General features: G+C 72.5%; 54 protein-coding genes (2 of these 54 cut by a window edge). 29 read left to right on the forward strand and 25 right to left on the reverse strand.

What is annotated here, in order from left to right; translation table 11 throughout:
- Positions 1-1,171, forward strand: the 3' portion of a protein-coding gene (locus ACZ42X_RS05605; RefSeq protein ID WP_468285605.1) for a Na+/H+ antiporter. Its footprint begins 422 nt before the window's first position; only the last 1,171 of its 1,593 coding nucleotides appear in the window; the start codon falls outside the window, past its left edge; its stop codon occupies positions 1,169-1,171.
- Between the two features lie 238 nt (positions 1,172-1,409).
- Here the strand turns inward: ACZ42X_RS05605 and ACZ42X_RS05610 are convergent, their stop codons facing one another.
- Positions 1,410-2,336, reverse strand: a complete 927-nt coding sequence (locus ACZ42X_RS05610; RefSeq protein WP_468284607.1) for a 1-aminocyclopropane-1-carboxylate deaminase/D-cysteine desulfhydrase — start codon at positions 2,334-2,336, stop codon at positions 1,410-1,412.
- A gap of 133 nt (positions 2,337-2,469) precedes the next feature.
- The gene (locus ACZ42X_RS05615; protein ID WP_468284609.1) at positions 2,470-3,060 is read right to left on the reverse strand and encodes an N-acetylmuramoyl-L-alanine amidase; all 591 of its coding nucleotides are present in this window, start codon (positions 3,058-3,060) and stop codon (positions 2,470-2,472) included.
- Between the two features lie 229 nt (positions 3,061-3,289).
- On the opposite strand from ACZ42X_RS05615, the gene ACZ42X_RS05620 reads away from it, so the two are divergent.
- The 4 genes from ACZ42X_RS05620 to ACZ42X_RS05635 all read left to right on the forward strand — a co-directional run bounded on the left by ACZ42X_RS05620 (position 3,290) and on the right by ACZ42X_RS05635 (position 6,626).
- The gene (locus ACZ42X_RS05620) at positions 3,290-4,705 is read left to right on the forward strand and encodes a family 2B encapsulin nanocompartment shell protein (RefSeq protein WP_468284611.1); all 1,416 of its coding nucleotides are present in this window, start codon (positions 3,290-3,292) and stop codon (positions 4,703-4,705) included.
- Complete coding sequence (locus ACZ42X_RS05625; protein WP_468284613.1) at positions 4,702-5,754, forward strand: family 2 encapsulin nanocompartment cargo protein polyprenyl transferase; 1,053 nt, start codon at positions 4,702-4,704, stop codon at positions 5,752-5,754. The genes ACZ42X_RS05620 and ACZ42X_RS05625 overlap by 4 nt, the downstream gene beginning before the upstream one ends.
- Before the next feature lie 129 nt (positions 5,755-5,883).
- Positions 5,884-6,117, forward strand: a complete 234-nt coding sequence (locus tag ACZ42X_RS05630) for a hypothetical protein (RefSeq protein ID WP_468284615.1) — start codon at positions 5,884-5,886, stop codon at positions 6,115-6,117.
- 62 nt (positions 6,118-6,179) lie between these two features.
- Positions 6,180-6,626, forward strand: a complete 447-nt coding sequence (locus ACZ42X_RS05635; RefSeq protein ID WP_468284618.1) for a DUF6304 family protein — start codon at positions 6,180-6,182, stop codon at positions 6,624-6,626.
- A 76-nt stretch (positions 6,627-6,702) separates the two neighbouring features.
- On the opposite strand, the gene snpA is transcribed toward ACZ42X_RS05635, so the two are convergent.
- Complete coding sequence (gene snpA, locus ACZ42X_RS05640; RefSeq protein ID WP_468284620.1) at positions 6,703-7,347, reverse strand: snapalysin; 645 nt, start codon at positions 7,345-7,347, stop codon at positions 6,703-6,705.
- A 219-nt stretch (positions 7,348-7,566) separates the two neighbouring features.
- On the opposite strand from snpA, the gene ACZ42X_RS05645 reads away from it, so the two are divergent.
- Positions 7,567-8,520 (forward strand): LysR family transcriptional regulator, encoded by a 954-nt coding sequence (locus ACZ42X_RS05645; protein ID WP_468284622.1) that lies wholly within the window; start codon positions 7,567-7,569, stop codon positions 8,518-8,520.
- A gap of 14 nt (positions 8,521-8,534) precedes the next feature.
- Here the strand turns inward: ACZ42X_RS05645 and ACZ42X_RS05650 are convergent, their stop codons facing one another.
- The 4 genes from ACZ42X_RS05650 to ACZ42X_RS05665 all read right to left on the reverse strand — a co-directional run bounded on the left by ACZ42X_RS05650 (position 8,535) and on the right by ACZ42X_RS05665 (position 13,238).
- Positions 8,535-10,427, reverse strand: coding sequence for a KedN5 family methylcobalamin-dependent radical SAM C-methyltransferase (locus tag ACZ42X_RS05650; RefSeq protein WP_468284624.1), 1,893 nt, complete (start codon positions 10,425-10,427; stop codon positions 8,535-8,537).
- A gap of 41 nt (positions 10,428-10,468) precedes the next feature.
- Positions 10,469-11,077: a LysE/ArgO family amino acid transporter gene (locus ACZ42X_RS05655; protein WP_468284626.1), complete on the reverse strand. Its 609-nt coding sequence runs from the start codon at positions 11,075-11,077 to the stop codon at positions 10,469-10,471.
- Between the two features lie 3 nt (positions 11,078-11,080).
- Entirely contained in the window at positions 11,081-11,842 is a 762-nt protein-coding gene (locus tag ACZ42X_RS05660; RefSeq protein WP_468284628.1) for a B3/B4 domain-containing protein, read from the reverse strand.
- 274 nt (positions 11,843-12,116) lie between these two features.
- Complete coding sequence (locus tag ACZ42X_RS05665; RefSeq protein ID WP_468284630.1) at positions 12,117-13,238, reverse strand: hypothetical protein; 1,122 nt, start codon at positions 13,236-13,238, stop codon at positions 12,117-12,119.
- Between the two features lie 92 nt (positions 13,239-13,330).
- Between ACZ42X_RS05665 and ACZ42X_RS05670 the strand changes: the two genes are divergently transcribed.
- The gene (locus ACZ42X_RS05670; protein ID WP_468284632.1) at positions 13,331-13,666 is read left to right on the forward strand and encodes a hypothetical protein; all 336 of its coding nucleotides are present in this window, start codon (positions 13,331-13,333) and stop codon (positions 13,664-13,666) included.
- 45 nt (positions 13,667-13,711) lie between these two features.
- Here ACZ42X_RS05670 and sodN read toward each other — a convergent pair whose 3' ends face one another.
- Positions 13,712-14,107: a superoxide dismutase, Ni gene (gene sodN / locus ACZ42X_RS05675; protein WP_020130742.1), complete on the reverse strand. Its 396-nt coding sequence runs from the start codon at positions 14,105-14,107 to the stop codon at positions 13,712-13,714.
- A 141-nt stretch (positions 14,108-14,248) separates the two neighbouring features.
- Between sodN and sodX the strand changes: the two genes are divergently transcribed.
- Positions 14,249-14,674 carry a nickel-type superoxide dismutase maturation protease gene (gene sodX / locus ACZ42X_RS05680; protein ID WP_468284635.1) on the forward strand — a complete coding sequence of 142 codons (426 nt, stop codon included), beginning with the start codon at positions 14,249-14,251 and terminating at the stop codon, positions 14,672-14,674.
- Here the strand turns inward: sodX and ACZ42X_RS05685 are convergent.
- Positions 14,578-15,207 carry a CGNR zinc finger domain-containing protein gene (locus ACZ42X_RS05685; protein ID WP_468284637.1) on the reverse strand — a complete coding sequence of 210 codons (630 nt, stop codon included), beginning with the start codon at positions 15,205-15,207 and terminating at the stop codon, positions 14,578-14,580. The two genes, sodX and ACZ42X_RS05685, sit on opposite strands and share 97 nt — an antisense overlap.
- Before the next feature lie 145 nt (positions 15,208-15,352).
- Here ACZ42X_RS05685 and ACZ42X_RS05690 point away from each other — a divergent pair, with 145 nt between their 5' ends.
- Positions 15,353-16,042 carry a class I SAM-dependent methyltransferase gene (locus tag ACZ42X_RS05690; RefSeq protein WP_468285608.1) on the forward strand — a complete coding sequence of 230 codons (690 nt, stop codon included), beginning with the start codon at positions 15,353-15,355 and terminating at the stop codon, positions 16,040-16,042.
- Positions 16,043-16,100: 58 nt separating this feature from the next.
- On the opposite strand, the gene ACZ42X_RS05695 is transcribed toward ACZ42X_RS05690, so the two are convergent.
- From ACZ42X_RS05695 to ACZ42X_RS05705, 3 genes are read right to left on the reverse strand one after another with little or no spacing between them, the layout of a single operon-like run.
- The gene (locus ACZ42X_RS05695; RefSeq protein ID WP_361419293.1) at positions 16,101-16,862 is read right to left on the reverse strand and encodes an amino acid ABC transporter ATP-binding protein; all 762 of its coding nucleotides are present in this window, start codon (positions 16,860-16,862) and stop codon (positions 16,101-16,103) included.
- On the reverse strand, positions 16,859-17,791 hold the full coding sequence (locus ACZ42X_RS05700) for an amino acid ABC transporter permease (protein WP_468284639.1): 933 nt from the start codon (positions 17,789-17,791) through the stop codon (positions 16,859-16,861). The genes ACZ42X_RS05695 and ACZ42X_RS05700 overlap by 4 nt, the downstream gene beginning before the upstream one ends.
- Positions 17,792-17,837: 46 nt before the next feature.
- A complete protein-coding gene (locus ACZ42X_RS05705) occupies positions 17,838-18,830 on the reverse strand; it encodes an ABC transporter substrate-binding protein (RefSeq protein WP_468284641.1) in 993 nt (330 codons plus the stop codon).
- Between the two features lie 606 nt (positions 18,831-19,436).
- On the opposite strand from ACZ42X_RS05705, the gene ACZ42X_RS05710 reads away from it, so the two are divergent.
- The 7 genes from ACZ42X_RS05710 to ACZ42X_RS05740 all read left to right on the forward strand — a co-directional run bounded on the left by ACZ42X_RS05710 (position 19,437) and on the right by ACZ42X_RS05740 (position 26,648).
- Positions 19,437-20,666 carry an NAD(P)-dependent malic enzyme gene (locus tag ACZ42X_RS05710; RefSeq protein ID WP_361419284.1) on the forward strand — a complete coding sequence of 410 codons (1,230 nt, stop codon included), beginning with the start codon at positions 19,437-19,439 and terminating at the stop codon, positions 20,664-20,666.
- A 636-nt stretch (positions 20,667-21,302) separates the two neighbouring features.
- Positions 21,303-21,875, forward strand: coding sequence for a phosphoesterase (locus tag ACZ42X_RS05715; protein WP_468284644.1), 573 nt, complete (start codon positions 21,303-21,305; stop codon positions 21,873-21,875).
- Positions 21,872-23,425: an alkaline phosphatase D family protein gene (locus ACZ42X_RS05720; RefSeq protein WP_468284646.1), complete on the forward strand. Its 1,554-nt coding sequence runs from the start codon at positions 21,872-21,874 to the stop codon at positions 23,423-23,425. The genes ACZ42X_RS05715 and ACZ42X_RS05720 overlap by 4 nt, the downstream gene beginning before the upstream one ends.
- 54 nt (positions 23,426-23,479) lie before the next feature.
- Positions 23,480-24,445 carry a zinc-binding dehydrogenase gene (locus ACZ42X_RS05725; protein ID WP_468284648.1) on the forward strand — a complete coding sequence of 322 codons (966 nt, stop codon included), beginning with the start codon at positions 23,480-23,482 and terminating at the stop codon, positions 24,443-24,445.
- A 54-nt stretch (positions 24,446-24,499) separates the two neighbouring features.
- Complete coding sequence (locus ACZ42X_RS05730; RefSeq protein WP_468284650.1) at positions 24,500-25,837, forward strand: glycoside hydrolase family 5 protein; 1,338 nt, start codon at positions 24,500-24,502, stop codon at positions 25,835-25,837.
- Positions 25,838-25,869: 32 nt separating this feature from the next.
- On the forward strand, positions 25,870-26,079 hold the full coding sequence (locus ACZ42X_RS05735; RefSeq protein WP_056794174.1) for a helix-turn-helix domain-containing protein: 210 nt from the start codon (positions 25,870-25,872) through the stop codon (positions 26,077-26,079).
- A complete protein-coding gene (locus tag ACZ42X_RS05740) occupies positions 26,079-26,648 on the forward strand; it encodes a Clp protease N-terminal domain-containing protein (RefSeq protein ID WP_468284652.1) in 570 nt (189 codons plus the stop codon). Before ACZ42X_RS05735 ends, ACZ42X_RS05740 begins: the two co-directional genes overlap by 1 nt.
- 122 nt (positions 26,649-26,770) lie before the next feature.
- On the opposite strand, the gene ACZ42X_RS05745 is transcribed toward ACZ42X_RS05740, so the two are convergent.
- Positions 26,771-27,649 carry a PadR family transcriptional regulator gene (locus ACZ42X_RS05745; protein ID WP_468284654.1) on the reverse strand — a complete coding sequence of 293 codons (879 nt, stop codon included), beginning with the start codon at positions 27,647-27,649 and terminating at the stop codon, positions 26,771-26,773.
- Position 27,650: 1 nt separating this feature from the next.
- Entirely contained in the window at positions 27,651-28,490 is an 840-nt protein-coding gene (locus ACZ42X_RS05750) for a DUF4097 family beta strand repeat-containing protein (RefSeq protein WP_468284656.1), read from the reverse strand.
- A 154-nt stretch (positions 28,491-28,644) separates the two neighbouring features.
- Between ACZ42X_RS05750 and ACZ42X_RS05755 the strand changes: the two genes are divergently transcribed.
- A complete protein-coding gene (locus tag ACZ42X_RS05755; RefSeq protein ID WP_468284658.1) occupies positions 28,645-29,505 on the forward strand; it encodes a hypothetical protein in 861 nt (286 codons plus the stop codon).
- On the opposite strand, the gene ACZ42X_RS05760 is transcribed toward ACZ42X_RS05755, so the two are convergent.
- The 5 genes from ACZ42X_RS05760 to ACZ42X_RS05780 form a co-directional block, all read right to left on the reverse strand.
- Complete coding sequence (locus ACZ42X_RS05760) at positions 29,423-29,608, reverse strand: DUF6104 family protein (protein ID WP_031076920.1); 186 nt, start codon at positions 29,606-29,608, stop codon at positions 29,423-29,425. The two genes, ACZ42X_RS05755 and ACZ42X_RS05760, sit on opposite strands and share 83 nt — an antisense overlap.
- A gap of 85 nt (positions 29,609-29,693) precedes the next feature.
- Positions 29,694-33,560, reverse strand: a complete 3,867-nt coding sequence (locus ACZ42X_RS05765; protein ID WP_468284660.1) for a multifunctional oxoglutarate decarboxylase/oxoglutarate dehydrogenase thiamine pyrophosphate-binding subunit/dihydrolipoyllysine-residue succinyltransferase subunit — start codon at positions 33,558-33,560, stop codon at positions 29,694-29,696.
- A 269-nt stretch (positions 33,561-33,829) separates the two neighbouring features.
- Positions 33,830-34,984, reverse strand: a complete 1,155-nt coding sequence (locus ACZ42X_RS05770; protein WP_468284662.1) for a HAMP domain-containing sensor histidine kinase — start codon at positions 34,982-34,984, stop codon at positions 33,830-33,832.
- Entirely contained in the window at positions 34,981-35,718 is a 738-nt protein-coding gene (locus ACZ42X_RS05775) for a response regulator transcription factor (RefSeq protein WP_355366417.1), read from the reverse strand. The genes ACZ42X_RS05770 and ACZ42X_RS05775 overlap by 4 nt, the downstream gene beginning before the upstream one ends.
- Before the next feature lie 97 nt (positions 35,719-35,815).
- Positions 35,816-36,490, reverse strand: a complete 675-nt coding sequence (locus ACZ42X_RS05780) for a spermidine synthase family protein (RefSeq protein ID WP_468284665.1) — start codon at positions 36,488-36,490, stop codon at positions 35,816-35,818.
- A 288-nt stretch (positions 36,491-36,778) separates the two neighbouring features.
- Here ACZ42X_RS05780 and ACZ42X_RS05785 point away from each other — a divergent pair, with 288 nt between their 5' ends.
- Positions 36,779-37,531, forward strand: a complete 753-nt coding sequence (locus tag ACZ42X_RS05785) for a rhomboid-like protein (protein WP_468285610.1) — start codon at positions 36,779-36,781, stop codon at positions 37,529-37,531.
- Positions 37,532-37,683: 152 nt separating this feature from the next.
- Complete coding sequence (locus ACZ42X_RS05790; RefSeq protein WP_468284667.1) at positions 37,684-38,268, forward strand: hypothetical protein; 585 nt, start codon at positions 37,684-37,686, stop codon at positions 38,266-38,268.
- Between the two features lie 82 nt (positions 38,269-38,350).
- Here ACZ42X_RS05790 and ACZ42X_RS05795 read toward each other — a convergent pair whose 3' ends face one another.
- Both ACZ42X_RS05795 and ACZ42X_RS05800 read right to left on the reverse strand, forming a co-directional pair.
- A complete protein-coding gene (locus ACZ42X_RS05795; protein ID WP_468284669.1) occupies positions 38,351-38,836 on the reverse strand; it encodes a YfbM family protein in 486 nt (161 codons plus the stop codon).
- Positions 38,833-39,282 carry a DUF4259 domain-containing protein gene (locus tag ACZ42X_RS05800; protein ID WP_468284671.1) on the reverse strand — a complete coding sequence of 150 codons (450 nt, stop codon included), beginning with the start codon at positions 39,280-39,282 and terminating at the stop codon, positions 38,833-38,835. The genes ACZ42X_RS05795 and ACZ42X_RS05800 overlap by 4 nt, the downstream gene beginning before the upstream one ends.
- Before the next feature lie 185 nt (positions 39,283-39,467).
- Between ACZ42X_RS05800 and lon the strand changes: the two genes are divergently transcribed.
- Both lon and ACZ42X_RS05810 read left to right on the forward strand, forming a co-directional pair.
- Positions 39,468-41,888, forward strand: coding sequence for an endopeptidase La (gene lon, locus ACZ42X_RS05805; RefSeq protein ID WP_468284673.1), 2,421 nt, complete (start codon positions 39,468-39,470; stop codon positions 41,886-41,888).
- 195 nt (positions 41,889-42,083) lie between these two features.
- Positions 42,084-42,554: a MarR family winged helix-turn-helix transcriptional regulator gene (locus ACZ42X_RS05810; RefSeq protein ID WP_468284675.1), complete on the forward strand. Its 471-nt coding sequence runs from the start codon at positions 42,084-42,086 to the stop codon at positions 42,552-42,554.
- Positions 42,555-42,573: 19 nt separating this feature from the next.
- Here the strand turns inward: ACZ42X_RS05810 and pdxR are convergent, their stop codons facing one another.
- Entirely contained in the window at positions 42,574-44,142 is a 1,569-nt protein-coding gene (gene pdxR, locus ACZ42X_RS05815) for a MocR-like pyridoxine biosynthesis transcription factor PdxR (RefSeq protein WP_468284677.1), read from the reverse strand.
- Positions 44,143-44,170: 28 nt separating this feature from the next.
- Between pdxR and ACZ42X_RS05820 the strand changes: the two genes are divergently transcribed.
- The 3 genes from ACZ42X_RS05820 to ACZ42X_RS05830 are packed head-to-tail and all read left to right on the forward strand — an operon-like array spanning position 44,171 to position 46,506.
- Positions 44,171-44,782, forward strand: coding sequence for a LysE family translocator (locus ACZ42X_RS05820; protein WP_468284679.1), 612 nt, complete (start codon positions 44,171-44,173; stop codon positions 44,780-44,782).
- 24 nt (positions 44,783-44,806) lie between these two features.
- A complete protein-coding gene (locus tag ACZ42X_RS05825) occupies positions 44,807-45,535 on the forward strand; it encodes a B3/B4 domain-containing protein (protein ID WP_468284681.1) in 729 nt (242 codons plus the stop codon).
- Positions 45,536-45,582: 47 nt separating this feature from the next.
- A complete protein-coding gene (locus ACZ42X_RS05830) occupies positions 45,583-46,506 on the forward strand; it encodes a hypothetical protein (RefSeq protein WP_468284683.1) in 924 nt (307 codons plus the stop codon).
- A gap of 55 nt (positions 46,507-46,561) precedes the next feature.
- Here the strand turns inward: ACZ42X_RS05830 and ACZ42X_RS05835 are convergent, their stop codons facing one another.
- A complete protein-coding gene (locus ACZ42X_RS05835) occupies positions 46,562-47,380 on the reverse strand; it encodes a hypothetical protein (RefSeq protein ID WP_468284685.1) in 819 nt (272 codons plus the stop codon).
- 404 nt (positions 47,381-47,784) lie between these two features.
- Here ACZ42X_RS05835 and ACZ42X_RS05840 point away from each other — a divergent pair, with 404 nt between their 5' ends.
- From ACZ42X_RS05840 to ACZ42X_RS05860, 5 genes are read left to right on the forward strand one after another with little or no spacing between them, the layout of a single operon-like run.
- Positions 47,785-50,514 (forward strand): sensor histidine kinase, encoded by a 2,730-nt coding sequence (locus ACZ42X_RS05840; protein ID WP_468284687.1) that lies wholly within the window; start codon positions 47,785-47,787, stop codon positions 50,512-50,514.
- Complete coding sequence (locus ACZ42X_RS05845; RefSeq protein WP_468284689.1) at positions 50,511-50,999, forward strand: roadblock/LC7 domain-containing protein; 489 nt, start codon at positions 50,511-50,513, stop codon at positions 50,997-50,999. The genes ACZ42X_RS05840 and ACZ42X_RS05845 overlap by 4 nt, the downstream gene beginning before the upstream one ends.
- A complete protein-coding gene (locus tag ACZ42X_RS05850; RefSeq protein ID WP_468284691.1) occupies positions 50,999-51,418 on the forward strand; it encodes a DUF742 domain-containing protein in 420 nt (139 codons plus the stop codon). The genes ACZ42X_RS05845 and ACZ42X_RS05850 overlap by 1 nt, the downstream gene beginning before the upstream one ends.
- Positions 51,399-52,043, forward strand: a complete 645-nt coding sequence (locus ACZ42X_RS05855) for a GTP-binding protein (protein WP_468284693.1) — start codon at positions 51,399-51,401, stop codon at positions 52,041-52,043. Before ACZ42X_RS05850 ends, ACZ42X_RS05855 begins: the two co-directional genes overlap by 20 nt.
- A gap of 30 nt (positions 52,044-52,073) precedes the next feature.
- The gene (locus ACZ42X_RS05860) at positions 52,074-53,309 is read left to right on the forward strand and encodes a styrene monooxygenase/indole monooxygenase family protein (protein ID WP_468284695.1); all 1,236 of its coding nucleotides are present in this window, start codon (positions 52,074-52,076) and stop codon (positions 53,307-53,309) included.
- Here ACZ42X_RS05860 and ACZ42X_RS05865 read toward each other — a convergent pair.
- Both ACZ42X_RS05865 and ACZ42X_RS05870 read right to left on the reverse strand, forming a co-directional pair.
- On the reverse strand, positions 53,296-54,483 hold the full coding sequence (locus ACZ42X_RS05865) for a C40 family peptidase (RefSeq protein WP_468284697.1): 1,188 nt from the start codon (positions 54,481-54,483) through the stop codon (positions 53,296-53,298). The two genes, ACZ42X_RS05860 and ACZ42X_RS05865, sit on opposite strands and share 14 nt — an antisense overlap.
- A gap of 76 nt (positions 54,484-54,559) precedes the next feature.
- Positions 54,560-55,100: the 3' end of a protein kinase domain-containing protein gene (locus ACZ42X_RS05870; RefSeq protein WP_468284699.1), read on the reverse strand. The gene runs 1,664 nt beyond the window's last position; the window shows 541 of its 2,205 coding nt (coding positions 1,665-2,205); the start codon falls outside the window, past its right edge; the stop codon is at positions 54,560-54,562.

Genomic DNA, 55,100 nt, shown 5'->3' on the forward strand with positions numbered 1-55,100 from the left:
CACCACCATCCTCCAGGGCGAGTCCCTGGTGAACGACGCCACCGCCATCACCGCCTACAAGGTCGCGCTCGCGGCGGCGCTCGGCGCGTCCATCGGCTGGGCGGGCTCCCTCGCCGAGTTCGCCCTCGCCGCCATCGGCGGCATCGCGGCCGGGCTGGTCCTCATGGTGCCGATCCACTGGCTGCGCCGGTGCCTGCGCGCACCCCTCCTCCAGAACACGCTCTCCCTGCTGATCCCGTTCGTGGCGTACGCGGCGGCCGAGCGCGTCCACGCCTCCGGGGTCCTCGCGGTCGTCGTGGTGGCCCTGTACCTGGGGCACCGCTCCTGGCAGGTCGACTTCGCGACCCGCCTCCAGGAGGAGGCGGTGTGGAAGGTGGTCGCCTTCCTGCTGGAGTCGTCCGTCTTCGCGCTGATCGGACTCCAGCTGCCGCACGTGGTGCGGGGGCTCGATCCGTACGGCGCCGGGGAGGCCGCCTGGTACGCGCTGGGGGTCTTCGCCGCGGTCGTCGTCGTGCGGTTCGTGTGGGTGTTCCCGGCCACCTACCTGCCGCGGTGGCTGTCGCGGCGCGTGCGCGAGCGGGAGCCGGGGGTCACCTGGACCTCGCCGGTGATCGTCGGCTGGGCGGGGATGCGCGGGGTGGTCTCGCTGGCCATCGCGTTCTCCATCCCGGTGGCCATGGACGGCGAGCCGTTCCCGGCGCGCGACCTGATCCTCTTCCTCACCTTCACCACCGTGATCGGAACCCTGGTCGTGCAGGGCCTCACCCTGCCGCCGCTGATCCGCGCCCTGAAGCTGCCCGGGCGGGACGCCACCGCCGAGACCCTCGCCGAGGCGCAGGCGCAGAGCGAGGCGTCCCGGGCCGCCGAGCGGCGGCTGGAGGAGCTCCTCGCCGACGAGCGCAACGCGCTGCCGCAGCCCCTGGCCGACCGGCTCCGCACGGTCCTGGAGCGGCGGCGCAACGCCGTCTGGGAGCGGCTGGGCGCGGTCAACGCGCTCACCGGGGAGTCGGCGGACGACACGTACCGGCGTCTCGCGCGGGAGGTGATCGACGCCGAGCGCGAGGTCTTCGTACGGCTGCGGGACGCGCGGCGCATCGACGACGAGATGATGCGCACGCTGCTGCGCCGGCTGGACCTGGAGGAGGCGGCGGCCTACCGGGAGGGGACCTAGGGGGTGTCTTGCCGATCTTGCCGGGCTCACGGCGCCTGGCACCGCTCCCCCAGAGCTTCGCCTGGGGGCGCCCCCACGCCGCGTTGTCGTAGGTCGCCACTGGCCCCCGTAGCCCTTCGGGCGACGGGGGAGGCTCCCTCCTCCGCCTTGCGATACGTCCCCTCGGCCCCAAGGGGCCTGGGGAGACCCCATGCACCAGACCCCCCTCCCTGGTCCGGCCTGATCGACAAGACACCCCCTAGAGGGGCTGAGAGGGCTCCGGGCGGCCGGTGATCACGGCGGCGAGCGTGGTGCCGCGCGGGAAGGCGCCCTCCGCGGCCAGGGTGAAGAGTCCGTACAGCATTTTGGCGACATATATGCGGTCGATGGCGAGTCCATGCCGCTGGGCGAAGTCGTCGGCGAAGTCGTCGAGGTCGGGCGTTGCGCGGGCGTAACCACCGCAGTGGAACCGCTCGTCGAGGCTCCAGTCGCCCGCGGGGCCGCCGAACGCCCGCTCCTGGAGGGCCCGTATCTCCGCGCCGAGGAACCCGCCCTTGAGCACCGGTATGCCGAGCGCGCGCTGTCCGGGGCCCAGGCCGGCGGCCAGCCCGGCCAGCGTGCCGCCCGTGCCGCAGGCCACCGCCACCACGTCCACGTGCCCGTCCGCCCCGGCCGGTGCGCGCAGTTCGCGCCCGAGCTCCACGCAACCCCGTACCGCGAGCGCGTTGCTGCCGCCCTCCGGTACGACGAAGCAGCCCTCGGGCGCCCGCTCCAGCAGTCGCGCGAGCACCTCCGGGTCGTCCTTGGCGCGGTACGTCGCCCGGTCGACGAACAGCAGCCGCATCCCGTCCGCCGCGCACCGCACGAGGGACGGGTTCAGCGGGCGGTCGGCGAGCTCCTCGCCCCGTACGACCCCGATGGTGGGGAAACCCAGCAGGCGGCCGGCGGCGGCCGTGGCCCGCAGGTGGTTGGAGTACGCGCCGCCGAAGGTGAGCACCGGGCGGCCGGCCGCGGCGTCCAGGTTCGGGGCGAGCTTGCGCCACTTGTTGCCGACGAGGTCCGGGTGGATCAGGTCGTCCCGCTTGAGCAGCAGCCGTACGCCGTGCCGGGCGAGGCGCTCGTCCTCGACGGCCCGCAGGGGGGAGGGGAGCAGCGGGCCGAGGGAGGGCAGGTCGAGCACGGTCACCCGGCCATTGTCACGCAGCCCCCGCCCCTGCACCCGGCCCGGTCCATCGGCCCGGTCCACCGGCCCCGCCCGGCACCTGGCCCGGCCACCGGGCCCGGCCCGAGCCACCAGCTCCGGCCACCGGCCCGTGCGCTCAGTTCAGCCGCTCCTGGATGCGCGTCCGCATCGTGTTCATCGAGAAGCCGCGCGGATCGATCTTGCCCGGCTGCCACTCCTTGTGCCCGATGACCGAGCGGGCCGACCAGCCGTGGCGGCGGCAGATCGCGGCCGCGGCCTTCTCGATCGCCTCCAGCTGGACGGCGGGCCACGGGTCCTCGCCGTTGCCGAGGTTCTCGCACTCGAAGCCGTAGAAGTACCGGTTGCCGTCCCGGTTCCCCTCGTTGTCCCGGGGCAGCGGCCTCTCCGCGATCACGGCGCGCAGGACGTCGTCGTCGCCCTTGCCCGCGTGGTTGGCGCGGCCGTAGCCGACGAGATGGACACGGCCGTCCTTGGTGATCACACCGTGGCACAGCGGCCCCGGGAGCCCCGGGCGGCCCTCCCGGCAGACGCGGACGGTCTGCTCGCCGCCCCTGGAAGCGGTGTGGTGCAGCATCACGCCGTGCACCGGCCCCCACGGCCCCTTGTGGTTGCGGTTGTGCGTGCGCCATCCGCCGACCTCCACGACCGTGAGGCCTTCGTCGCACAGCGCGTCGAGAAAACTGTTCGCGGACAGGGGTGTGGCCACTCCGTCTCCTTACGTGAGCGAGCCGTACCGGGGCTCCTGTCGGAGCCATCCCCACCCGGCCCCGCCCCGCGACGGCGTTCGGACGGCGTGCGAACCGATCCGGACATGAAACGTGTGTCATGCCCCGTGACGGGTGATTCAGTCTCGCTCATTTGTGTAATGGCGTGACTACGCCACGTGCTGAAAGGCTTTTCCTCGGAAGGTCGGACAATGATCGAGAGGGAAGTACATGTCGGTTGGTTCGGTTGGCGAGGACGTCCGCACCGAGCAGCAGGCGCCGCAGCAGAGTCTCGGCACCGCCGCCGCGCGGAACCTGGCTACCACCACCAAGTCGGTCCCGCAGATGCAGGAGATCACCTCCCGGTGGCTGCTGCGCATGCTGCCGTGGGTGCAGGTGCAGGGCGGTACGTACCGGGTGAACCGGCGCCTCAGTTACGCGGTCGGCGACGGGCGGGTCACCTTCGTCCAGACCGGCGAGCGCGTCGCCGTGATCCCGAACGAGCTGAGGGAGCTGCCCGCCCTGCGCGGGTACGAGGACGACGCGGCGCTCGCCGAGCTGGCGCAGCGGTGCGTCCAGCGGGAGTTCGCGCCCGGCGACGTCATCGCCGAGGCGGGCGCGCCGACGGACCGCGTGTTCCTGCTGGCGCACGGCAGGATCGAGCAGATCGGCACGGGCCCTTACGGCGACGAGGCGATCCTGGGCGTCCTCGCCGACGGGGCGTACATCGGCGACGACTCCCTCACCGACCGGGACGCCACCTGGGAGTGGACGGCCCGCGCGGCGACCGCCTGCACCGTCCTGGAGCTCAGCCGCGCGGACGTCACCAACCTCGCCGAACGGGCCGAGTCCCTGGCCGGACACCTCGCCGGCCTCGCGGCCCTCCCGCAGCAGCGGACCAACAAGTACGGCGAGAAGGCCATCGACCTCTCCGCCGGCCACGTCGGCGAGGCCGTCGTCCCGCACACGTACGTCGACTACGAGGCCTCGCCGCGCGAGTACGAACTGAGCGTCGCGCAGACCGTGCTGAAGGTCCACAGCCGCGTCGCCGACCTCTACAACCAGCCCATGAACCAGACCGAGCAGCAGCTGCGGCTCACCGTCGAGGCGCTGCGCGAGCGCCAGGAGCACGAGCTGATCAACAACCGCGAGTTCGGCCTGCTCGCCAACTGCGACTACGGGCAGCGGCTCCAGCCGCACGACGGCGTACCCAGCCCCGACGACATGGACGAGCTGCTCTCCCGCCGCCGGGGCAACAAGCTCTTCCTCGCCCACCCGCGCGCCATCGCCGCCTTCGGGCGCGAGTGCAACAGGCGCGGGCTCGTCCCCGACACCGTCGACGTGGCGGGCCATCAGATCCCGGCTTGGCGCGGCGTGCCGATCTTCCCGTGCAACAAGATCCCGATCTCCGAGGCCCGCACCACCTCGATCCTCTGCATGCGTACGGGCGAGGCCGACCAGGGCGTCATCGGCCTGCACCAGACCGGCATCCCGGACGAGATCGAGCCGAGCCTCTCGGTGCGGTTCATGGGCATCGACGAGCAGGCGATCATCTCGTACCTGGTCACCGCCTACTACTCGGCGGCGATCCTGGTGCCGGACGCCCTCGGCGTGCTGGAGAACGTCGAAGTCAGCCGCTGGCGATGACCATGACGAGCACGGACAGGGGCGCCACCGCGGAGGCCGCGGCGTCGCTCCTCGACCGCACCCGTACCGTCGTCCAGCCCCAGCTGCGTGCGACCGTGGAGTCGCTGCCCGGCCCCATACGGCGGGTGGCGATGTACCACTTCGGCTGGGAGCACGCCGACGGCAGCCCGGCCGCCGGGCAGCAGGGCGGCAAGGCGATCCGTCCGGCGCTGGTGCTCGCCGCCGCGCGGGCCCTGGGCGGCGACCCGTACACCGCCGTCCGGGCGGCCGCCGCCGTGGAGCTCGCGCACAACTTCACGCTGCTCCACGACGACATCGTCGACGCGGACTCCACCCGCCGCTCCCGGCCGACCGCGTGGACCGTCTTCGGCATGCCGGACGCGCTGGTCGCCGGGGACGCCATGCTCGCCCTGGCGCTGCGGCTGCTCGCCGAGGACGGCCACCCGGCGGCCGCACGGGCCTCGGCCCGGCTCGCCGCCTGTGTGATCGAGCTGTGCGCGGGCCAGCAGGCGGACTGCGCCTTCGAGGGGCGCGGGCCCGACGAGGTGTCGCTGGACGAGTGCCTCGCCATGGCGACCGCCAAGACGGGCGCGCTGCTTGGCTGCGCCTGCGCCCTGGGCGCGCTGTACGCGGGCGCGGGGGAGGAGGAGGTGGCGGCGCTGGACGCGTTCGGGCGGGAGGCCGGCCTGGCGTTCCAGCTGATCGACGACCTCATCGGCATCTGGGGCGACCCGGAGCGGACGGGGAAGCCCGCCGGGGCCGACCTCGCCGCGCACAAGAAGTCGCTGCCGGTGGTCGCCGCGCTCGGCTCCGGGACGGCGGCCGGGGCCGAGCTGGCCGAGCTGTACGGGCGGCCCGCCCTGGACGAGGACGGCGTACGGCGCGCCGCCGACGCCGTGGAACGGGCGGGCGGCCGCGACTGGGCCCAGGCGCAGGCCGCCGACCGGATGGCCCGGGCGGTGCACCAGCTGTCGCGGGCCGTGCCGGACCTGGCGGCGGCCGGGGACCTGCTGGCCCTGGCCGAGTTCGTCACCCGCCGTACGCGCTGAGACGCCCCAGCGTGCCCGTCCGGAGCCTTCGGGCCCCCGGACGGGCACGCTGCCGCCCCTTGGCGCGGGTCTCGCCCGGCCGGCCGTACAGACCTGTGCGGCCGGCGGAAACCGCCCTATCCTGAGTCCATGGGCAGCAGCGAAGGACGCCCCACCGTCCGCCGCCCCCAGGAAGGGCCCGAGCACGTGTGCCCCGCCTGTGGACAGCCTGTCGGTACGGCGCTCAAACGACGCAAGATCCTCGGTGTCTGGGCACCCGTGTGGCAGCCCCAGCCATGCCGCAACCCCGGCTGCGACCTCTTCCACGCGTCCCATGAGGAGGGCTCCGCGGACGAGTCGGGCAAGACGGCGAAGACCGGCTGAAGTCCGGCTGAGGGGGTGTCCGGCCGCACGTCGGAGGCAGTCATACCGCTACAGTCCGCGCCATGTCATCGGAGTCGACGGAAGTCTGGACCGGCTGGTACCGGGACCGCCGGGGTGCGGAAGCCATCACCATCACGTCCGACGGGAAGCGCATCGCCACCCGTATCAGGGGCGTGGAGTACGCGGGCGCGAGCTGCGCCGCGCTGCGGGCAGCGGAGGAGAACGGCGGCCTGCCGTTGGCGGGCTGCGTGCTGGAGTGGGACCTGCCACTGCCCGTCGTCATCGACGGCACGCCCCAACGGTCCACGCTCAGTTGCCTGTTGGCGCTCGGTGAAGCCCTGTCCGACGGCTCACCCGAGCGGGTGGATCTTCAGCTGACCCTGCACTTCGGCGGCGCGGCGTACGAGTCCGGCCTGGCCGGTGGCGACTTCGACCTGGCGCTGGACCGCATCCTGCGTCAGCTGCCGCCCGGGGCGCGGTTCGCCCGGAAGCTCCTGGAAGCCGCCTGACGGCGGACGGGGCGCCCGACGACGGCGCGGCCCACGACGAGGCGCCCCGCGAGGCCGCGGGGCGCCCACCAGAGGGTCAGGAGACCTTCGCCGCCGCGACCGCCGCCGCGAGGCCGTTGCGCCACAGGTAGTCCACGCGGCTGCGCTCCTGCGCGTTCGGCTGCGCGTTCTGGCAGGACGGGCCGGGGCCGCCGCCCGACATCAGCTCGCTGCACGGACCCGAGTAGTGGTCCGGCAGGCCGAGGACGTGGCCGGTCTCGTGGGCGGTGACCCGGGTGGAGTTGTAGATCTGGTTCTGCCGGTAGTCGAGGAAGATGTAGCCGTTGCCGTGCCCGTCGGTCGACGCGTACGAGCCGCGCGAGTCGTTGCCCTCGTAGTACCGGAAGTCCGGGTTGCTGCCCTCCTGCAGCTTCACGTTGCTGACGGAGCTGTTCCAGATCTGCGTGGAGCGGGCTATCTGGGTGCGGAAGCTCGGCGCGTTGGCCGCCGAGTAGACGACGGTGACGGCGAGCGCGCCGGGGTCGGCGGCGCGCTTCTCGGCGACCGAGCGCATCACGGCCTCGTAGAACGCCTTGTTGGCCTTGGCGTTCTCGGCCGACCCGGCGTACGCCGCGTAGCCGGGGGCCGGGGAGGGTGCGGCGGTGGCGGTCGTGGCGGGTACGGCCGCCAGAGCCGCGGTCAGGCTCAGGGCGGCGGCCAGTACGGCCTTGCGGTGTCTCATGGGGGGCTCCTACTCGCTCCCGAACGGTTGGGTGGACGCGTTCGGTCGGATGTCGGACCGACGCCGGCGGGACGTCGGTGGGACAGAGTGTCGAGGAGCCCACCGCGCGTACGGATGATGTCAACGGGCGATAGGACGAGCGCATCGCCCCTCAACAGGCTGTTTCCGCCCGGTCCTTGAGTCTGGTGTGACGCCAGGGGGCCGCCCTACCCTCGGGGCATGGAGCTGGAGGTGAGGCATCTGCGGGCGCTGTGCGCCATCGCCGACACGGGCAGCCTGCACAAGGCCGCCCGGCACCTGGGCATCAGCCAGCCGTCGCTGACGACCCAGCTGCGCCGCATCGAACACGCCCTGGGCGCCGAGCTCTTCGCCCGCGAGCGGACCGGCTGCCGGCCGACCCCGATCGGCCTCGCCGTACTGAGCCGCGCCCGCCCCCTGGTGGCGCAGCTGGACCGGCTCGTCAGCGAGACCCGTGCCGCCGCCGCGCGCGCCGACGGTGCGGCCCGGCTCCGTATCGGCTCCACCGCCAGCCGGGCGCTCGCGGGCTGGCTGCGGCGGCTGCGCGGACGGCTGCCCGGCACGGACATCTCGCTGCACATGGACGTCTCGGCGGGCGCCCTGCTGCGCGGCCTCGCGGCCGGGCGGCTCGACGTGGCCTTCGTCCACGAGGTGGAGGGCTGTCCGCTGCGCGTGCCGGAGGGGCTGGAGCGGCGCGTGCTGGTCGAGCGGGAGCCGCAGTTCATCTCCCTGCCGCGGGACCACCCGGCCGCCGCCGAGCCGGTCGTGGACCTCGCCGACCTGGCGGGCGACCGGTGGATGGTCGACCCGACCGTGGACGGCGAGTGGGACGGGCTGCGGCGGGTGCTGTGGGCGGCCGGGATCGACCCGCCCGTGCTGCACGGCGACTACCACACGGCCGCGTCGCTCATCGTGGCCGGCGAGGCCGTGGCCCCGTGCCAGCCGACCTCGGGGCCGCGCGACGACATGGCGATCCGCCCGTTACGCGACGACCCCCTCGCCGTACGCCTCCTGCTGTACCACCGGCCGGGCGCCGAGGCCGCCGAGGCGGCGTACGCGGAGCTCGCGGCCGCCTACCGCGAGGCGGCCCTGCGCGCGGCCCCGTACCGGCAGTGGCTGCTGCGCCACGGGAACCCGCTCCCGCACGCGGCCTGAGAGCGCGGCTCGGCTCAGGCCGGCACGGGAACGCGGCCGGCACGGGTGAAGTAGTGGGCGCCGGTCTCGTGGTTGTCGAGGTGCTGGTAGAAGCCGCGCAGGCCCCGGAACACATAGCGGGTCTCCGCCGCGCGCGGCGGCGTGAGGTCGCCGGCGGCGACGGCGTCGAGGAGCTCCGCCAAGGGGTACGGGAAGGCGACCTCCTCGCTCTCGTACGTACCGTCCCCGGCCTCGCGCCAGCCCGCCGGCAGCGCGGCGCCCGGCGGCTGGTAGACGGGCCGGCTCCAGCGCTCGAAGGCGTACATGTACCGGCCCGCGTCCGCCCACTGTGCCGGGAAGCGCTCCACGACCGTCTCCGTCCACCACCGTTCGATCTCGCGGTCCAGCAGCGGGTCGCCGTAGAGCATGCGGTGGCCGGCCGCGACGGCCGGCGACTCGGCGATCACCGGGAACCCCTCGCGGAAGGCGGCGACGGACGGGTGGTCGGAGGCGTCGATCCACTCCAGCAGCGAGTGGACGACCTGCGACTGCGTCATCCCGGCCAGCCGCCGCGCCGGGTGCCACAGCCGCTTGACGTACTGGTTCTCGCCGAGGATCCGCGCCAGGTACATGAAGCGCTGCATGCGGAAGTTCTCGTCGAGGGTGGAACTGCGGTTGGCGAGCACGTACTCGAAGTCGTCCGACTGGCCGCGTACGGTCACGAAGCCGTGGAGGTCGCGCTGCTCGCTGTAGGCGGTGTTCGGCAGGAGCAGCAGCGGATAGACGGCGATCCGGGGGACCTTCTCGGCGAGCCGGTCGTACCCGTCGAAGAAGGTCTCCGTCGTCTCGCCGGGGGCGCCCCAGATGAGCTCGACGAACGCCTCCATCTCCTCCTCCGCCAGCCAGTCGGTCAGCTCCTCCCACTGGTTCAGCTTCATGTTGCGGCGCTTCATGTCGGTGAGCGCCTCGTCCGAGAGGGTCTGGAGCGCCAGCGTGAAGGAGCTCTTGAAGCCGCGCTCCTTGAGGGTGCGGACGATGCGGTGGAAGCGCTCGGACTTGTTCTTGGCCCAGTTCGCCTCCAGGGCGGTGGGGAAGCCGTACTTCCCGTTCACGCGCAGGAGGTCCTCGGTGAACTCCTCGTCGGCCTGGAGCATGCCGAAGTTGGCGTCGCAGAGGAAGACGGTGGGGACCTCGTGGTACCCGAACAGGTCGAGTTCGGCGGCGAGCCGCTCGCGCGAGAAGGACCGGACGCGCTGGCCGGTGGCGCCGCCCCAGTAGCAGAAGGAGCACTTGTACGGGCAGCCGCGGTTGGTCTCCAGGAGGGCGAACTCGTACGGGAAGTGCCCGTCGCGGTCGAGGAGCGGGATCGCCCCGGTGAGGAACGGCGAGGGGATGACGTCCAGGTCGTCGATCCGGTCGCGGTCCGCCGTGGTCACGCAGCTCGTGCCGTCCTCCGGCGACCGGAAGGAGAGCCCGGCGACACCGGCGAGGTCCGGCCGGTGGCGGTCGGCGAGCAGGGCGGCGGTCAGGTCCCGGAAGGTCAGCTCGCCCTCGCCGTTGACGACGATGTCGACGGCCGGGCACTCGCGGAACACCTTGGTGCCCTGGTTGCTGACGTGGTTGCCGCCGAAGACGGTGACGCCGTCCGGCTTGAGCTGCTTGAACAGCTCGGCGAGGCACGCGAAGTTGCGGTAGTTCCAGCCCAGTACGGAGAACGCCAGGACATCCGGTATGTCGCCGTCGCCGAAGACGATGCGCGCCATCTGCGTGATGGACCAGCCGCCGCGCAGGTTGTGGATGCGTACGTCCGTCTCGGGCCCGAGGTCGGAGTCGGCGTCCAGCACGGCCTTCAGGTACCCGGCGGCGAGCGGCATGGAGTCGATGGGGAGGTCCCAGGCGCTCTGCTGCACTAAGCCGATCTTGAGCATGGCGAAATTCCTTCCGGTGCGTAAGTGCATGGGTACGTACGTCAGGAACGGAGGAGTTCGAGGGCGAAGAGCCCGGCGAAGAGCAGGAGCAGGGCTCCGGAGACCCGGTCGATCCACATCCGGCGGTACGGCGTCAGCCAGCGCCGGAGCGTGGCGGCGCCCAGGGCGAGGAGGGTGAACCAGACCCACGAGGCGCTCACGGTGCCGGCGGCGAAGACGGGGCGCAGGTCGGGGTCCTGGGCGGCGATGGCCACGCCGAGGATGCCGACGACGTCCAGCACCGAGTGGGGGTTGAGGATGGTGACCGAGGCGCACTGGGCGACCACCCGCCGCCAGCGCATCTCGGGGGCGGCGGACTGGTCGAAGTCCTCCGGCCGGACGCGGAACGACTTGACCGCCAGGTAGGTCAGGAAGACCACCCCGGCGGCCAGGAGGAACGTCTTGAGGCCCGGTATGCGGGTCAGGACCGCCGAGGTCCCGGCACCGCCGAGGGATATCAGCACGGTGTCGCAGACCCCGGCGGCCACCACCGCGACGAAGACGCGCGGCACGCCGAAGGTGAAGCCCTGGTTGATGAGGAAGATGTTCTGCGGCCCGATCGGCGTGATCATGGCCAGCCCGAGCAGCATCCCCGCGAAGTAGGTCTCCACGGGTCAGCGTGTGGGCGACCAGGCGACCGTCGTCTCCCGGGCCGGGTCGAAGGCGTGCAGGGTGACCGACGCGGCGTACGGGGCGACCCGGTCGGCGAGCTCCCGCTGCGCCCGCTCCAGCACCTCCGGCCCGATGGCGGGGGAGATGCCCTCCAGGAACAGCACGGCGTCGACGGTGGCCTCCGTGACCTTGGTGTTGTCGGCGTCCCGGTGGTTCCAGTGACGCGTGAGCACCTGGCCGCCGTCCGCGTACACGATCTCCCCGGGCAGCGGGGTCTCGCACACGTCCGGCTGCCCCAGGGGGACGTGTACGTCACCGGGGCGGGCGTAGCGCAGCGTGAAGCCGTGGCGGATGTGGTCCAGGTCGTAGCCGCCGGTGGGCAGGGTGTACCGCAGGGAGACGAGGTTGCAGGTGTCGACGAGCGGCGAGATCCGCGGCAGCCGCCCGGACTTGGCGAGACGCCGGCCCAGCGCGTCGACGCTCGGCCGCATCCGCCGCGGATTGGTCCCGAAGCTGCGCAGCAGGCTGTGCCAGGCGGCGATGGCCGGGTGGTCCTCGCCGGGCATGGCCCGCCGGCCATCGGCCACCTCGGTCTCGAGGGCGGCGAGCTCCGACTCGGTCCGCGTCCACGGACGGGAGTTGTCCACGCCCAGCGCCAGGACGACGGCGGTCCGGCAGTCGGGGTAGCGGTCGGCGATCTCCGGGTCGATCCCGAGCGTCAGTCGGCGTTCGGCGAGCTGGGTGGTGACGGCGTCGGTCGTCATGCGGGCGGTTCCTGACGTCGGTGGGACTGGGGGTGCGTACGTGCGCACTGTCCAACGTGTGGGAGGAGGCGATGTCACCACACACACGTGTGTGGGAGCGGCGCGGGCGCGTCCTCGTGAGACGCGGCGAGGCGGCGGGCCCGCGCCCCAGTCCAGTCCATGACTCGTCGCACCTTCAACCGGCCGCCGGGGGGATGGCGGGTTCCGTCCCGCGATGTGGCCGAAGTCCGCGGGGCGGGCGGCGGGGCCTACGACGACGCCTCAGGCCGCGGAGTCAGGCCCGCGGAGGCCAAGCCCCCGAGAGCAACCGCTCGGCCTCGGTGACGATCGCTTCCGCCAGGTGTTCGCGGCGGCTCGGCGGCAGCGCCGCCCCGGCGTTGTACGCGTCGACCGCGTCGACCAGGGGCCTGAGCCCTTCGGGGTGGCCGAGGGCGGCCCAGCCCTCGTGCTTGATGAGGTCGCCGCCGGGGCCGGGGGCCAGGCTGCCGGACACGATGAGGCGGAGCCACCAGTGCACCAGCTGCCGGCGGGCCGCTTCGGCGGGGAGGTCCTGCAGCAGGTCCAGCTCGGCGAGTACCTCGTCGAAGAGGGCATCCGCCTTGTCGCGCTCGGCGCGCAACAGGCCGGCGAGCAGCGGGAGGGACGGGGCCTCGACGTCGAGGACCAGGGCCGTGAGGCCGGCTTCGATCAGCTGCTCCGGGGAGGGGCGGCGGCCGATCAGGCGTTCCAGGGCCAGCATGCGGAGGCACTCGACGGCCTCCGGGACGGTCGCGGCGTACGGGGCGTACGGCGTGGGCGCGGTGGCGTCGAAGTCGGGGCCGCCCTCGACGAAGTACGACCAGAAGTCGACGGTGGCGCGGGCGGAAAGGGAGGAGCCCGCGCGGCCGGTGAACTCGTGGCGGATGTAGTCGGCGAGGTCGTTGCCGTACAGGATGATGTCGGTCTGGTGGACGGACAGAACGGGATGACCGTGCTCGCCCGCCGTGCCGGGCAGGTAGCGGTGGCTGTAGACCGGGACCAGCTGGGGGACGGCCGCGAGCTCGGAGCGTGCGACGCGCAGTGCCTTGGATGTCTCCGCCGGCCTCGACGGCCAGGCGGGGTGCCAGAACCCGTTGTGCTCCACGTCGAAGAGCACCCCCTCGACCGGCCGGGCGAGCCACTCGGTCAGGTCCTCGGGGTCGCCGTGCCGCCAGTCGGGCCAGTGTCGCGATCCCCGCGGGAGACCGGCCGCCAGGAAGACCCGGTGGTCCGCCGCGAAGCTGAAGCCGAACCGCTCCTCGACCGCGTCGAGCTCCGCTTCGCTGAGACCGGGAGCGATGTCGGCCCCGAGCATGCGGTGGAGGGTCCTGGCGGCTTCCAGGGTCAGTCGTGGGGTCGGGGTCGACGGAGTGGTCACGCCCGCCAGCGTAGTGAGCGGTACGGCCGCACATGCCAGGAGGTTGTCGCGGTCCGCGCAACCTGGTTCGGCTCCCGCGCGAGATCGGGGCGATGGCCGGCCTGGAGGAGTGCACCCCGTACACCTCCTACCGGTTGCACTGGTTCCCCTACGAGATCACCCGTTGCCGACGGCTGACCCGCAGTACGGTGAGCACGCGAGCCCTCTTCGGCAACTTCAAGCTCCGGCCGCCCTTCCCGGAGCTGACGTCGCCCCCGGACTCGCTCACGGCGGTGCCGACGACCACATCCCCACCGCCCACAGAGGCGGTCGAGTCGACCAGCCGCCGTCCTACTGGGACTGATCGGCAAGAAGCCCGGGAAGAAGACCGCACCCGGGCCGTCATGGACGCCGTGCTCGGCGGCCTGCGGACCGGGTGCGGACAGTAGGTAGCCAGACTCGCGAAAGTGCAGGTCAGGCGGCCTAGGGCGAGATCAAGCCTTCTTGGTCTCCCAGAAGATCTTGTCGATCTCGGCGATGAGCTCCAGCGCCTTCTCACCGGTCTTCGGGTCCGTGGAGGCCTTCGCCGCCGACAGGGCCTTCAGGGTGTCGTTGACCAGCTGGTGCAGCTGCGGGTACTTCTCGAAGTGCGGGGGCTTGAAGTAGTCGCTCCACAGCACCGAGACGTGGTGCTTGGCCAGCTCCGCGCGCTGCTCCTTGATGACCGTGGCGCGGGCCTGGAAGTGCGGGTCGTCGTTGGCGGCCATCTTCTCCTGGACGGCCTTGACCGACTCGGCCTCGATGCGGGCCTGGGCCGGGTCGTAGACACCGCAGGGGAGGTCGCAGTGCGCGCTGACCTTCACCTTCGGGGCAAACAGGCGGGAGAGCATTGAGCTGTCCTTCCTCGTGATCGTCTTCTCAGGTGGGACATTACTCCGTGGGGGACCGGTTTTCGCGGGCGCCCCCGGGTGCTTAGGACAAAAGTCCAGGGTCACCATGGGACTCGTGGAGGAAGGACCGGAGGTACCGGAATGGCGGAGCAGGGGCGGGGAACGAGGGTGTCGTTCGGGATTGCCGAGGTCACCGGGGTTTCCATGGTGCCGACGCTCCGGCACGGGGACCAGCTGCTGGTGCACTACGGGGCTGAGCTCAGGGCCGGGGACGTGGCGGTGCTGCGCCACCCGCTCCAGCAGGATCTGCTCGTCGTGAAGCGGCTGGCCGAGCGGCGCGCCGACGGCTGGTGGGTGCTGGGGGACAACCCGGACGCGGACGTGGTGGACAGCCGGGCGTTCGGCGCGGTGCCGGTCGAGCTGGTGCTGGGCCGGGTGCGGATCCGGTACCGGGGCATTCGGCCCGGGCGTCAGCGGTCGCTCGGGGTGGTGCTCTCCTGGCTGGTGTCGGCGGTGCGGCCGGTGCCCGCCGACCGCTCGGTCTCCAGGCGCTTGCGGGCCCGGTAGGCGGCGACGTTGGCGCGCGTGGCGCAGCGGTCGGAGCAGTAGCGGCGCGAGCGGTTGGTCGAGGTGTCCAGGTACGCGTTGCGGCACGGCGCGGCCTGGCACAGGCCCAGCCGGTCGGCGCCGAACTCGGTCAGGTGGATGGCGAGGCCCATCGCGGCGATGGCGGCGAACCCGGCGGTCGCGTTGGACGGGTGGTCGGCCAGGTGGAGGTGCCAGCGCGGCCGGCCCTCCTCGTCGAGGTAGTCGTGGCCGGAGATCTGCGGACTGACCGGGAACTCCAGGAGCAGTGAGTTCAGCAGGTCCACGGCGTGCGTCTGGTCGCCGGCGTCCGCCGCCGTGAAGACCGCGCGCAGCCGGGCCCGTACGGAGCGGAATCGGGTCACGTCCGCGTCGGTGGCGCGCCGCGCCATCTGCGACGCCTCGCCGAACAGCGCGCGTACCGCCTCCACCGAGGTGAGGGAGTCCTTGTTGCGCGCCGGCTCCTCGGTGTTCACCAGTCGAACGGCGTAATCCGAGTAAGAGGCCAGTTCCACTTGTAGTCCTTACGGCAGCGGTCTAAGGTCCTGTAAGAGACCCATCTCCTACGAGGGTATTACGGAGGTCGCGGTGACGGAGGCGTTCACGGGCACGGACTGGCGGGCCTGGCAGGAGAGCTGGGACCGCCAGCAGGAGTGGTACATGCCCGACCGCGAGGAGCGGTTCCGGGTCATGCTCGACATGGTGGAGGCCCTCGTCGGCCCGGCACCGCGGGTGCTCGACCTCGCGTGCGGTACGGGGAGTATCACGGACCGGCTCCTCAGAAGGTTCCCGGACGCCACCAGCACCGGCGTCGACCTCGACCCCGCCCTGCTCACCATCGCCGAAGGCTACTTCGCCGGGGACGACCGCGTCCGGTTCGTCCGGGCCGACCTCACCGACCCCGCGTGGACCGAGGCGCTGCCGTACGACACGTACGACGCCGTCCTGACCGCCACGGCGCTGCACTGGCTGCGGACCGAACCGCTCGCCGCCCTCTACGGGCGGCTCGGCGGCCTCGTCCGCGAGGGCGGCGTCTTCATGAACGCCGACCACATGCGCGACGAGTCCACGCCCCGCATCAACGCCGCCGAGCGCGCCCACCGCCACGCCGCCATGGAGCGCGCCAAGGCCGACGGCGCGCTCGACTGGACCCAGTGGTGGGAGCTCGCCGCCGAGGACCCGGTGCTCGCCGCGCCGACCGCCGAGCGGTTCGCGATCTACGGCGAGCACGCCGAGGGCGACACCCCGTCCCTGGAGTGGCACGCGCGCACCCTGCGCGAGGCCGGCTTCGCCGAGGCCAGGGCCGTGTGGTCCTCGCCGTCCGACTCGCTCGTCCTGGCGCTGAAGTAGACCGGACGCGGAAGGGGCGGTACGGGTGATCCGTACCGCCCCTTCCGTCATGCCGGGGTCACAGCACCTTGGACAGGAACGCCTTCGTTCGGTCGTGCTGCGGGTTGGTCAGGACGTCGCGCGGGTTGCCCGACTCGACCACCACGCCGCCGTCCATGAAGACGAGCGAGTCGCCCACCTCGCGGGCGAAGCCCATCTCGTGGGTGACCACGACCATCGTCATGCCCGACTCGGCCAGGTCCCGCATGACGTCCAGGACGTCACCCACCAGCTCCGGGTCGAGCGCCGACGTCGGCTCGTCGAAGAGCATCAGCTTCGGCTCCATCGCCAGCGCGCGGGCGATGGCCACGCGCTGCTGTTGGCCGCCGGAGAGCTGCGAGGGGTAGTTGCCGGCCTTGTCGGCGAGGCCCACCCGGTCCAGCAGCTTGCCGGCCCGCTCGCGGGCGACGGCCTTCGCCTCGCCCTTGACCTGGATCGGCGCCTCCATGACGTTCTCGAGGGCCGTCATGTGCGGGAAGAGGTTGAAGCGCTGGAAGACCATGCCGATGTCGCGCCGCTTGAGCGCCACCTCGCTGTCCTTCAGCTCGTACAGCTTGTCGCCCTTCTGGCGGTAGCCGACGAGCTCGCCGTCGACGTACAGCCGTCCGGCGTTGATCTTCTCCAGGTGGTTGATGCACCGCAGGAAGGTCGACTTGCCGGAGCCGGACGGGCCGATGAGGCAGAACACCTCGCCCGCGGCGACCTCCAGGTCGATTCCCTTGAGGATGTGCGCGGCGCCGTAGGACTTGTGGACGCCCTCGGCCTTCACCATGGCGGTCATCGGGCCACCTCCGGGCGGCGGAACGTGGAGAGGGTCGTCTTGACCTTCTGCCAGGGGGTGGGCGGGAGGCTGCGGCTGGAGCCGCGCGCGTAGTACCGCTCCAGGTAGAACTGGCCGACGCTGAGCACCGAGGTCATGATCAGGTACCAGGCGGCGGCGACGAAGAGCATCTCCACCGGGGCGCCGGACGTCTGGCCGATGTCCTGCGCGTTGCGCAGCAGCTCGTAGTACTGCACGGCCGCCACCAGCGAGGTCGTCTTCAGCATGTTGATGACCTCGTTGCCCGTGGGCGGCACGATCACGCGCATCGCCTGCGGGATGACGATCCGGCGCAGGGTCTTGCCGTGGCTCATGCCCAGGGCGTGGGACGCCTCGGTCTGGCCCTCGTCGACCGCGAGGAGGCCCGCGCGGCAGATCTCGGCCATGTACGCGGCCTCGTTGAGGCCGAGGCCCAGCAGCGCCGTCAGGAACGGCGTCATGAAGTCGGACCACTCGTCCTTGTAGACCGGGCCGAGGTTGATGTACTCGAAGACCAGGCCCAGGTTGAACCAGAGGAACAGCTGGACCAGGACCGGGGTGCCCCGGAAGAACCAGATGTAGAACCAGGAGATGGAGGAGGTCACCGGGTTCTTCGACAGCCGCATCACCGCGAGGACGATGCCGCCGATGATGCCGATCGCCATGGACAGGATGGTCAGCAGGAGCGTCTGGCCGACGCCCTCGATGATCCGGTCGTCGAAGAAGTAGGTGGGGACGGCGTCCCAGTTGATCTTGCCCTGCGAGAAGGCGTAGATGATCGCGACGAAGGCCGCGATGGCGACGAGCGCGGTGACGTACCGGCCGTAGTGGCGGACCGGGATCGCCTTGAGGGCTTCCGGTCCGGCGGGCGGCGTGGCGTCCGCCGCGTCCGTCTTCTTGATGTCAGTCACGGTGGTGCCTTTCAGAGGCCTACGCGGTGCTGGTGTGGCCGGCTGGTCAGGAACCGCCGTTGATCTTCGCTTCGGTCACCGCACCGGCGGCGACACCCCACTTGTCCAGGACCGTCTTGTACTCGCCGGTGGCGATGATGGTGTCCAGGGCCGCCTTGATCGCGTCGCGCAGCTGCGTGTTGCCCTTGGCGACGGCGATGCCGTACGGGGCCGCCTCGACCTGCTCGCCGACGATCTGGAAGTCCTTGCCGCCGCCCGAGGTCTTCACGGCGTACGCCGCGACCGGGTAGTCCGACGAACCGGCGTCGGCGCCGCCGGACCGCAGGCGGGTCTGGGCCTGCTGGTCGGTGTCGAAGGCCTCGATCGCGATCGGGCCCTTCTTCGCCGCGACGCACTTCGCGGACTCGCTCTTGGCGAGGTCCTCGGAGACGGTGCCGCGCTGCACGACGAGCTTCTTCTCGCACAGGTCGGCCCAGGTCTTGATGCCCGTGTCGACGCCCAGCTTGGTGTAGATCGAGACGCCGGCGCTGAAGTAGTCGACGAAGTCGACGCCCTCACCGACCTTCTTCTTCGTCTCGGAGTCGATACCCATCTGGCGGTCCTTGGTGTCCGTCATCGCCGACATGGCGATGTCGTAGCGCTTGGCGCGCAGACCGGTGATCAGGGTGTCGAAGGTGCCGTTCTCGAACTCGAACCGCACCCCGAGCTGCTTGCTCAGCGCGTAGGCGAGGTCCGGGTCGATGCCCGTGATCTTGCCGCCCTTGTCCTTGAACTCGACCGGCGGGTACGCGATGTCCGAACCGACCTTGATGACGCCCTTGTCGCGGATGTCCTTCGGGAGGAGGTGGGCCAGCGGGTGCGGCACGGCCGGGGCCGCGGCGGCCTCCTTGCCACCGGACTTGGCGCGGTTGGTCTGGTCACCGCAGGCGGTCAGCAGCATGGTGCCGGCGACCGCGATCGCGGCGACCGCGGCCAACTTGGACGCGTGCGGCGTCCGGGCCCTCGCTGCGGTCGTACTGCGGGTGGTGCTTGCGGTCATGGTCGGTTTCCTCCGGCTCAAAAGCGGCGTATGAGGGGTGGCCCATCGTCGGCACGGTGGTCGGGCACGCACCTTCGGGTGTCGCGACCTCGTGTGATTAGGGGCATCTTGCCATTCGGACTAGCCCGAACAGGGGCCTCCGCATGTCAAAATCGGATAACGGGAGACCCCCGAACCCCAACAGGCCGGTACATCAGGGCCGGACCTTCTACGGGGTTGCCTTCATCCGGCCGGAAAATCTCCGGTTGATCTCGTCATATGGACGGGATTGCGGTCGCAATCCGGGTGGCGTGCGGACTTGTCCAGATATTCGGTCATGAGTCGCACCTTCGCCACCTGGGGGAATACAGAAGCGGCGGCGTCCTCCGGATCATCCGGGGCCTTGGCTCACCGGATACCGACTCGTCCGCGGACAGGTCCGTCCGGTAAGAAGGACCTTTACACCCCTCATCCGGGGCTCAGGGCGCGTGTGCGGCGCGTCCGACGCGTCCGTACCTCCTCCCGGCAGGGCAGTACGCCCGGCCGGGGCGCGGACGCGGTGCCCGCCCACCCCTCCTCAACCAGGAGTGGCCACCCTCAACTGTAAAGACTTAAGGGGTCAAACAAATGGCAGCGGAGATCGTCAATCCTCGCACCGACAGCGGTGCCGGCGCGGAGGGCTCGGCCGACGAGTCCTTCGACCTGGACATCGATCCGGCATTCGCCCTCCACCGGGGCGGAAAGATGGCCGTCCAGGCCACGGTGCCGGTGCGGGACAAGGACGACCTGTCCCTCGCGTACACACCCGGCGTCGCCAAGGTGTGCAGCGCCATCGCCGAGCGTCCCGAGCTCGTGCACGACTACACCTGGAAGTCCCAGGTCGTCGCCGTCGTCACCGACGGCACGGCCGTGCTGGGACTCGGTGACATCGGTCCGGAGGCGTCGCTTCCGGTCATGGAGGGGAAAGCGATCCTCTTCAAGCAGTTCGGCGGCGTCGACGCGGTGCCGATCGCTCTCGCGACGACCGACGTCGACGAGATCGTCGACACCGTCGTCCGCCTCGCGCCCTCCTTCGGCGGAGTGAACCTCGAGGACATCTCGGCGCCCCGTTGCTTCGAGATCGAGCGCAAGCTCCAGGAGCGCGTCGACATCCCGATCTTCCACGACGACCAGCACGGCACCGCCGTCGTCACCCTCGCCGCGCTGCGCAACGCCGCGAAGCTCACCGGGCGGACGCTCGGCGACCTGCGCGCCGTCATCTCCGGCGCCGGCGCGGCGGGTGTCGCCATCGCCAAGATGCTGCTCGAGGCCGGTCTCGGTGACGTCGCCGTCGCCGACCGCAAGGGCATCGTCAGCCGTGACCGCGACGACCTCACGGACGTCAAGCGCGAGCTCGCCGAGCTCACCAACCGCGCCGGGATCACCGGCTCGCTGGAGACCGCGCTCGCCGGCGCGGACGTCTTCATCGGCGTCTCGGGCGGCACGGTGCCGGAGGCGGCCGTCGCCTCCATGGCGCCGAACGCCTTCGTCTTCGCCATGGCCAACCCGAACCCCGAGGTTCACCCGGACGTGGCGCACAAGTACGCGGCGGTCGTCGCGACGGGCCGCTCGGACTACCCGAACCAGATCAACAACGTGCTGGCCTTCCCCGGCATCTTCGCCGGCGCGCTGCAGGTCCGGGCCTCCCGGATCACCGAGGGCATGAAGATCGCCGCGGCGAACGCGCTGGCCGATGTGGTCGGCGACCAGCTGGCGGCCGACTACGTGATCCCGTCGCCCTTCGACGAGCGCGTGGCCCCGGCGGTCACGGCGGCCGTCGCGGCGGCGGCGCGCGCGGAGGGCGTGGCCCGGGCGTGACGCTCGCCGCGTGACGCTGGCCGCTGTGGCGTAGCTGGTTTCGAGGGCCGTGCCGCATCCCTGCGGGGGTGCGGTACGGCCCTTTCGCGTGTCCGCGGGCCGCTGCGCGAGGCTTGCTGCCCGGTGGGTGCGGGTCGGGTGCCGGGGGCTCCGGTGGGGGGTCCTCGGGCTCTCGTTCACCGCGCTTCGCGCGAGTTCAGTCGTCTTACGCCCGAGCACCCCCCACGCTCCGCCCCCGTCCCCCTCACGTGACCGGACCCGATCCACCGTCCGTGCGACGTACCCCCGGTGGGCGGGGAAACCGACGTCGACCCGCAGCCGGGCGACGGGCCGAGGGGTGGGGCCGTGGAGGGTCGTCCCCGCAGGCGACCGACGGCTACGAAAGCATGCCGAATCGCGGTACCCAAGGCCGGAGGCGCCGAGGAGTCGAGCCCGGAGGGGCCCCGCCCCGGACCCCCGCACCGACAGGAGCCGCCCATGCGGACGCCCCGCGCGTGGGCCTCCAAGGCTCAGGGGCTTGGACTTTCGGCGGAGGTCCTTGGACCGGGTTCGCAAAGTTCGTCCGCGGGCTTCCGTCGGTTCATGTGCGGCTGCTGTGATGCAGCGCGCCAAGCCCCACCCGATAAGGAGGCGCGAGTGAACCTGGTCGTCAACGGTGACGCCGAGAGCGGGCCCGGAGGGACCGCCGAACCCGTCGGGGCCGTGACCGGCTGGCGGGTCGTGCAGGGCGCGCCCGCCCTCGTCGCGTACAGCCACGGCGGGGGCTACCCCACCGCCTCGGACCCCGGCCCCGCGCAGCGCGGGAGCCGGTTCTTCTCCGGCGGCAACGCGCCGCGCACCGCGCTGGTGCAGGACATCGTGCTGCCCGCGACCGGCGCGACCGGCCACGCGGCCGTCGACGCGGGACAGGTGCGGTACGCCGTCGGCGCCTGGCTCGGCGGATACGCGTCGCAGGAGGACGGAGCGCGGCTCTCCGTGGAGTTCCGGGACGCCAAGGGGACGCCCGTCGCGCTCAGCGTGCTCGGGCCGGTGACGGCCGCCGAGCGCAAGGGGCGGACCGGGCTCGTGGAGCGGAAGGCCGCCGCGGCCGTGCCGCCCGGCGCCAGGACCGCGCGGGTGCTGCTCGTCCTGACCCGTACCGGGGGCGGGACCTCCAACGACGGCTACGCCGACGGGATCACGCTCATGCTCACGGGGGTACAGAAGTGACGCTCGACCGACGCACCCTGCTCAAGGCCGCCGGGGCCGCCGGCGCGCTCAACGTGGTCTGGCCGCTCAGCGCCGGCCTCTCGCCCGCGCAGGCCCTCGAAGCCGCCCAGGCGCTCGGCGCGGAGTACGACCCGGCGCCCTTCACCCTCGGCGTGGCCTCCGGCGACCCGCAGGCCTCCGGCGTCGTGCTGTGGACGCGCCTCGCGCCGGAGCCGCTCGCGGCCGAGCAGCAGCTGCCCGAGGTCGTCGAGGTCGAGTGGGCGGTGGCCGAGGACCAGGCCATGAGCCGGATCGTCGCCCGAGGCACCGCGCCCGCCTCGGCGACGCTCGGCCACAGCGTCCACGTACCGGTGCAGGGCCTGAGCGCGGGCCGCCACTACTGGTACGCCTTCAAGGCGCTGGGTGTGACGAGCCGGGTCGGCCGGACCCGGACCGCGCCGGTCGGCGCCGTCCCGCGCGTACGGTTCGCCGCCGCCAACTGTCAGGCCTTCCACGACGGCTACTACGCCGCCCACCGCGGCATCGCCCGCGAGAACGTCGACTTCGTGGTGCACCTCGGCGACTACATCTACGAGCACGGGCCGGTCGGCGGCGACCACGTACGCGACCACGAGGGCCCCGCGGTGTTCACGCTCGCCGACTACCGGCGCCGCCACGCCCTCTACAAGGGCGACGCCTCCCTGCGCGAGGCACACGCCGCCCACCCCTGGTTCCTCACCTGGGACGACCACGAGGTCGCCAACGACTACAGCGGTACGGGCGGCGGGGCGCCCTTCCTCCAGCGGCGGGCGGCCGCGTACCAGGCCTGGTACGAGAACATGCCGCACCGGGACGGCGGCGAGTCCGCGCTGCCGGACCCGGTGATCCACCGCACCCGCCGCTGGGGCGACCTGCTGGAGCTGACGGTCCTCGACCTGCGCTCGTACCGCTCGGCGCAGAACCTCGCGGACGGCACCATCCTGGGCGGCGCCCAGAAGGCGTGGCTCAAGGGGAACATCGACCGCGCACCCGACTCCTGGCACGTGTGGGCGAACTCGATCATGCTCAGCCAGCTGCGGGGCCGGCCGGGCGGCTCGTACATGTTCACCGACCAGTGGGACGGCTTCCTGGCGGAGCGGAAGGAGGTCCTCGGCCATGTGCACACCAGCGGGCTGGAGGACCTGGTGGTGATCACGGGCGACTGGCACTCGGCGTTCGTCGACGACGTCCGGGTGGACTTCGACGACACGTCGTCGCCGCTCGTCGGGACGGAGTTCACCGCCCACTCCGTGACCTCGGGCGCGTACTCCGCCGACTGGAACGCGACCAACGGCCCCCTGATGGGCAAGGCCAACCCGCATCTGAAGTACTTCGAGGGCAACCGGTACGGCTACGACGTCTACGAGGTCACGCCGGAACGTTTCTCCGCCCATATGCGGGTGATCGCCGACCGCCGCGACCCGGTGTCACCGGTGACGACGCTGACGTCGTTCCACGTGGACCGGGGCAGGACCGGTTCGTACGAGGACCCGGCGACGAAGTCCTCGCCGGCGCAGTGGCGCAGGGACTGACATCACACCGGTGCGCGGTTCCGCCGCGCACCGGTGCCGCCCTAACCTCGGGTCATGTTCGCTGCCTACGCCGCCAAAATCGACCGCGACCAGCCCCTGAACGGCCTTGAGCTGGGCGAACGCCCGGAGCCCGAGGTACGCCCCGGCTGGACCACCGTCACCGTCAAGGCCGCCTCCCTCAACCACCACGACCTGTGGTCGCTGCGCGGGGTGGGGCTCGCCGAGGACAAGCTGCCGATGATCCTCGGCTGCGACGCCGCCGGCATCGACGAGCAGGGCCGGGAGGTGGTCCTCCACTCCGTCATCGGCCAGAGCGGGCACGGCGTCGGACCGGACGAGCCCCGTTCCATCCTCACCGAGCGCTACCAGGGCACCTTCGCCGAGCGCGTCACCGTCCCGGCCTGGAACGTCCTGCCGAAGCCGAAGGAGCTGTCGTTCGAGGAGGCCGCCTGCCTGCCGACCGCGTGGCTGACGGCGTACCGGATGCTGTTCACCAACGCCGGTGTCCGGCCCGGCGACTCGGTCCTCGTGCAGGGCGCGGGCGGCGGCGTCGCCACGGCCGCGATCGTCCTCGGCAAGGCGGCCGGCCTGCGGGTCTTCGCCACCAGCCGCGACGAGGCCAAGCGCGAGCGGGCGCTGGAGCTGGGCGCGGTCGAGGCGTACGAGCCCGGCGCGCGGCTGCCGCGGCGGGTGGACGCGGTCATCGAGACCGTCGGCGCGGCGACCTGGTCGCACTCGGTGAAGTCACTGCGGCCCGGCGGCACGCTGGTGATCTCGGGCGCGACGAGCGGCGACCGGCCCTCGCACGCCGAGCTGACCCGCATCTTCTTCCTGGAGCTGAAGGTCGTGGGCTCGACCATGGGCACCAAGGACGAACTGGAGGACCTGCTCTCCTTCTGCGCGGCGACGGGCGTACGGCCGGTCATCGACGAGGTGCTGCCGCTGGACCGGGCGCGCGAGGGCTTCGAGAAGATGGCCGCCGGGGACCTGTTCGGAAAGATTGTCCTCACCACCTCTTGATGGAGCGTCAGCCGCGCTGATGGGATCTCCGGCACCCGATGCCGGAGGTCCCTCATGCGCGCTCTCGCACTCGCCCTCTCCGCCCTGCTGGCCCTCGCTCCTGCCGCGCACGCGGATACGGACACCACCGACATACCGCGCCTCACCGACGACCGCGGCCGCGTCCTGACCCTGCGCGGCTGGAACGTCGAGGACAAGACGCACCGCGGCGACGCCGCCCTGTCCGCCATCACCGAGAAGCACTTCCGCGACCTGCGCGCGCGGGGCTTCAACTTCGCCCGCCTGCTGGTCTTCTGGGACGACCTGGAGCCCAGGCGAGGCCAGTACAGCGAGGCGTACCTGCGCAAGATCGAGCGGATCCTGGACTGGGCGCACACGTACGACGTCCACGTCGTCATCGACGCCCACCAGGACGTCTTCGGTCCGGCCTTCGGTCACCGCGGGATCCCCGAGTGGGCCACGCGCACCGACGGGCTGCCCTTCACCCCGCACCCGGACGACTGGTTCGCCGAGTACTTCGAGCCCGCCGTCCAGCGGGCCTTCACGCACCTGTACGAGGACGAGGACCTGCAGCGCGCCCAGGCGAGGATGTGGCGGGTGCTCGCCGACCGCTTCGAGCACCACCCGGCGGTCCTCGGCTACGACCTCATCAACGAACCCATGGGCGAGCTGCGCGAGGGCGAGGACCTGCCGGCGGCCGCCCGCCGGATCGAGCGGGAACAGCTCACCCCGATGTACAACCGCCTGGCGGACGCGATCCGTTCCGTCGACGACGACACCTGGGTGTTCGTCGAGCCGACCCCGATCGTGGGGGAGGGCGTGCCGACGGGGCTGGGGAAGGTCGAGGACCCGAAGGTCGTCTACGCGCCGCACTTCTACAACACCGCCATGGAGGCGGGCGCGGACTACGACCCGGCGGCCGGCTGGATCGAGGCGTACGAGGCGGCGGTGACGGCGTACCCGAAGGAGTACCGGGTGCCGGTGGTGGTGGGGGAGTGGGGTCCGCTGAACAACTCCCTGCCCAACATGGGCCGCTTCTACCGCGAGGCGCTCGCCTCCCTGAACCGCTACAGCTCGGGGTGGGCGGGCTATGTGTGGTGTTACGGCGGCGGCTACTGCGCCGTCGACTCCTCGGGCGCCTGGCGTACGAACAAGGAGCAGACGGCCGCGCCGTACGCGGAGGCGGTGGCGGGCCGGGTGGTCGAGCAGAGCCCGTCCCGGCTGGTGTACGTCGCGGGTCGCGGCGGCGCCACGGAGCTGTCCCTGCCGAGCCCGAGTGGCTGGCGCGTGACGGTGGAGGGGCGCGCGTGGGTGCTCCCGAGCCCGGCCGGGCGGGTGGTGGTGCGGGCGGTGCCGGGCGCGACGGTCACGGTGTCCGTCAACCGGGGTTGACGCTCCTGCTGATGTCAACGTAAGTTGACACCATGACGGAAGCAACCGATCTCGCCGCCCGTGCGGGCGACCGCGACCCCAGGGTCGGACTGCGCGCGGTCGCCGCGCTGCGGCGGCTGCTGGAGCAACTGGAAGCCGTACAGGTTCGCAGCGCCCGGGCCCAGGGCTGGTCGTGGCAGGAGATCGCGGCCGAGCTGGGCGTCAGTCGGCAGGCCGTACACAAGAAGTACGGGAGGCATTGATGTTCGAGAGGTTCACGAAGAGCGCCCGGACCGTGGTCACCGGCGCCGTCGCCCTCGCGGAGGGGGCCGGCGCGGACTCCGTGACGGAGGAGCACCTGCTGCTGGCCCTGCTGGACCTGGAGGGCGCGCCGTCCTCCGCGGCCTTCGCCGCCCTGGGTGTCGCGGGGCGCCGCGCGTCGGTCGAGGCCGGCCTGGCGGACGCCCGGCGGCGCGGCGGCCTGACCAAGGCGGACGCGGAGGCGCTGGAGGGCATCGGCATCGACGTGACCGCGATCGTCTCGCGCGTCGAGGCGGTGCACGGCGAGGGCGTCCTGGCGGGCGACCACGGCTCGAAGCGCTGGTGGTCGGGGTCCCGGCCCTCCTTCAGCCGCCCCGCGAAGGACGCCCTGGAACGCTCCCTGCGCGTCGCGCTGGGCCGCGGGGACCGCCACATCGGCGACGAGCACCTGCTGTTGGCCCTGACGGCCCGCCCGGGCGTGGTGGCGGATGTGCTGGCGGAGCACGGAGTGACGTACGCGGGGGTGGAGCGGGTGCTGGGGGCTGCCGGGGGCGCGGCGAAGGCCGGCTGAGGCCTTCTCCCGCCCCGGCCCCTGCGCCGGTCGGCGGCGCGGAGCCGGCCGCGCCCGGGCGCCTCGCTCGTTCGCGTTCCAGGGCCCCGGGTGCGTCGGCTCCGCGCCGCGGGACGCGTCCGTCAGTCGCGCGGCGCGCCGCGCAGCAGGGCCGCGATGTGGGCCGCCGCCGTCGAGAGGTGTCGGCGGGATTCGGCGAGTTGGGCCGGGGTGACGCCGTGGTCGCGGGCCGCGTCGCGGATGTCGTCGCGGAAGCGGTCCAGCAGGCGCTCCAGGTCGCGGGCCGGGTCCTCCGTGGTCGGGATGTCCTGCCAGGCGGGCGCGTCGGCCGGCTGGTCGTACGGAGGCCGGGGCGCGGTAGAGGCGGTCGGCGTGGCCGGGGGCGTACCGTCGAACAGGCCGCCCAGGCCGCCCAGGCGGCCCGTCAGGTCGGAGAGGGCCGCGGGCCACTCGCCCGTCGTCAGGTGGTCATGGACCTGCCGCGCGAGGCGCTGCACCTCCTCGCGGGCCTTCTCCTGCGTCTCCTCGGCCTGGCGACGCGCCCACTTCGCCTCCTCGCGGGCCCTGTGGGACTCCTCCTTCGCCCGCCGGGCCTGCTCCCGCCAGGAGTCCTTGCGGGTCTCGCTCGCCGCCGCGCGCATCTCGCTGCGCAGCTTGCCCGCCGCGCCGCGCACGTCGGCGCGGATCTCGGCGGCGAGCTCGGAGACGGAGGCGCGGATCTCCTGCTCCAGGTCGGCCAGTTCGCCGCTGCGGCCGGCCAGCTCCGCGCGGCCGGCGTCGGTGAGGGAGTACACCTTGCGGCCGCCCTCGGTGGTGTGCGTGACCAGCCCCTCGGCCTCCAGCTTGGCCAGCCGGGGGTAGACCGTGCCGGCCGACGGGGCGTAGAGGCCGTGGAAGCGCTCCTCCAGCAGCCGGATCACCTCGTAGCCGTGGCGGGGCGACTCGTCGAGGAGCTTCAGCAGGTAGAGCCGCAGACGGCCGTGGGCGAAGACGGGCGGCATGTCACAGCACCTTTCCGGAGGCGGACTCGGACGTGGCCTCGGGGCGGCGCAGCAGGGCGATGGAGCCGGAGACCGTGGTCGCCTTGAGGGTGCCCGTGCCCGCGCCGAGCGTGCCCTTGATGCTCTTGGAGCCCCACTGGCCGCCCACCCGCAGGTCGTCGAAGGCGCTGGAGAGCGCGCCGCTCGTGGTGTTCGCCTCCACCCGCGCGTCCGTCGGGTGCGGCATGCGGAGCGCGATCTCGCCGGAGACCGTGGTGAGCCGGATGTCGGTGCCCGGGCCGGTGGGGTCGAGGTCGATGACCATGTCGCCGGTGACCGAGTCGGCGCGTACGGACGCGCCCGTGCCGTCGACGACCGTCAGGTCGCCGGAGACCGAGGAGAACCGCAGCCCGCCGGCGACCGCCTGCGCCTCCACGTTCCCGGAGACGGTCTCGGCGCGGACCGGGCCCGCCAGCCCGACCAGCGTGGTGTCGCCGGTGACGCCGCGTACCTCCGTACGCCCCCGGACGCCGGAGACCACGGCCTCGGCGCCCACGACGCCGACCTCCACGGAGGCGTCCGCCGGCACGGCGAGCGAGACGACGGCGCTGCGGTCGCGGCCCTTGCGGTCGAACCACTTGAGGAAGCCCTTCCAGGGCAGGTCCTCGTACGACACGGTGAGCGTCGAGCCGCGCTGGGTGACGATCAGCGGCGGGCCGTCGATCTCGGAGACCTCCAGCCGCGCCGGGCCCTCGTCGACGCCCACGACGTTGACCGTCCCGTTCACGATACGGACCTTCAGTGCGGTCACTGCGCCGTCGAGGGCGAAGGTGCGCGGCTCGGTGACGGACCACTCCGGCATGGGGCCTCCCTGGGGCATGACGCAACATATCGCGTCCGCTGTCAAAAACACGATATATCGCGGTGACGGTAAGTCAAGCGGCCCTCGATCGGTGCGCAGCGGTACGGCGTACGTAGCGGTACGAACCCGGGCGAATTGGCCTAGCGTATGGGGCATGGACGCGACATCGACGGGCGCCCTGCTGCTCTGCCGGGCCGAGCCGGCGGTCGTACGGGCGCCGGCGCAGCTCCTGCGCGAACGCCTGCTCCTCACCGCCGCGGGCCAGGGCTGGAGCGTGCTCGTACCCGAGGGCCGGCCCTGGCTGGACGAGGGCGAACCGGTCGAGCGGGTCGCCGCGGGCTGGGCCGCGGCCCTGGGGGTCGCGGCGCCCTGGCCGGTGCTCGCACTGTGGTGGGACCCGGACCGGGCGGGCTACACCCTGGCCTCCGGCTTCCGCCGTCCCGTCGGCTACACCTGGCTGGCCGACGGCACCCCCGCCGGCGAGGACGAGGCGATGCACACCTTCGCCGCCCGCCTGGGCCTCGACCCGGTCCTGGACGTCCAGGACCTCGAACCGCTCACGCGCCCCGACCGGGTCGCCGACGCCCGCGCCCGGCTGCTCGGCCTGCTCGCCGTCCTGGCCCGGCTGGACCTCGCACTGCCGCCCGGCCTCGCCCCCGGCGTACCCGCCGCCCGCCTGCGTACCGCCGCCGAGGAGCAGGGCGCCGACCCGGTGGAGTGGCCGGGCCTGCGCGAAGCCGTACGGGACGAGGTGCACACCCTCGGCGGCGCCGACGACGGCTCCCCGGTCCCGAGGCTCCTCGCCGCCGTCCAGGTGGCGGCCGGTGTGCCGCTGCTCGCCTGGGCCCTGTCACGCCGCAGCCCCGGCTGGGCCACGGCCGGCGCCCTGCTCATCGCCAACGGCGCGCTGCTCGGCCTGGCGAAGGGGCTGCCTACAGGTCGTCGTCCTCGTCGTCGTCCAGCCGCGCCAGCCACGTCGCCAGACGCTCCACGGGAACCTCGAAGTCAGGGTTGAGATCGACGAACGTCCGCAGCTGCTCGGCGAGCCACTCGAAGGTGACCTCCTCCTCGCCGCGCCGCTTCTCCAGTTCCTCGATGCCACGGTCGGTGAAGTACATGCCCTCAGATTAAGTCAGTACGCCGGAGGGCCCGGCACCGCGATCAGCTCGCGGGGCCGGGCCCTCCGGTGCGTACGGGAACGGCTCAGGCCTCGAAGACCTCGTTGACCAGCTGGACCTGCTCGGCCTGGTGGCGCTTGGCCGAGCCGACCGCCGGCGACGAGCTGTGCGGCCGCGAGATGCGGCGCAGGCGCTCGGCCGGGGGCAGGTCGGCGCCGACCGCCAGGTCGAGGTGGTCGATCAGGTTGAGCGCGATGAACGGCCAGGCACCCTGGTTCGCCGGCTCCTCCTGGGCCCACAGGTACTTCTCGGCGTTCGGGTACTTGGCGATCTCGGCCTGGAGCTCGGCACCCGGCAGCGGGTACAGGCGCTCCAGGCGGATGATCGCGGTGTCCGTCACGCCGCGCTTCTTCCGCTCCGCGTCCAGGTCGTAGTAGACCTTGCCGGAGCAGAAGACGACCTTGCGGACCGCGTTCGCGTCCACCGAGGCGTCGCCGATCACCGGGCGGAAGCCGCCGGTGGTGAACTCCTCCGCCTTCGACGCCGCCGCCTTCAGGCGCAGCATCGACTTCGGGGTGAAGACGACCAGCGGCTTGTGGTGCGGGTTGTGCACCTGCCACCGCAGGAGGTGGAAGTAGTTCGACGGCAGGGTCGGCATGGCGACCGTCATGTTGTGCTGCGCGCACATCTGGAGGAAGCGCTCCGGGCGGGCCGAGGAGTGGTCCGGGCCCTGGCCCTCGTAACCGTGCGGGAGCAGCAGGGTGACGCCGGAGGTCTGGCCCCACTTCTGCTCGGCCGAGGAGATGAACTCGTCCACGACGGTCTGCGCGCCGTTGACGAAGTCACCGAACTGCGCCTCCCACATGACGAGCGACTCGGGCCGCGCGAGGGAGTAGCCGTACTCGAAGCCCATCGCCGCGTACTCGCTGAGCAGCGAGTCGTAGACGTTGAAGCGGGCCTGGTCCTCGGAGAGGTACTGCAGCGGCGTGTAGTCCTCGCCGGTCACCTGGTCCACCAGCACCGCGTGGCGCTGGCCGAAGGTGCCGCGGCGGGTGTCCTGGCCGGCCAGGCGGACCGGGACGCCCTCCATCAGCAGCGAGCCGATGGCGAGGGTCTCGCCCATGCCCCAGTCGATCGTGCCGTCCTCGACGGAGGCCGCGCGGCGCTGCAGCTGCGGCATCAGACGCGGGTGGACGGTGATCCGCTCCGGGATGTTGACCTGCGACTCGGCGATCCGCTTCACGATCTCCTGGGAGACCGCGGTGGTGACGGCGACCGGGAACTCGGCCTGGACGTCCGGGACCGGCGCCGGCGAGGGCTGCGCGGTGGCCTCGCGGACCTCCGTGAACACCTTCTCCAGCTGGCCCTGGAAGTCCTGGAGCGCCTGCTCCGCCTCTTCCAGCGTGATGTCCCCGCGGCCGATCAGCGACTCGGTGTAGAGCTTGCGCACCGAGCGCTTCTTGTCGATCAGGGACACCATCTGCGGGTTGGTGAACTGCGGGTTGTCGCCCTCGTTGTGACCGCGGCGGCGGTAGCAGATGAGGTCGATCACGACGTCCTTGTTGAACGCCTGGCGGAACTCGAAGGCGAGCCGCGCCACGCGGACGCACGCCTCCGGGTCGTCGCCGTTCACGTGGAAGATCGGCGCCTCGATCATGCGGGCCACGTCGGTCGCGTACATCGACGAACGCGACGACTCCGGGGCGGCGGTGAAGCCGACCTGGTTGTTGATGACGATGTGGACCGTGCCGCCGGTGCGGTAGCCGCGCAGCTGCGACATGTTCAGCGTCTCGGCGACGACACCCTGGCCGGCGAAGGCCGCGTCACCGTGGAGGGCGACCGGCAGGACGGTGAAGTCCGTGCCGCCCTTGTTGATGACGTCCTGCTTGGCGCGGACGACACCCTCCAGGACCGGGTCGACCGCCTCCAGGTGCGAGGGGTTGGCGACCAGCGAGACCTTGATCTGCTCGCCGTCCAGGCCGGTGAAGGTCCCCTCGGCGCCCAGGTGGTACTTCACGTCGCCGGAGCCGTGCATCGACTTCGGGTCGAGGTTGCCCTCGAACTCCCGGAAGATCTGCGCGTACGACTTGCCGACGATGTTCGCCAGGACGTTCAGGCGACCGCGGTGGGCCATGCCGATGACGACCTCGTCGAGGCGCGACTCGGCCGCCGAGTCGATGACCGCGTCGAGCAGCGGGATGACCGACTCGCCGCCCTCCAGCGAGAACCGCTTCTGGCCGACGTACTTGGTCTGCAGGAACGTCTCGAACGCCTCCGCGGCGTTCAGCCGGCGCAGGATGCGCAGCTGCTCCTCGCGCTCCGGCTTGGAGTGCGGGCGCTCGACGCGGTCCTGGATCCACTTGCGCTGCTTCGGGTCCTGGATGTGCATGAACTCGATGCCGGTGGTGCGGCAGTACGAGTCGCGCAGCACGCCGAGGATGTCGCGCAGCTTCATCATCGACTTGCCGCCGAAGCCGCCGACGGCGAACTCCCGCTCCAGGTCCCAGAGCGTCAGGCCGTGCTCGGTGATGTCCAGGTCGGGGTGCTTGCGCTGGCGGTACTCCAGCGGGTCGGTGTCGGCCATGACATGGCCGCGGACCCGGTAGGAGTGGATCAGCTCGAAGACGCGCGCGGCCTTGGTGACGTCGTCGTCGTGCGACGCGTCGATGTCCTTCAGCCAGCGGACCGGCTCGTACGGAATCCGCAGCGACTCGAAGATGTCGTCGTAGAAGCCGTCCTCGCCGAGGAGGAGGTTGGCGACGATCCGCAGGAACTCGCCGGACGCCGCACCCTGGATGACGCGGTGGTCGTACGTCGAGGTGAGGGTCATCACCTTGGAGATGCCCAGCTTGTTCAGGGTGTCCTGCGAGGTGCCCTGGAACTCGGCCGGGTAGTCCATCGAGCCGACGCCCATGATGACCGACTGACCGGGCATCAGGCGCGGCACGGAGTGGACGGTGCCGAGGCCGCCGGGGTTGGTGAGGGAGACGGTGACGCCCGTGAAGTCGTCCATCGTCAGCTTGTTGGCGCGGGCGCGGCGGACGATGTCCTCGTACGCCTGCCAGAACTCGAAGAAGCCGAGCGTCTCCGCCTTCTTGATGGCCGCGACGACCAGCTGGCGGTCGCCGTTCGGCTTCACCAGGTCGATGGCGAGGCCGAGGTTGATGTGCGGCGGCTTCACCAGGACCGGCTTGCCGTCCTTCTCCCCGAAGGAGTGGTTCATGGACGGCATGGCCTTGATGGCCTGGACCATCGCGTACCCGATGAGGTGGGTGAAGGAGATCTTCCCGCCACGGGCGCGCTTGAGGTGGTTGTTGATGACGATGCGGTTGTCGAACAGCAGCTTCACCGGGACGGCGCGGACGGACGTGGCCGTCGGCAGCTCCAGGGAGGCGTTCATGTTCTTCGCGACCGCGGCGGAGGGGCCGCGCAGCGGCACGTACTCGGGGCCGGTGGGGGCCTCGGTCTCCGCCTTGGGGGCCGGGGCCGGGGCCTGGGCCTTCGGGGCCTCCGCCTTGGCGGCGGGCTTCGCGGCGGGCGCGGCGGCCGGGGCCTGAGCCGGGGCCTTCGCGGCGGGGGCGGGAGCAGCGGCCTGTGCGGGTGCCGCTGCTGCCGGCTTCGCCGGAGTGGCCGGGGCCTGGACCGGAGCCTGGGCCGGAGTGGAGGCCTGGGCCGGGGCCTGGGCGGTCGGGGCTGCGGATTCCGTACCTGCTGCGGATTCCGTACCTACGGCCTCGCCCGCGGGCTTGTCCGCCGTGCCGGCGGCACCCGGCTTGTAGTCGGCGAAGAAGTCCCACCAGGCGCGGTCGACCGAATTCGGGTCCTGGAGGTACTGCTGGTAGATCTCGTCGACGAGCCACTCATTGGCACCGAAGGCGGCGGCGGGGTTCTGAGGCCCCTGGCCGTCTTGGTCGGTCGAGATGCTCGGGTTACTGGGGGACTGAGACGACACGGCGGCAACCGCCCTCTTCCGCTTCACAAGGTGATGGACAGCGGAAATAAAGGCTACGCCTCCCCGGCCTGGAGGTGCAGGCCGGGCGTGCCATCGTCGCGTACATCACATTGATCGTCGTGTTTCAGGGCACGAAATGGCGGGAAACAAGCGTGGTTCCGCCGCATGCGGGTAGGCGCCATCGCGGCTGCGCCCCGCAGTGGCGCGCATCCTCGGACAGGTCCCGCACACGTCCACGCAGAACCCGTGCTTCCGGTTCGAACCCTACGTCAATTACGTGGCTGCGGGATCCCCGGAAGAGTGACCTGAATCCGGCACCCACGTGCGGATTCGGCCACTCCGATGCGGCCGCCGTGCAGATCCACGGCCCAGCGGGCGATCGCCAGCCCCAGACCCGTACCGCCGTCGCCGCCGGGGCCGTGCGGGGAGGCGACGCTGCCGCGGTTGAACCGCTCGAAGACCTTGTGTCGCTCCGACTCCGGAATGCCCGGACCCTCGTCCACGACCTCCAGGTCGAGCGACTCCGGCTGCGGCCCGCGCCGGGCCCGTACCGTCACCCGCCCGTGCGGCGGCGAGTGCTTCACGGCGTTGTCGATCAGGTTCGCGACGACCTGGTGCAGCCGCTCGGCGTCCGCGTGCGCGGTCAGCTCCGGCGGCGAGACGTCCAGGTGCAGGTGCACGTCCTTGCGGGTGTGGTTGCCGGAGCCGGAGCTCAGGGCGCGCTGCGAAGCGGCCAGGTTGGCCTCCTTCAGGACGCCCGAGAGGTACGGCCACACCTCGAAGCGCCGCGACCGGAGCGGTACGACACCGTTGTCGAGCCGTGACAGATCCAGCAGCGTCTCGACCAGCCGGCCCAGCCGCTCCGTCTGCTTCAGCGCCGTCCGCATCGTCTCCGGATCGGCCGCCGACACCCCGTCCACGACGTTCTCCAGCACCGCGCGCAGCGCCGCGATGGGAGTGCGCAACTCGTGCGAGACGTTGGCGACCAGCTCCTTGCGGTGCCGGTCCACCGCCTCCAGGTCGTCCGCCATGCGGTTGATCGTGGAGGCCAGGTCGCCCAGCTCGTCGCGGCGGTCGGCGCCGCGCACCCGGCGGGTGTAGTCGCCGTGGGAGATCGACTTCGCGACCGTGTTCATCTCGTCCAGCGGCGCGGTGAGGCCGTGCGCCACGAACTGGGTGATCAGCAGCGTGGCTATCACCGAGAAGACGGTGATGAAGCGCAGCTCGGTCTCGGTGCGCAGGGCCACCATCAGCAGCCCGGTCGTGATGAAGACCGAGACGACGACGAGCGTGCCCAGCTTGGTCTTGATCGAGATCGTGACCGGCCGGAGCCGCAGCCGCGAGCGGAGCCGGCTCCCGAGCCGCGGGCGCGGCCGGGAGCCGGGCCGGGGGTGCGAGCCCGGCCGCGCTGGCCGCCGGCTCATGGCGCCGGGGTCTCCAGCGCGTACCCGACACCGTGGACCGTACGGATGCGCTCCGCGCCGATCTTGCGGCGCAGCGCCTTGATGTGGCTGTCCACGGTCCGGGTGCCGGAGGCGTCCGCCCAGTCCCACACCTCGGCGAGCAGCTGCTCGCGCGAGAGCACCGCGCGCGGCGTGTTGGCCAGGCAGACCAGCAGGTCGAACTCGGTCGGGGTCAGGTGCACGTCGTCACCCTTCACCCGGACCCGGCGCTGCGCGTGGTCGATCTCCAGCTCGCCGAGGCGGAGGATGCCGCTACGCGGCGTCACCGCGGCCAGCGCCGCCCGCTCGACCCGGCGCAGCAGGACGTGCACCCGGGCCGCCAGCTCCCGCATCGAGAACGGCTTGGTCATGTAGTCGTCCGCCCCGACCCCGAGCCCGACCAGCATGTCGGTCTCGTCGTCGCGGGCGGTGAGCATCAGTACCGGTACCGGCCGCTGGGCCTGCACCCGGCGGCACACCTCCAGGCCGTCGAAGCCCGGAAGCATGACGTCGAGGACCATCAGGTCCGGCTGCCAGGCCTCGGCGGCGTCCACGGCCGCCGGGCCGTCCGTCGCCGTCTGCACCAGGAAGCCCTCGGCCCGCAGTCGGGCGGAGATGGCCTCGACGATGGTGGTGTCGTCCTCGACGACCAGCACGCGGCGCTGGGCACCCGGCGTGACCGCCGTACCGGTGTTGCTGGTGTGTGTCTGCTCCATCGCCCCGCCCCTGTTCGCATACGTCTCGCATACGTCGCGAACCGCGTGTAGATCCGTGTGTCAGGCCAGCAGCCTAAAGGCACCGACCGGCTCCCGGCTACGCAGGGCGAACGGCGAGGTGGACCACGTCCGGTACGCCCCGGGCAACGGGGATTTCTTCGGTTCTTACCCCGCTGAATCCGGCATTCCGCAATGACTCTTCGAAATCGGCGGACGGCTGCGCGGACCAGACGGCCAGGATTCCGCCGGGGTTGAGGCGGGCCGCGCAGGCCGCCAGACCGGCCGGCGCGTACAGACCGTCGTTGTCCTCGGTGACGGTCCAGTCCGGCCCGTTGTCGATGTCCAGGCAGAGTGCGTCGTACGTGTCCGGCGAGGTGCGGACGTACTCGACCAGGTCGGTGTGGATCAGGACCGTACGGGGATCGGCGAGCGCCGCGCCCGAGATCGCCGCGAGCGGCCCCTCGCGGTGCCAGTCGATGATCGCCTGCTCCCGCTCGACGACCGCGATGCGGCCCCAGGCGGGGTTCGCGGCGGCGTGGGCGAGGGAGAAGCCGACGCCGAGGCCGCCGATGAGGACGGAGGCACCCGGGCGCTCCCCGTGCGCCTGGAGCGCGGCGAGCGCCGCGTCGACGAGCAGCCGCTCCGAGCGGCCGTCGGAGGTGTCCATCAGGAAGGTGCCGTTGGCGATGATCTCGAAGTGGTCGTCGCCGCGCCGGCGCAGCACCACTTCGCCGTACGGGCCTTCGCGTCGGTCGAGCGTCGTGACAGCCATGGGGCCAGGTTAGTGAGTCGGGGGCGGCGGCGGGGGAAGTCCCGCCCCAGGTCAGGGACTTGGAGCGGGCCGCGGCGCCGGTGTGACCCACATCATGGACGGCCGGTTGATGATCGCCTCGGCTGATGGGGCAAGGTGTGGTCGGGGGAGTGTCCAGGGGGTTGGTCGAGGAGAGGCGAAAGGCGGCCCGCGGTGCACCGGCTCAAGGCGGCGCGCGAGACGGACGACGGCGGCGTGGCCGCGCGGCTCGCAGGCGAGGGGCTTGCGGGCGATCGGCTTCCCGGCGGCATGTACGCGGACGACGGGTTCGCGCGGGGTGAGTTGCTCCGCGGCATTCCGCGCCAGCGCACAGCCGCCACCCGCGATGCGGCCGCGCCGGCTCTCCGTAAGCAGCAGCGGTGGTGGCGCGGCGCCGGCCGGCTGCTGCCCACGCCCACCGGTACGCCCTTCACCTTCTGTTACGCCCTCGTCCTCGTCGCCACCTCCCTCTTCGCCGAGTACGGCGACCCCGGCACCGTCTCGGCGCTGCTGCACGGCTCCAGCACGGACGTCGCCCACCTCTCCCGGACGCCGCTGCTCGTGCTGGCCGCGAGCGCGCTGTGGGTCGCGGGCGGGCTCTTCTCGCCGTACGCCATCGGCTTCGTCTTCGTACTCACCGCGCTGGAGCGCCGCATCGGGGCCTGGCGGGCCGCCGCCGTGTTCCTGGTGGGGCACGTGGTGGCGACGCTGGCCACCGAGATCCCGGTGGCCCTGTCGGTCCTGGCGGGCCATCTGCCCCACACGTCCCTGCACCGCCTCGACTACGGCATCAGCTTCGGCCTGATGGCGAGCGTCGGCGCACTGGCCGGACTGCTGACCCCGGTGGCGCGCGCCGTCGTGCTGGCGTGGGTGTCCGTGATGCTGCTCCACGACCTGCTGGCGCTCGAGGACCCCCTCACCAACTGGGGCCACCCACTGGCGCTGTTGGTCGGCGTCGGCGGATGGCCCCTGGTGCGGCGGGCGGCCCGGCGCGGGCCGGCGCGGCCGGGGCCCCGATTCTGACGAAACCCCTGGTGGGGACGGGTGCTGGCGTCGATGACGTGATCAGATGGCGCGATAGTGTGACAAATAGTGCATAAGTCATCACGCGGTGTTTCACTGACGCCGAGGCTGCCGCTCCGGCGCCCTCCGCGCACGAAAAGAGAGAACACAGCATGAAGATCACGAGCAGCACCCTGACGCGCCTGGCCGTTCCGGCCCTGCTCGCGGGGATGGCCTTGCCGCTGGCCGTCGCCACGCCCGCGGCAGCGCAGACGGGCTCCACGGTCGCCCGCAACGGCGCGCACGTCGCCGTCAGGGCGAACGCCGCAGTGAGCGCCAACAACGTCGCCATCTTCCTCCACGGAGGACGGCTGTACGTCCAGGACCGGAGCGGGGTCTTCGCCGCAGGGTGCCAGCGGGTGGCCCCGCCGCCTGCGCCGCGCAACCAGTGGCCCACGGCCGACTGCGGTACGGGGGTCACCCGTATCACCGTCGACGTCCGCGGCGGCAGCGACAACGTGGACGTGGATCTCAACGTGACGGCGACCACCACCGTCGACACCGACAACGGGCCCAACGACACGGTCAGGACGGGCAGCGGCGCCGACACGATCAGCGTGCGGGACGGTTCGCCCGGCGATAACGTGCCCCGCTGCGGACCGGGTGCCGACACCGTTTTCGCGGACCGAGGTGACAACATCACCACCAGCCAGGACGAGCGGTTCAAGTGCGAATACGTCTTCTACGAGGACTTCTGAGCCTGGGCTCCCGGCCCGGGGCGTGGCGGCCGCGCTTCCCCGTGCGGCGCCCGCGCCCCGGGCCGTACCCGTGTCACGCCCCCTACGAGATCCAGACCAGCACCGCGTCGCCCGCCTCCGCCGCCTCGCGGAAGAAGGGCCGCAGCGCCTCGTAGTGGAGGACCACGTTGTCCAGGGGTTCGCCGCGCTCCCAGATCATGGCCGGGTAGACCTGCTCCCGCGCCAGGTCCGCCGGGCCGACGCCGGCCGTCAGGCGGCCGCCCTCCGTCGCCGCCAGGACCTCGGCGGCCGTCCGGACCTGGTCCGGAGTCAGATAGCGGGGCGGTCCGTACCCCCAGTCCTCGTCCCACGGCACCGCCTGCTCGCCGTGCACGACGTCGACGGGGAAGCCGGCGCGTCGCGTGAGGAAGCGGACGGCGTCCCACGCCTTGTCGGTGCTGTGGCACCGCGCGTCGCCCGGTCCCGCGTCGAGAAGTTCGTCGACGAACCCCCTCGCCCAGGCGGGGTCGACGAGGGCACGCTCCAGCTCGGCGGGGGACAGTCGGACGTATGTTCCCATCATGCTCATGGGCGGATGCTAGGCGGGACCACTGACAAAGCGAGCTGTTCGCCGGGCGGTGGGGGGAGGAGCGTGTTCCGCATGCGCTCGATGCACCTGCGCCAGGGCGCGCCGTCCCGCCCCGCCCAGAGCTCCAGCAACTCGGACGGCTCCGACACGACCCGGTCCAGGGCTTCGAGGGCGAGGCTGCGCAGCGGTGTGAGGTCGGGGAGAGGTTTCTCCGGGCCGTAGACCGGGTCGGCGGGTTCTCCGCCGGGGCACTGCGCGGCGACCAGGGCGGCCGCGGCGACGGCCGTGTCGGCCACGTCCGCGTCCAGTTGGCCGGTGGTGTCGGCGGCGCGGAGGAGGGCGCCGCGGATCAGGCCCTCGCGCTCGTCCTCCGCCGCCTCGTCGAGGTCGCCGGCGAAGTCCGCGGCGGTGTCGCTGTCGAAGGGTCCGGTGCCCCAGGTGCCCATGCGGCTCTCCCGTGTGTGGTGCTGTGTGTGGTGGTGTCCGCGCATGGTGGCAGGCGCCTCTGACAACTCCGGGCTCCCGCAACGTCGCGCAGGTGATCGCTGACAGCGAACGCGAACCGGGGAACACCCGGCGGCTGGCAAGCATTGAGTGGGTACAGCTCAACTTGACTGCCGAAGGGGAGATCATGGCTTCGTCGTCCACACCGCTCACCTTGCCCGTGCTGCCGCTCGATGACGAGGTCGTCCTGCCGGGAATGGTGGTGCCCCTGGACCTCACCGACAGTGAGGTGCGCGCCGCCGTCGAGGCCGCTCAGGCCGCGGCCCGGACCGAGGGGGACGCGAAGGGCAAGCCGAAGGTGCTGCTGGTGCCGCGTATCGACGGCACGTACGCCGGTATCGGCGTCCTGGGCACGGTCGAGCAGGTGGGCCGGCTCTCCGACGGTGACCCCGGCGCGCTCATCCGCGGCCGGCACCGGATCAAGATCGGTGCCGGGACGACCGGACCGGGCGCCGCCCTGTGGGTCGAGGGCGCGCAGGTCGACGAGAAGGTCCCGGATCCGCTGCCCGGCGCGGTCACCGAGCTCGTCAAGGAGTACAAGGCCCTCGCCACCAGCTGGCTGAAGAAGCGCGGCGCCTGGCAGGTCGTGGACCGCGTCCAGCAGATCGACGGGGTGTCCGCCCTCGCGGACAACTCCGGCTACTCGCCCTTCCTGACCATCGCTCAGAAGGTGGAGCTGCTGGAGACCGAGGACCCGGTCGCCCGGCTGAGGCTCGCCACCGAGCAGCTGCGCGAGCACCTCGCCGAGCAGGACGTCGCCGAGTCCATCGCGAAGGACGTCCAGGAGGGCGTCGACAAGCAGCAGCGCGAGTTCCTGCTGCGCCGTCAGCTCGAAGCCGTGCGCAAGGAGCTGCGCGAGCTCAACGGCGACTCCGGGGACGGCGACGAGGCCGACGACTACCGGACCCGGGTCGAGGCCGCCGACCTCCCCGAGAAGGTGCGCGAGGCGGCACTGAAGGAGGTCGCCAAGCTGGAGCGGTCCTCGGACCAGTCGCCCGAGGGCTCCTGGATCCGCACCTGGCTGGACACGGTCCTCGAGATGCCGTGGAACGAACGCACCGAGGACCAGTACGACATCAAGGGCGCGAAGGAGACGCTGGACGCCGAGCACGCGGGCCTGGAGGACGTGAAGGAGCGGATCACCGAGTACCTCGCGGTGCGCAAGCGGCGCACCGACCGCGGCATGGGCGTCGTGGGCGGGCGGCGCGGGGGCGCGGTGCTGGCGCTGGTGGGGCCGCCGGGTGTCGGAAAGACCTCGTTGGGCGAGTCGGTCGCGCACGCGATGGGCCGGAAGTTCGTGCGCGTCGCCCTCGGCGGCGTACGCGACGAGGCGGAGATCCGCGGCCACCGGCGTACGTACGTGGGCGCGCTGCCGGGCCGGATCGTACGGGCCGTCAAGGAGGCCGGGTCCATGAACCCGGTGGTGCTGCTCGACGAGATCGACAAGGTGGGCTCCGACTTCCGCGGCGACCCGGCGGCGGCGCTGCTGGAGGTGCTGGACCCGGCCCAGAACCACACGTTCCGCGACCACTACCTGGAGGTCGAGCTCGACCTGAGCGACGTCGTCTTCCTGGCCACGGCCAACGTCCTGGAGGCCATCCCGGAGGCGCTGGCCGACCGCATGGAGATCGTCCGCCTCGACGGCTACACCGAGGACGAGAAGATCGTCATCGCCCGCGACCACCTGCTTCCGCGCCAGCTGGAGCGGGCGGGCATCGAGGCGGGAGAGGTCGCCATCGACGAGCCGGCGCTGCGGAGGCTGGCCGGCGAGTACACGCGTGAGGCGGGCGTACGGAACCTGGAGCGGTCGATCGCGCGGCTGCTGCGGAAGGTCGCCGCGCAGCACGAGCTCGGTGAGCGGGAGCTGCCCTTCACGATCGGCGAGGGCGATCTGCGCGGGCTCATCGGGCGGCCGCACCACGTGCCCGAGTCGGCCCAGGACCCGGCCGAGCGCCGCACGGCCGTGCCGGGCGTGGCGACGGGTCTCGCGGTCACCGGCGCGGGCGGCGACGTGCTGTTCGTCGAGGCGTCCCTGGCCGACCCGGAGACGGGCGCGGCCGGCCTGACCCTGACCGGCCAGCTCGGCGACGTCATGAAGGAGTCCGCGCAGATCGCGCTGAGCTTCCTGCGCTCGCACGGCGCCGAGCTCGAACTGCCGGTCACGGGCCTGAAGGACCGGGGCGTGCACATCCACTTCCCGGCGGGCGCGGTCCCGAAGGACGGCCCGAGCGCGGGCATCACCATGACGACGGCGCTCGCCTCCCTGCTGAGCGGCCGCCTGGTCCGCACGGACGTCGCCATGACGGGTGAGGTCTCGCTGACCGGGCGCGTCCTGCCCATCGGCGGCGTCAAGCAGAAGCTGCTGGCCGCCCACCGGGCCGGGATCACGACCGTGATCATCCCCAAGCGGAACGAGGCCGACCTGGACGACGTCCCGGCCGAGATCCTCGACAAGCTGGAAGTCCACCCGGTGACGGACGTCCGCCAGGTGCTGGAGCTCGCCCTCTCCCCGGCGACCTCGGAGGTCCCGGTGGAGGCGGCGGCCTGACCCCACCCGGCACCGAGGGCCCGCTCGCCGTACCCCGGCGAGCGGGCCCTCGGCTGCGGCGCGGAGAACGCGGTGCGGAGGAGGAGCCGGGGACCGCCGTTGGTCTGCGCCTGCGAAATACTGTGCACGCTGCGGCGACGCCCTGCCGCCCGGAGAAACCTTCAGACTCAGTAGGCAAGCGCGAGGGGTGCTGACGTGCACGGAAGCGGTACGGGAAGCGAAACGGGAGCGGACCAGGAGTTCCTGGCTCTCGAACGGGAACTGTCCGTCTTCCTGCGCCGTGCCCGCGCCCAGTCCGGTGAGATGGCCCGCGAGGTCCACCCGGAGCTGGAGCCCGCCGCGTACGGGCTGCTCGTACGCCTCGACGCCACCGGCAGCCAGCGCGCCACCGACCTCGCCGCGTACTTCGGCGTCGGCAAGGCGACCATGAGCCGCCAGCTGCGCGCCCTGGAGGAGCTGGGCCTGGTCGCCCGCGAGCCCGACCCCGGCGACGGCCGCGCCTCGCTCGTACGCCTCACCGACGAGGGGCGCGCCCGCTTCCGCCACGTGCGCGACGCCCGCCGCGCCCGCTACCGCCGCAAGCTCGCCGGCTGGGACCGCGCCGAGGTCGCCGAGCTCGCCCGGCTGCTGCACCAGCTGAACGCGGGCGGCGAGGAGGCGCCGTAGCCCTGCGGGGCGGCGGCCGTCAGGCCAGCTCGCGCAGGGCCGCGCCGATGAGCGCGACGCCCTCGCCGATCGCGGTGGGCGTCCCGGCGGCGTAACCGAGGACCAGCCCCGGCGGCCCGGGCGACTGGCGGTGCCAGGACAGCGGCTGCGTCTTCACGCCGCGCGCCAGCGCCGCGGCCGCCAGCTCCGTGTCCGCGAAACGGCCCTCGAACGTGACCGTCAGATGCAGGCCCGCCGCCGCGCCGTGGACCACCGCACCCGGCAGGTGCGCCCCGATCGCGGCCATCATCGCGTCCCGGCGCTGCCGGTGCCGGCGGCGCAGCAGACGCAGGTGCCGCTCCATCGCGCCCGACTCCATCAGGCGGGCCAGCACCAGCTGGGGCAGGACGGCGTTCCCCAGGTCCGCGAACCGCTTGGCGTCCACGAGGGCGTCCCGGTACGCCGGCGGCGGCACCATCCAGCCGATCCGCAGCGCGGGGGCGAGCAGCTTGGAGACGCTGCCGGCGTAGCAGACGTGGTCCGGCAGCACCGACCGCAGCGCCGGGACCGGCGGCCGGTCGTAGCGGTGTTCCGCGTCGTAGTCGTCCTCGACGATCAGGCCCCCCGTGCCGGTCGCCCACCCCATGAGCTCCCGGCGCCGTGCCCCGCTGAGCACCACCCCCGTGGGGAACTGGTGCGCCGGGGTCAGCAGCACCGCCGCCGCGCCCGTCGCGCGCAGCGCGTCCACGCGTACGCCCTCGCCGTCGACCGGCACCGGCGGCGTCCGGAGCCGCCGGTCCGCCAGGTGCTGGCGGGCGCCGAGCGCCCCCGGGTCCTCCACCGCCATGGCCGTGACGCCGTCCCGGTCGCGCAGCACCTCGGCGATCAGGCCGAACGCCTGCGCGGTGCCGGAGGTGATGACCACCTCGTCCGGATGCGCCCTGAACCCCCGGTTCCGGGCGAGCCAGTCGGCCACCGCCCGCCGCAGCTCCGGCGCGCCCCGGGGGTCGCCGTACCCGAGGTCGGACGCGGACAGCTCGTGCAGCACGGCCCGCTCGGCGCGCAGCCACGCCGTGCGCGGGAACGCGGCGAGGTCCGGCACACCGGGCGCCAGGTTGATCCGCGCGGGCGCGGCCCGGAGCGCGTCGAAGACGCCGGCGGTGGGGGCGGAGGTGAACAGCCCTGCGGACAGCCCTGGGGACAGTCCTTCGGGCAGCCCTGCGGACAGCCCCTCCGCGGGGGCCGGTGACGGAACCGGCGCGGGGGGCCGCGCGGTGGTGGCCGGCGGCCGGGTCGGCGGCGGCAGGACCGGGGACGCGACCACGATCGTCCCGCCCCGCCGGCGGCCCACCACGTGACCGTCCTCCGTCAGGCGCTGGTACGCCTCCGTCACCAGCCCGCGCGAGACGCGCAGTTCCGCCGCGAGCACGCGTGTCGCGGGCAGGCGGCTGCCGACCGGCAGGCTGCCGTCCGCTATCGCGCGGCGCAGCCGGTCGGCCAGCCAGGCGGACCTCCCGCCCACCGGGGCCTCGGCGAGGTTCAGTTGGAGGAAGTCCGCCCCGGCGGCCGTTATGGACCGGCCGGAAGCATCACCATTGGACCTGGGCACCCGGCCATTGTGGCGCGAGGGTTGAGCCATGAACACCGAGTTCCTGCTGACGTCGCTGGTCGTCGTCGCCACCCCCGGCACCGGCGTCCTCTACACGGTCGCGGCCGGCCTGTCCCGCGGCACCCGCGCCGCCGCCGTCGCGGCGGTCGGCTGCACGCTCGGGACCCTGCCGCACATGGCCGCCGCCCTCACCGGCCTCGCCGCGCTGCTGCACACCAGCGCCCTGGCCTTCCGGATCCTCACCTACCTGGGCGTCGCCTACCTCCTCTTCATGGCGTGGAGCACCCTGCGCGACAAGGAGGCGTTCACGGTGGAGGACCGGCACCGGGACGCGCCGCCGTCGGCCGCGCGGGTCATCGTCTCCGGGGTGCTGGTCAATCTGCTCAACCCCAAGCTGACCCTCTTCTTCTTCGCCTTCCTGCCGCAGTTCGTCACGCCGGGGGAGCCCGGCGCGCTGCCCCGCATGGTGCAGCTCAGCGCCGCCTTCATGGCGCTCACCTTCGTCGTCTTCCTCGCCTACGGGCGGTTCGCCGCCGCCATGCGCAGCCGCGTCCTGACCCGGCCCCGCGTCCTGACCCGGCTGCGCCGGGTCTTCGCGGGTGCCTTCGCGGCCCTCGGCGCCCGCCTCGCCTTCCTCTGACGAAAGTCTGAAACGGAGCCCTTCATGTACGTCCAGCACGCGAGCGCGCTCTGGCGGGACTTCCCCGAGCTCGCACCTGCCGTGATCCACGCCGAGGGCATCACGCCCGATGTCACCGTGGAGGACCGGGTGGCCGCGTACACCGCGCGGGCGGCGGACCGGCTCGCGGCCGCCTCCGGCGGCGAGGGGCGGCTGCCGGAGATCCAGGCCTGGCGACGCGCCTTCTCCCGGATGGGGCTTAGGCCGACGCAGTACCGCTGTGCCTCCGAGTCGCTGCTGCGGCGGCTGCGCAAGGACGGCTCCCTGCCCCGGATCCACCCCCTCATCGACCTCTGCAACGCCGTGTCCGTCGCGTACGCCATCCCCGTCGGCGTCTTCGACGTCTCCGCGCTCGCGCTGCCGCTTCAGGTGCGGTACGCGCACGGCGACGAGACGTACGTGACGTTCGGCGGCGAGAAGGAGAACCCGGCGCCCGGCGAAGTGGTCTTCGCGGACCGGGAGGGACAGGTGCACGCCCGGCGCTGGACCAACCGGCAGAGCGGCGCGTCCGCCGTGCGGGAGGAGACGAGCCGCGTCCTCATCGTCGCCGAGGCGATGCACGAGACGGGCACCGAGGACGTACGGCGCCTCGCCGAGACGCTCGCCGGCGAGTTGGTTGCGCTGTGGAACGCGACCCCGAGGACGGGGCTCCCGACCCGGACGGACCCGCGCTTCGAACTTCCGCGCCCCGCTGAGTTTTTGCAAACTCCATAACCGGTCGCCGGTGGTCGGAATCGCTGCCTCCCGTCCATCATCGACCGATGATCAAGAAAGCGCTGAGCGCGGCCCTCGCGGGCGCCGCGCTCCTCACCCCCACCGCTCACGCCACCACCCACGCCACCCCCCACGCCGCTGGCTGGCAGCGCGTGGGCCACGACATCACCAGCGGCATCAGCGGCATCGCCGTCGACTCCACCCGCCGCGACGGCACGGCGGAACTGCTCGCGGTGCGCGACAACAAGGAGCCCGGCGAGAACCGGCTCGTCGCCCTGAGCTACCGCCCGGGCGCCCAGCCCCGGCAGCGTCCGGTGGCCTGGGTCGGCGAGCCCGCCGTGGACCTGGAGGCCATCGACGGCGTCCCGGGCCGGCCGCACGAGTACGTCGCGCTCGCCAGCGACGGCACGGCGTACCGCATCCACTGGGAGGGCGACACCGCCCGGGTGCTGGCGGCGTTCCCCCTGCCCGGCGTCTCCCCGGACGACAACTACGAGGGCTTCGCCCTCACCGCCGCCCGGAACGGCACGATCATCGCCGTCTGGGCCGACCGGGGGCAGGACGAGCGTCCCGCCACCCTCTTCGCGGCAGAGTGGAACCCGGCCGGGAACGCCTTCGGCACGCCGGCCTCCGTCGCGTTCCGCGTCCCGTACCCGGCGCACGACGTGCGGCACATATCCGACGTCGAGGTGTCCGCCACCGGCCGCATCACCGTCTCGTCCGCGTCCGACCCGGGCGACGACGGCCCGTTCGACTCCGCCCTCTTCGACGCGGGCCGCGTGACCGCGTCCCCGGGCGGCGACGACCGGGTCCACCTGGCCGTCCACCGCTCCCCGCGCCGGCTCGCCACCTTCCCGGGCCACAAGATCGAGGCCCTCGCGTGCCTGCCGCACTCCCGCAAGGGGGTCGTCGCCACGGACGACGAGAACGAGGGCGGGTACGTCGCCGCCGCGGAGTTCTGCCGCCCGTGACCCCTACGCGTGAGTGAGGTGCCGCCGCCCTTGCCGTCCCAGGGGCGGCCATGCCTCACGGCTCCACGGATCCGAGCCCCACGGATCCGAGCTCCTCGGATCCGAGCTCCACGAACACCGCCGTCGCGTCGTCGTGCCGCTTCCCGCGCCGCGGCGGATACGTACGCTCCAGCTCCCGTACGCGGGCGATCAGGCCACGCGGGCCCTCCTTGCGGAGCACCGCGAAGCAGGCCTCCCAGTCGCCCGCGCCGAACACCTCCGTCCAGCGGGTGGCCCCGTCCGTCAGGGCCGCGAGCGCCCGCACCCCGCCCAGGGGCGTACGGCCCGTCACCGCCCGGGCCGCCACGGAAGGGTCGGCGGCCGCGGTGAAGAAGCCGCCCTCCCGGTTGCGCACGGTCGCGTCGGCGATCGCGTTCGAGGCGAGCGAACCGGGCGGCAGCCGGTCCAGCCGGTCGTCCACCACCGCCCGCACCGACCCGTCCCAGCCCTCCAGCAACAGTACGGAGTCGGAGAGCACCAGATAGTCGACGGCCTCCGCGTCCCAACGCGCCACGACCACCGTCGCCTGAGGCGTACGGACGTGAGAAAGGTCACACGTGTCGCGGTGGGCGTCCGCGGTGCGCCGGATTGCCTCCGACAGGACAGTGGTCAGCGCCATGTCCGGCCGCGAAGCGGACAGTTCGGTCAGCGTGCCACCGAGGCGGGCCGTGAACCACGGGACCGGATGCACACAACCGACCGCGCTCGGCGGTGGCGTCACCCCGTCCAGTACGACCGCCACGCCACCCCGCCCGGACGCCGGTACGGCCACGGAAGCCCAGTCCTCGTTGGGGCGTTCCCGGTCGCCCGGGACGGAGGAGATCTCGGTGTGCATGGCGCCCAGTCTGCCGGACCGCACACGACTCCTTCACAGGGCCCACAAGGGCTGCGAAGTGGCCTGGACCAGTGGGCCCGCGCTGCTTGAGCGGATGCGGTACGCGTGGAATGCCGGACTCCGGGAAGGTGCGGGCGCGCATCCTGCCAAAGCCCGCGCCGAAGATCCAGCCCGGTGCGCACACGGCCGGATTCCGGGCCTCCGGGCGAGTTGTTCGCCAACTCCGGAGTGTTGTTCACTCGTTCGGGTGGCGGAGTGGCCGATGCGTGCTGCCTACCCAAAAGCGCTGGAATGGTCGGAAGCCGTACCAGGGGTACGTGAGGTACCAGGGGTGGGCCATCGACGCGGGTGAGCGGCCGTCACCTCTGCTTCATGGGTGGACGAGTTCAAGAATGTGAGCACCGGTGCAGAAGCGCAGTGACACTCCCGGCGACCCTCAGCAGGCACCGGGCGGCCGCCGCGTGCGGGTCCGCAGCCGGCTCGTGGCCGGCGTGGCGCTCGTCGGCATCACCGTCATCGGGGCGGGCACCCCTGCCGTCCTCACCGCCTCGGCGGACCTCAACGACTCCCAGCGGCTGGTGACGCTCGCCCAGCTCAACCGGCAGGCCGTCACCCTCGCCCACTCGCTCGCCGACGAGCGCGACGAGGTCACCGCGTACCTCGCGGGCGGGCGGGCGGAGAAGGACCCGGGCAAGGCCGTCGGCGCCGAGCACACCGCCCGCGTCGACCGGCAGATCGACGAGCTCACCGCCGACGGCTCCGACGCGCCCGCCGACCTGCGCCGGCAGCTCGACGCCGTGCCCGCCCTGCGGAGCGCCGCGCTCACCGGCAAGGGCACCGCCATGGAGGCCTACCGCGCCTACACGGAGGTCATCGTCCGCCTCCAGGCGCTCGCCGCCGAGCTCGCCGACCAGACCCCCGCCCGCGCCGCCGACGCCGGGACCCGCGCCGCCGCCCAGCTCGGCCACGCCACCGAACAGGCCTCCGCCACCCGCGGCCTGCTCCTCGCCGCCCTCGCCGTCCCCGGTGAGAAGAACGGCGGCACGACCGTCTACGACCCCGCCACCGGGCGTTTCGTCGAGCGGGAAGACCCCGCCGCCGCCGAAGCCGACCGCACGCGGGACGCGCTCAGCGCCGCCGCCCAGCAGGCCCGCGTCCGCGAACAGGCGGCCCTCGCCGACTTTGGCCGGGACGCCTCGCCCGCCGCCCGTGACCGGCTCGCCGGCACCGTCACCGGCCCCGAGGTCAAGAGCGCCGAGGGCTACCTCGACCGCCTCACCGACCAGCCCAAGCTGTCGGGCGCCGACCGGAAGACCGACGAGGAGAAGGCCGCCGCCGCGCTCACCGCCCGCATCGAGCAGATGCGCGGTGTCGAGTCCGCCCTCGCCACCGGCGAGGTCGCCCGCATGGAACGGCTGCGCGACGACGACGTCACCGCGCTGGAGCTGCGCATCGCGCTCCTCGGCGGCTGCCTGCTGATCGCGATCGGCGTCTCCACCGCCGTCGCCCGCACGCTCACCCGGCCGCTCGCCGTGCTGCGCATCGGCGCCGCGCGTGTCGCCGCCGCGCCCGAGGTGGAGGAGCCGGTCCGCTTCACCGGCCGCAACGACGAGTTCGCCCAGGTCGTACGGTCCCTCAACACGCTGCACGGCAAGCTCCTCGACCTCGGCTCGCGCGCCGAGGCGCTGGACGCCGAGCGCGCGGACGCGGTCGCCGCCCGCGAGGCGCTCGCCGCCGAACTGGCCGGGCAGCGCGCCGAGCTGCGCGAGCGGACCGCCGAGGTCACCGCGGAGCTGGAGCGGCTGCGGCACAGCGTCCACCACACCTTCGTGAACCTCTCGCTGCGCACGCTCGGCCTCGTCGAGCGGCAGCTCGCCGTCATCGAGGGCCTGGAGGACCGCGAGCAGGACCCGGAGCGGCTCGCCACCCTCTTCAAGCTCGACCACCTCGCCACGGTCATGCGGCGCCACAGCGAGAACCTGCTGGTCCTCGCCGGGCACGAGCACAACCACGCGCACCAGGGCCCGGTGCCGCTGGTGGACGTGCTGCGCGCCGCCGTCAGCGAGATCGAGCGGTACGAGCGCGTCACGATCCAGTCGCTGCCGCCGCACGCGTACGTCGCCGGATTCGCCGCCGACGACCTGAGCCACCTGCTCGCCGAACTGCTGGAGAACGCCACCTCCTTCTCGCCGCCGGACGCCAAGGTCCAGCTCTCCGGCTGGCTGCTGGAGAGCGGCGAGGTCATGCTCTCCGTCCAGGACGAGGGCATAGGGATGACCGAGGGCCGGCTCGCCGAGCTCAACGCCCGCCTCGCCGACCCCGACCCGGCCGACGGCCACGACCCGGAGGCCGAGGAGGGCGAGGGGCTCGGGCTGCGGGTGGCCGCGCTGCTGGCGGCGCGGCACGGCGTCCGCGTACAGCTGCGTGAGCAGAAGCAGGGCGGTGTCACGGCGGTCGTCGTGCTGCCGAAGGCGCTGCTGCCCACGGCACCGCAGCCCGTCGCGGGGCCCGCGGCCACGGTGAACCTGCCCGGTTCCGTCGCCGAGGCCAACTCCAACGCGCTGCCGGGCGGCCGGGCCGCCGTCCGCGACGTGCCGGCTGCGGCTCCGGACACGGCTCCGGAGGCCGATCCGCTGGTGGAGGCGGCGGAGTCGGCCATCCGCGAGGCGGAGGAGGCCGAGGAGGCGGAGGAGACGCAGGAAGCCGAGGAGCCGCGGGAGCCGGAGGAGACGGACGCGGCGGACCAGTACCTCACGGTCGCCGAGGCCACCCTCCAGGTGCGCGCCCCGCGCCCGCCGGACGACGAGGCATCAGACGAGGAGTCCGACGAGGCATCCGCCGATGCGGACGACGAGACGGACGACGATGCGGACGACGAGTCCCAGCCCCAGCGCCTCACCGACAAGGGCCTGCCCAAGCGCACACCCAAGATCGTGACGACGTCCGAGCCGCGTACCGAGCGCAAGGGCGGCGTCGACGCCGAGGCGCTCCGCCGCCGGCTCGGCGGGTTCCACCGCGGCGCCCTGGAAGGGCGCCGCGACGCCGAGGCCGAGATCGCCGAGGCGGCAGTACGTACAGGAGACAACGACCAGACCGAACGGACGGGGGACACAGTCGAGGAGGCACGCAGTTGACTGCGACGACCGGCACACCCGGGCTGAGCAGCGAAGCCCGTAATCTGCACTGGCTGCTGGGGAACCTCGTCGAGGAGGTGCCAGGAGTCCGTTCCGTAGCCGTGGTCTCGTCCGACGGGCTGCTCCTGCTCTCGTCCGACCCCGAGGGCACCACCCCCGCCGCCCCCTCCCCGCGCCGTTCCGACGGCCCGCGGGGCTCCAGCGCGGACCTCGCCACCATCGTCTCCGGCCTCGGCAGCCTCACCATCGGCGCCGCGAAGCTCATGGACGGCGGCGGGGTGAAGCAGACCATGGTCGCCATGGAGGAGGGCAGCGTGTTCGTGATGTCCATCAGCGACGGCTCGCTGCTCGGCGTGCACGCCACGCCCGACTGCGACATGAGCGTCATCGCGTACCACATGGCGCTCTTCGTCGGCCGTGCCGGACACGTCCTCACCCCCGAACTCCGCAGTGAACTGCGCAAGTCGATGGAGGCCGCCCAGTGATGTCCGCCGCTGCCGCGTCCGCCGCCGGCAAACTGCCGATACGCGGCGAGGGCCGGCGCCCCGCCCGCGTCCGCCCGTACTCGCTGACCGGCGGCCGCACCCGCTTCGGTCACGTGCTGCTCGTGGAGACGTTCGTCGCCGCGCTCGAAGCCTCGGAAGAGCGCAGGGAGCTGGCGAACGGCGGCGGCCCGGGGCTCCGGGTGATGCCGGAGATGCGGGCCATCGTCGAGCTCTGCCGCCGGATGCGTACGGTCGCGGAGATCTCCGCGCTGCTGAAGATGCCGTTGGGTGTCGTCCGGGTGCTGCTCAGCGACCTGGCCGACCAGGGAAAGATACGTGTGTACGGGACCAAGCACGGCACCGGCCGGCCCGACCGCGCACTGCTCGAAAGGGTGCTGGGTGGACTCCGCCGTCTCTGACGTCGTCCGCGACGACAGGCTCCGCGACGACACGCTCCGCGACGAGGGGCTCCAGGCCTGGGAGCTCGACCGGACCCGCGCTCCCATCGCCACCAAGGTCGTCGTGGCGGGCGGATTCGGCGTCGGCAAGACGACCTTCGTCGGGTCGGTCTCCGAGATCACCCCGCTCCAGACCGAAGCGCTGATGACCCAGGCCAGCGCGGAGACGGACGACCTCGCCGCCACGCCCGGCAAGACCACGACGACCGTCGCCATGGACTTCGGCCGCATCACGCTCGACGACGACCTCGTGCTGTACGTCTTCGGTACGCCGGGCCAGCAGCGGTTCTGGTTCATGTGGGACGACCTGGTGCGCGGGGCGATCGGTGCGATCGTGATGGCCGACACACGGCGGCTGAAGGACTGCTTCCCGGCGCTCGACTACTTCGAGAGCTGCGGGCTGCCGTACGTCGTGGCCGTGAACCACTTCGAGGGGACGGAGCTGTTCGAGGCGGAGGACGTCCGGGAGGCGCTGACCGTGCCGCCCGACGTACCGATCGTGATCATGGACGCCCGGAAGCGGAACACGGTCGTCGAGTCGCTGCTGACGCTGGTCGCCCGCGCGCTCGAAACCACCCCCGAGTAACCCCGAGCAACGAGTAAGGAACCCCTCCCGATGCGGAAGATACTCATCGTCGGAGCCGGTCAGTCCGGTCTCCAGCTGGCCCTCGGACTCCAGTCGCAGGGGTACGAGGTCACCCTGATGTCCAACCGCACGGCGGACGAGATCCGGGCCGGCCGGGTCATGTCGACGCAGTGCATGTTCCACACGGCGCTCCAGCACGAGCGGGACCTCGGCATCAACTTCTGGGAGACGCAGGCCCCGAAGATCGAGGGCCTCGGCGTCTCCGTCGCGGGGCCGGAGTCCCAGAGGGTGATCGACTGGGTCGGGAAGCTCGACGGGTACGCGCAGTCCGTCGACCAGCGCGTGAAGATGGCCGGCTGGATGGAGACCTTCGCCCAGCGCGGCGGCCAGCTGGTGATCCACGGCGCGGCCGTCTCCGACCTCGACTACTTCTCGCGCACGTACGACCTGGTGCTGGTCTCGGCCGGCAAGGGCGAGCTCGTGTCGATGTTCGAGCGCGATGCCGCCCGCTCCCCGTACGCCGAGCCGCAGCGCGCCCTGGCGGTCGCGTACGTCCACGGGCTCGGCCCGCGCCCGGAGCACCCGGAGTTCGAGGCCGTGCGGTGCAACCTGGTGCCGGGCGTCGGCGAGATGTTCATCATGCCGACCCTCACCACGTCCGGCCGGGCCGACATCCTCTTCTGGGAGGGCCTCCCGGGCGGGCCGCTGGACGTCTTCCAGGGCGTCAAGGACCCCGGCGAGCACCTTGCGCTCACGCTGGAGCTGATGGAGAAGTTCCTGCCGTGGGAGTACGCGCGGGCGACGAAGGTCGAACTGACCGACGCCGGCGGCACGCTCTCCGGCCGCTACGCCCCGACCGTCCGCAAGCCGATCGGCCGGCTGCCCGGCGGCGGCCTGGTGCTCGGCGTCGCGGACGTCGTCGTCGCCAACGACCCGATCACCGGCCAGGGCTCCAACTCGGCGTCCAAGTGCGCGGCGTCGTACCTCGACTCGATCGTGTCGCACGGCGACCGGCCGTTCGACGAGGCCTGGATGCAGCAGACGTTCGACCGCTACTGGGAGACGGCGCAGCACGTCACCAAGTGGACCAACGCCATGCTGGGCGTCCCGCCGGAGCACGTGCTGAACCTGATCGGCGCGGCCGGGCAGCTCCCGCCGGTGGCGGACCGCTTCGCCAACGGCTTCAACGACCCGGCCGACTTCGAGAACTTCTTCTACGAGCCGGAGAAGACCGCCGCCTACCTCGCCTCGGTCAGCGGGTCGTAGCGTCGTAACCCTCGTCCGAGCCCGTCGACGCGTCCGTCGGCAGGCTCGGCGGGGTGTACGCGCGCAGGGGGCGGGCGTCCGGGTCCGGGCGGACCGCGCCCAGCAGGGGGTTCGCGGCGAGCGGGGAGACCTTGACGCGGGCGCCGGGGCGCGGGGCCTGGATCACCTTGCCGTCGCCGAGGTAGATCGCCACGTGCGTGGCCTTCGGGAAGTAGATCACCAGGTCGCCGGGGCGCAGCGCGCGCAGCGGGACCTTCGGGAGGGTGCGCCACTGCTCCTGGCTGGTGCGCGGGATCGGGCGGCCCGCCGTCGCCCAGGCGCGTGAGGTGAGGCCCGAGCAGTCGAAGGAGTCCGGGCCCTCCGCGCCCCACTCGTACGGCTTGCCGATCTGTCCGGCCGCGAACTCCAGCGCTTCGTCGCCCTCCTCCGACGGGGTCAGGGCGGCGTCCGGCGCGCCCGCCGCGAGCAGCTCCTCCTGGGCGTCGGCGGTCTGGGCGTCCTCCAGGGCCGTCACCTCCGCCAGTTGCTCGTCGGTGAGGGAGGCGAGCAGCTCCTCGACCTCCCTCAGCCGCGCCACGGCCTCGTCGCGGGCCTCGCGCTGCCGCTCCGCGAGGGCCCGTTCCCGGTCCAGCGCGCGGCGCGACGCCGCCGCCAGCGCGTCGGCCCGCCGCTCGCCGCGCTCCAGGCGCGCGACCGTCGCGGCCTGCTCGCGCGCGGCCCGCCGCATCACGTGGGCCTGGTCGAGCGCGTGGTCCGGGTCGCGGGCGAGCAGCAGCCGCAGGGAGGCGGAGAAGTCCGTACGCCCCTGGTACTGCGCCCGCGCCAGCCGTCCCGCGTCCGCCCGGCCGCGCGCCAGCTCCTCGCGGGCCTTGTCCAGGTCACCGGTCAGCCGCCCGGTCTCGGCGGTGTGCGCCGCGAGCGCCTCCTCGGTGGCGTTGTACGCCTCGGTCGCCTCCTCCGCCCGCTGATACAGCGTGCGCAGGCGGGCGAGCAGTTCGGCCACCCTCGGTTCGGCGGCCGTCGGCTCGTCAGCCGTCGGCTCGTCGGCCGTCGACCCGGTGGCCGCCGGCTCGTCGGGTACGGGCTCGGCCGCGACCGGTGGGGCGCCGGCGGCGATCAGCACCGCCGCCGCCACCGCCGCCGTACAGACGCTCCGCAGCAATCGTCCTGACACGTCGTCACCTCCGCCGCCCATCCTGCGGCGGCAATGGTGCGAATAACTGATTACTGGGCGTTCCGGGGCATCGTGTTCACCCGACAGGCAGCGCCGAGACCGTCGCGCCGTGCGCCACGTACAACGTCCCGTCCCCGAGCAGCAGTCCGCCGATCGCGCTGCCGTCCGGCGTCGTGGGGCGGAAACTCCATGGGGGCCGGTGGGTGCCTGTGTCCACCGCGAGCAGCGGCTGACGGGGGTCGGCGGTGCCGACGTACACCATGCCGCGATGGACGAGCGGAGCCGTGTCCACGTCCGACGGCAGGGCGTACTGGTGGCTCCACAGGGGCCTGCCGGCAGCGGCGTCGAGGGCGATGAGGCTGTACATCCACTCACCCGGGACGCCCGGCCGGGCGCCGTCGATCGCGACGACGTACAGGACGCCGTCCGCCACCCTCGGCGCGCCGTAGAGGTGCTGAGCCGGCTGGGGGGCGACCTCGCGGTCCGCGCCCCAGCGCCACGCGATCCTCCCCGTCGCCGCCTCCAGGGCGACGATCTCGGGGCCGGCCACGTGGACCCGGCCGGCCGCCGCCGTGGCGGGACCCAGCGTGTCGAGCACCGGCATCCCCGCGTGGCCC

It is taken from the genome of Streptomyces sp. NPDC030862 (genome assembly GCF_055571835.1).

What these genes read in the sequence shown, in the direction of transcription:
- ACZ42X_RS05620 (WP_468284611.1), top strand. Translation starts at nt 3,290, where the DNA reads ATGTCGGTTGGTTCGGTTGGCGAGGACGTCCGCACCGAGCAGCAGGCG.
- ACZ42X_RS05755 (WP_468284658.1), top strand. Translation starts at nt 28,645, where the DNA reads ATGGACGCGACATCGACGGGCGCCCTGCTGCTCTGCCGGGCCGAGCCG.
- ACZ42X_RS05735 (WP_056794174.1), top strand. Translation starts at nt 25,870, where the DNA reads ATGACGGAAGCAACCGATCTCGCCGCCCGTGCGGGCGACCGCGACCCC.
- snpA (WP_468284620.1), bottom strand. Translation starts at nt 7,347, where the DNA reads ATGAGACACCGCAAGGCCGTACTGGCCGCCGCCCTGAGCCTGACCGCG.
- ACZ42X_RS05790 (WP_468284667.1), top strand. Translation starts at nt 37,684, where the DNA reads ATGAAGATCACGAGCAGCACCCTGACGCGCCTGGCCGTTCCGGCCCTG.
- ACZ42X_RS05860 (WP_468284695.1), top strand. Translation starts at nt 52,074, where the DNA reads ATGCGGAAGATACTCATCGTCGGAGCCGGTCAGTCCGGTCTCCAGCTG.
- ACZ42X_RS05820 (WP_468284679.1), top strand. Translation starts at nt 44,171, where the DNA reads ATGAACACCGAGTTCCTGCTGACGTCGCTGGTCGTCGTCGCCACCCCC.
- ACZ42X_RS05825 (WP_468284681.1), top strand. Translation starts at nt 44,807, where the DNA reads ATGTACGTCCAGCACGCGAGCGCGCTCTGGCGGGACTTCCCCGAGCTC.
- ACZ42X_RS05745 (WP_468284654.1), bottom strand. Translation starts at nt 27,649, where the DNA reads ATGCCGCCCGTCTTCGCCCACGGCCGTCTGCGGCTCTACCTGCTGAAG.
- ACZ42X_RS05635 (WP_468284618.1), top strand. Translation starts at nt 6,180, where the DNA reads ATGTCATCGGAGTCGACGGAAGTCTGGACCGGCTGGTACCGGGACCGC.
- ACZ42X_RS05710 (WP_361419284.1), top strand. Translation starts at nt 19,437, where the DNA reads ATGGCAGCGGAGATCGTCAATCCTCGCACCGACAGCGGTGCCGGCGCG.
- ACZ42X_RS05850 (WP_468284691.1), top strand. Translation starts at nt 50,999, where the DNA reads ATGTCCGCCGCTGCCGCGTCCGCCGCCGGCAAACTGCCGATACGCGGC.
- ACZ42X_RS05630 (WP_468284615.1), top strand. Translation starts at nt 5,884, where the DNA reads ATGGGCAGCAGCGAAGGACGCCCCACCGTCCGCCGCCCCCAGGAAGGG.
- ACZ42X_RS05650 (WP_468284624.1), bottom strand. Translation starts at nt 10,427, where the DNA reads ATGCTCAAGATCGGCTTAGTGCAGCAGAGCGCCTGGGACCTCCCCATC.
- sodN (WP_020130742.1), bottom strand. Translation starts at nt 14,107, where the DNA reads ATGCTCTCCCGCCTGTTTGCCCCGAAGGTGAAGGTCAGCGCGCACTGC.
- ACZ42X_RS05775 (WP_355366417.1), bottom strand. Translation starts at nt 35,718, where the DNA reads ATGGAGCAGACACACACCAGCAACACCGGTACGGCGGTCACGCCGGGT.
- ACZ42X_RS05695 (WP_361419293.1), bottom strand. Translation starts at nt 16,862, where the DNA reads ATGACCGCCATGGTGAAGGCCGAGGGCGTCCACAAGTCCTACGGCGCC.
- ACZ42X_RS05690 (WP_468285608.1), top strand. Translation starts at nt 15,353, where the DNA reads ATGCCCGACCGCGAGGAGCGGTTCCGGGTCATGCTCGACATGGTGGAG.
- ACZ42X_RS05730 (WP_468284650.1), top strand. Translation starts at nt 24,500, where the DNA reads ATGCGCGCTCTCGCACTCGCCCTCTCCGCCCTGCTGGCCCTCGCTCCT.
- ACZ42X_RS05660 (WP_468284628.1), bottom strand. Translation starts at nt 11,842, where the DNA reads ATGACGACCGACGCCGTCACCACCCAGCTCGCCGAACGCCGACTGACG.
- ACZ42X_RS05760 (WP_031076920.1), bottom strand. Translation starts at nt 29,608, where the DNA reads ATGTACTTCACCGACCGTGGCATCGAGGAACTGGAGAAGCGGCGCGGC.
- sodX (WP_468284635.1), top strand. Translation starts at nt 14,249, where the DNA reads ATGGCGGAGCAGGGGCGGGGAACGAGGGTGTCGTTCGGGATTGCCGAG.
- ACZ42X_RS05725 (WP_468284648.1), top strand. Translation starts at nt 23,480, where the DNA reads ATGTTCGCTGCCTACGCCGCCAAAATCGACCGCGACCAGCCCCTGAAC.
- ACZ42X_RS05785 (WP_468285610.1), top strand. Translation starts at nt 36,779, where the DNA reads ATGTACGCGGACGACGGGTTCGCGCGGGGTGAGTTGCTCCGCGGCATT.
- ACZ42X_RS05705 (WP_468284641.1), bottom strand. Translation starts at nt 18,830, where the DNA reads ATGACCGCAAGCACCACCCGCAGTACGACCGCAGCGAGGGCCCGGACG.
- ACZ42X_RS05780 (WP_468284665.1), bottom strand. Translation starts at nt 36,490, where the DNA reads ATGGCTGTCACGACGCTCGACCGACGCGAAGGCCCGTACGGCGAAGTG.
- ACZ42X_RS05625 (WP_468284613.1), top strand. Translation starts at nt 4,702, where the DNA reads ATGACCATGACGAGCACGGACAGGGGCGCCACCGCGGAGGCCGCGGCG.
- ACZ42X_RS05830 (WP_468284683.1), top strand. Translation starts at nt 45,583, where the DNA reads ATGATCAAGAAAGCGCTGAGCGCGGCCCTCGCGGGCGCCGCGCTCCTC.
- ACZ42X_RS05750 (WP_468284656.1), bottom strand. Translation starts at nt 28,490, where the DNA reads ATGCCGGAGTGGTCCGTCACCGAGCCGCGCACCTTCGCCCTCGACGGC.
- ACZ42X_RS05835 (WP_468284685.1), bottom strand. Translation starts at nt 47,380, where the DNA reads ATGCACACCGAGATCTCCTCCGTCCCGGGCGACCGGGAACGCCCCAAC.
- ACZ42X_RS05770 (WP_468284662.1), bottom strand. Translation starts at nt 34,984, where the DNA reads ATGAGCCGGCGGCCAGCGCGGCCGGGCTCGCACCCCCGGCCCGGCTCC.
- ACZ42X_RS05800 (WP_468284671.1), bottom strand. Translation starts at nt 39,282, where the DNA reads ATGGGCACCTGGGGCACCGGACCCTTCGACAGCGACACCGCCGCGGAC.
- lon (WP_468284673.1), top strand. Translation starts at nt 39,468, where the DNA reads ATGGCTTCGTCGTCCACACCGCTCACCTTGCCCGTGCTGCCGCTCGAT.
- ACZ42X_RS05645 (WP_468284622.1), top strand. Translation starts at nt 7,567, where the DNA reads ATGGAGCTGGAGGTGAGGCATCTGCGGGCGCTGTGCGCCATCGCCGAC.
- ACZ42X_RS05795 (WP_468284669.1), bottom strand. Translation starts at nt 38,836, where the DNA reads ATGAGCATGATGGGAACATACGTCCGACTGTCCCCCGCCGAGCTGGAG.
- ACZ42X_RS05740 (WP_468284652.1), top strand. Translation starts at nt 26,079, where the DNA reads ATGTTCGAGAGGTTCACGAAGAGCGCCCGGACCGTGGTCACCGGCGCC.
- ACZ42X_RS05670 (WP_468284632.1), top strand. Translation starts at nt 13,331, where the DNA reads ATGGCCGGCCTGGAGGAGTGCACCCCGTACACCTCCTACCGGTTGCAC.